General features: G+C 67.9%; 56 protein-coding genes. 14 read left to right on the top strand and 42 right to left on the bottom strand.

Translation table 11 applies throughout. From position 1 onward, the window contains the following. Window positions 1–68 precede the first annotated feature (68 nt). The gene (locus GRF61_RS09595; protein WP_169150437.1) at window positions 69–782 is read right to left on the bottom strand and encodes a response regulator; all 714 of its coding nucleotides are present in this window, start codon (window positions 780–782) and stop codon (window positions 69–71) included. 215 nt (window positions 783–997) lie between these two features. Here GRF61_RS09595 and GRF61_RS09590 point away from each other — a divergent pair, with 215 nt between their 5' ends. Both GRF61_RS09590 and GRF61_RS09585 read left to right on the top strand, forming a co-directional pair. Further along, window positions 998–1,501: a hypothetical protein gene (locus GRF61_RS09590; RefSeq protein WP_169150436.1), complete on the top strand. Its 504-nt coding sequence runs from the start codon at window positions 998–1,000 to the stop codon at window positions 1,499–1,501. 32 nt (window positions 1,502–1,533) lie between these two features. Next, window positions 1,534–1,851, top strand: coding sequence for a hypothetical protein (locus tag GRF61_RS09585; RefSeq protein ID WP_169150435.1), 318 nt, complete (start codon window positions 1,534–1,536; stop codon window positions 1,849–1,851). A 42-nt stretch (window positions 1,852–1,893) separates the two neighbouring features. On the opposite strand, the gene GRF61_RS09580 is transcribed toward GRF61_RS09585, so the two are convergent. Then, window positions 1,894–2,229, bottom strand: a complete 336-nt coding sequence (locus tag GRF61_RS09580) for a DUF1840 domain-containing protein (RefSeq protein ID WP_169150434.1) — start codon at window positions 2,227–2,229, stop codon at window positions 1,894–1,896. 12 nt (window positions 2,230–2,241) lie between these two features. Continuing rightward, window positions 2,242–2,799, bottom strand: coding sequence for a hypoxanthine-guanine phosphoribosyltransferase (locus GRF61_RS09575; RefSeq protein WP_169150433.1), 558 nt, complete (start codon window positions 2,797–2,799; stop codon window positions 2,242–2,244). Between the two features lie 136 nt (window positions 2,800–2,935). Here GRF61_RS09575 and upp point away from each other — a divergent pair, with 136 nt between their 5' ends. Both upp and GRF61_RS09565 read left to right on the top strand, forming a co-directional pair. Beyond that, window positions 2,936–3,568 carry a uracil phosphoribosyltransferase gene (gene upp / locus GRF61_RS09570; protein WP_133594221.1) on the top strand — a complete coding sequence of 211 codons (633 nt, stop codon included), beginning with the start codon at window positions 2,936–2,938 and terminating at the stop codon, window positions 3,566–3,568. Between the two features lie 169 nt (window positions 3,569–3,737). Further along, window positions 3,738–4,985 (top strand): uracil-xanthine permease family protein, encoded by a 1,248-nt coding sequence (locus GRF61_RS09565; RefSeq protein WP_169150432.1) that lies wholly within the window; start codon window positions 3,738–3,740, stop codon window positions 4,983–4,985. Here the strand turns inward: GRF61_RS09565 and GRF61_RS09560 are convergent. The 6 genes from GRF61_RS09560 to GRF61_RS09535 form a co-directional block, all read right to left on the bottom strand. Further along, window positions 4,948–5,298 (bottom strand): YqjK family protein, encoded by a 351-nt coding sequence (locus tag GRF61_RS09560; protein WP_169150431.1) that lies wholly within the window; start codon window positions 5,296–5,298, stop codon window positions 4,948–4,950. The genes GRF61_RS09565 and GRF61_RS09560 overlap by 38 nt on opposite strands. A 21-nt stretch (window positions 5,299–5,319) precedes the next feature. After that, the gene (locus GRF61_RS09555; protein ID WP_169150430.1) at window positions 5,320–5,703 is read right to left on the bottom strand and encodes a phage holin family protein; all 384 of its coding nucleotides are present in this window, start codon (window positions 5,701–5,703) and stop codon (window positions 5,320–5,322) included. An 8-nt stretch (window positions 5,704–5,711) separates the two neighbouring features. Continuing rightward, window positions 5,712–6,023 (bottom strand): DUF883 family protein, encoded by a 312-nt coding sequence (locus tag GRF61_RS09550; protein WP_133594217.1) that lies wholly within the window; start codon window positions 6,021–6,023, stop codon window positions 5,712–5,714. A gap of 100 nt (window positions 6,024–6,123) precedes the next feature. Then, window positions 6,124–8,076: a sensor histidine kinase gene (locus GRF61_RS09545; protein WP_169150429.1), complete on the bottom strand. Its 1,953-nt coding sequence runs from the start codon at window positions 8,074–8,076 to the stop codon at window positions 6,124–6,126. Then, on the bottom strand, window positions 8,058–10,319 hold the full coding sequence (locus GRF61_RS09540; RefSeq protein ID WP_248281173.1) for an EAL domain-containing protein: 2,262 nt from the start codon (window positions 10,317–10,319) through the stop codon (window positions 8,058–8,060). Before GRF61_RS09540 ends, GRF61_RS09545 begins: the two co-directional genes overlap by 19 nt. A gap of 231 nt (window positions 10,320–10,550) precedes the next feature. After that, the gene (locus GRF61_RS09535) at window positions 10,551–11,333 is read right to left on the bottom strand and encodes an exodeoxyribonuclease III (protein WP_169150428.1); all 783 of its coding nucleotides are present in this window, start codon (window positions 11,331–11,333) and stop codon (window positions 10,551–10,553) included. 39 nt (window positions 11,334–11,372) lie between these two features. On the opposite strand from GRF61_RS09535, the gene pyrE reads away from it, so the two are divergent. From pyrE to GRF61_RS09515, 4 genes are all read left to right on the top strand, one after another. Next, the gene (pyrE, locus tag GRF61_RS09530; RefSeq protein ID WP_348982373.1) at window positions 11,373–12,023 is read left to right on the top strand and encodes an orotate phosphoribosyltransferase; all 651 of its coding nucleotides are present in this window, start codon (window positions 11,373–11,375) and stop codon (window positions 12,021–12,023) included. Beyond that, window positions 12,001–12,636, top strand: coding sequence for a hypothetical protein (locus GRF61_RS09525; protein ID WP_169150426.1), 636 nt, complete (start codon window positions 12,001–12,003; stop codon window positions 12,634–12,636). The genes pyrE and GRF61_RS09525 overlap by 23 nt, the downstream gene beginning before the upstream one ends. A gap of 61 nt (window positions 12,637–12,697) precedes the next feature. Next, window positions 12,698–14,797, top strand: a complete 2,100-nt coding sequence (locus tag GRF61_RS09520; protein WP_169150425.1) for a molybdopterin oxidoreductase family protein — start codon at window positions 12,698–12,700, stop codon at window positions 14,795–14,797. Between the two features lie 90 nt (window positions 14,798–14,887). Further along, on the top strand, window positions 14,888–15,673 hold the full coding sequence (locus GRF61_RS09515; protein ID WP_169150424.1) for an NAD-dependent deacylase: 786 nt from the start codon (window positions 14,888–14,890) through the stop codon (window positions 15,671–15,673). Window positions 15,674–15,803: 130 nt separating this feature from the next. Here the strand turns inward: GRF61_RS09515 and GRF61_RS09510 are convergent, their stop codons facing one another. The 3 genes from GRF61_RS09510 to GRF61_RS09500 all read right to left on the bottom strand — a co-directional run bounded on the left by GRF61_RS09510 (window position 15,804) and on the right by GRF61_RS09500 (window position 20,660). Beyond that, window positions 15,804–19,685 carry an FAD/FMN-binding oxidoreductase gene (locus GRF61_RS09510; protein WP_169150423.1) on the bottom strand — a complete coding sequence of 1,294 codons (3,882 nt, stop codon included), beginning with the start codon at window positions 19,683–19,685 and terminating at the stop codon, window positions 15,804–15,806. A 156-nt stretch (window positions 19,686–19,841) separates the two neighbouring features. Beyond that, a complete protein-coding gene (locus tag GRF61_RS09505; RefSeq protein WP_169150422.1) occupies window positions 19,842–20,195 on the bottom strand; it encodes a RidA family protein in 354 nt (117 codons plus the stop codon). Window positions 20,196–20,255: 60 nt separating this feature from the next. Continuing rightward, entirely contained in the window at window positions 20,256–20,660 is a 405-nt protein-coding gene (locus tag GRF61_RS09500; protein WP_169150421.1) for a YqaA family protein, read from the bottom strand. A 129-nt stretch (window positions 20,661–20,789) separates the two neighbouring features. Here GRF61_RS09500 and GRF61_RS09495 point away from each other — a divergent pair, with 129 nt between their 5' ends. Then, entirely contained in the window at window positions 20,790–21,224 is a 435-nt protein-coding gene (locus GRF61_RS09495) for a PsiF family protein (RefSeq protein WP_169150420.1), read from the top strand. A 53-nt stretch (window positions 21,225–21,277) separates the two neighbouring features. On the opposite strand, the gene GRF61_RS09490 is transcribed toward GRF61_RS09495, so the two are convergent. The 3 genes from GRF61_RS09490 to GRF61_RS09480 form a co-directional block, all read right to left on the bottom strand. After that, window positions 21,278–22,135, bottom strand: coding sequence for an FHA domain-containing protein (locus tag GRF61_RS09490; protein WP_169150419.1), 858 nt, complete (start codon window positions 22,133–22,135; stop codon window positions 21,278–21,280). Between the two features lie 185 nt (window positions 22,136–22,320). Further along, complete coding sequence (gene ttcA / locus GRF61_RS09485) at window positions 22,321–23,265, bottom strand: tRNA 2-thiocytidine(32) synthetase TtcA (protein ID WP_169150439.1); 945 nt, start codon at window positions 23,263–23,265, stop codon at window positions 22,321–22,323. 98 nt (window positions 23,266–23,363) lie between these two features. After that, window positions 23,364–24,107: a pteridine reductase gene (locus tag GRF61_RS09480; RefSeq protein WP_169150418.1), complete on the bottom strand. Its 744-nt coding sequence runs from the start codon at window positions 24,105–24,107 to the stop codon at window positions 23,364–23,366. 105 nt (window positions 24,108–24,212) lie between these two features. On the opposite strand from GRF61_RS09480, the gene GRF61_RS09475 reads away from it, so the two are divergent. Continuing rightward, entirely contained in the window at window positions 24,213–25,376 is a 1,164-nt protein-coding gene (locus GRF61_RS09475) for an SAM-dependent methyltransferase (RefSeq protein WP_169150417.1), read from the top strand. Between the two features lie 124 nt (window positions 25,377–25,500). Here the strand turns inward: GRF61_RS09475 and GRF61_RS09470 are convergent, their stop codons facing one another. The 3 genes from GRF61_RS09470 to GRF61_RS09460 all read right to left on the bottom strand — a co-directional run bounded on the left by GRF61_RS09470 (window position 25,501) and on the right by GRF61_RS09460 (window position 27,307). Continuing rightward, window positions 25,501–25,713, bottom strand: a complete 213-nt coding sequence (locus GRF61_RS09470; RefSeq protein ID WP_169150416.1) for a hypothetical protein — start codon at window positions 25,711–25,713, stop codon at window positions 25,501–25,503. Between the two features lie 173 nt (window positions 25,714–25,886). Next, window positions 25,887–26,690, bottom strand: a complete 804-nt coding sequence (locus GRF61_RS09465; RefSeq protein ID WP_169150415.1) for an alpha/beta fold hydrolase — start codon at window positions 26,688–26,690, stop codon at window positions 25,887–25,889. Then, on the bottom strand, window positions 26,687–27,307 hold the full coding sequence (locus GRF61_RS09460) for a glutathione binding-like protein (RefSeq protein ID WP_169150414.1): 621 nt from the start codon (window positions 27,305–27,307) through the stop codon (window positions 26,687–26,689). The genes GRF61_RS09465 and GRF61_RS09460 overlap by 4 nt, the downstream gene beginning before the upstream one ends. 91 nt (window positions 27,308–27,398) lie before the next feature. Between GRF61_RS09460 and GRF61_RS09455 the strand changes: the two genes are divergently transcribed. Then, window positions 27,399–27,596, top strand: a complete 198-nt coding sequence (locus tag GRF61_RS09455; RefSeq protein WP_169150413.1) for a DUF2905 domain-containing protein — start codon at window positions 27,399–27,401, stop codon at window positions 27,594–27,596. Window positions 27,597–27,600: 4 nt separating this feature from the next. Here the strand turns inward: GRF61_RS09455 and GRF61_RS09450 are convergent, their stop codons facing one another. The 4 genes from GRF61_RS09450 to GRF61_RS09435 all read right to left on the bottom strand — a co-directional run bounded on the left by GRF61_RS09450 (window position 27,601) and on the right by GRF61_RS09435 (window position 32,504). Next, the gene (locus GRF61_RS09450) at window positions 27,601–28,845 is read right to left on the bottom strand and encodes a multifunctional CCA addition/repair protein (protein ID WP_169150412.1); all 1,245 of its coding nucleotides are present in this window, start codon (window positions 28,843–28,845) and stop codon (window positions 27,601–27,603) included. Then, window positions 28,845–29,489, bottom strand: coding sequence for a glutathione S-transferase family protein (locus GRF61_RS09445; protein ID WP_169150411.1), 645 nt, complete (start codon window positions 29,487–29,489; stop codon window positions 28,845–28,847). Before GRF61_RS09445 ends, GRF61_RS09450 begins: the two co-directional genes overlap by 1 nt. Before the next feature lie 71 nt (window positions 29,490–29,560). Continuing rightward, entirely contained in the window at window positions 29,561–30,523 is a 963-nt protein-coding gene (locus GRF61_RS09440) for a complex I NDUFA9 subunit family protein (RefSeq protein WP_169150410.1), read from the bottom strand. 49 nt (window positions 30,524–30,572) lie between these two features. After that, a complete protein-coding gene (locus tag GRF61_RS09435; protein ID WP_169150409.1) occupies window positions 30,573–32,504 on the bottom strand; it encodes a lytic transglycosylase domain-containing protein in 1,932 nt (643 codons plus the stop codon). 39 nt (window positions 32,505–32,543) lie between these two features. On the opposite strand from GRF61_RS09435, the gene GRF61_RS09430 reads away from it, so the two are divergent. Then, complete coding sequence (locus tag GRF61_RS09430) at window positions 32,544–33,137, top strand: 5-formyltetrahydrofolate cyclo-ligase (RefSeq protein ID WP_169150408.1); 594 nt, start codon at window positions 32,544–32,546, stop codon at window positions 33,135–33,137. Between the two features lie 46 nt (window positions 33,138–33,183). Here GRF61_RS09430 and GRF61_RS09425 read toward each other — a convergent pair whose 3' ends face one another. From GRF61_RS09425 to rsxA, 20 genes are all read right to left on the bottom strand, one after another. Next, window positions 33,184–33,915: an ABC transporter substrate-binding protein gene (locus GRF61_RS09425; protein WP_248281172.1), complete on the bottom strand. Its 732-nt coding sequence runs from the start codon at window positions 33,913–33,915 to the stop codon at window positions 33,184–33,186. Between the two features lie 302 nt (window positions 33,916–34,217). Beyond that, window positions 34,218–35,738 (bottom strand): threonine ammonia-lyase, biosynthetic, encoded by a 1,521-nt coding sequence (ilvA, locus tag GRF61_RS09420; protein ID WP_169150406.1) that lies wholly within the window; start codon window positions 35,736–35,738, stop codon window positions 34,218–34,220. 81 nt (window positions 35,739–35,819) lie between these two features. Continuing rightward, the gene (gene hprK, locus GRF61_RS09415; protein WP_169150405.1) at window positions 35,820–36,752 is read right to left on the bottom strand and encodes an HPr(Ser) kinase/phosphatase; all 933 of its coding nucleotides are present in this window, start codon (window positions 36,750–36,752) and stop codon (window positions 35,820–35,822) included. Next, entirely contained in the window at window positions 36,721–37,206 is a 486-nt protein-coding gene (ptsN, locus tag GRF61_RS09410) for a PTS IIA-like nitrogen regulatory protein PtsN (RefSeq protein ID WP_133594191.1), read from the bottom strand. Before ptsN ends, hprK begins: the two co-directional genes overlap by 32 nt. A gap of 139 nt (window positions 37,207–37,345) precedes the next feature. Beyond that, a complete protein-coding gene (raiA, locus tag GRF61_RS09405; protein ID WP_133594190.1) occupies window positions 37,346–37,669 on the bottom strand; it encodes a ribosome-associated translation inhibitor RaiA in 324 nt (107 codons plus the stop codon). A gap of 31 nt (window positions 37,670–37,700) precedes the next feature. Further along, window positions 37,701–39,146 (bottom strand): RNA polymerase factor sigma-54, encoded by a 1,446-nt coding sequence (locus GRF61_RS09400; RefSeq protein WP_169150404.1) that lies wholly within the window; start codon window positions 39,144–39,146, stop codon window positions 37,701–37,703. 18 nt (window positions 39,147–39,164) lie between these two features. Next, entirely contained in the window at window positions 39,165–39,887 is a 723-nt protein-coding gene (gene lptB, locus GRF61_RS09395) for an LPS export ABC transporter ATP-binding protein (RefSeq protein WP_169150403.1), read from the bottom strand. Further along, a complete protein-coding gene (recX, locus tag GRF61_RS09390; protein ID WP_169150402.1) occupies window positions 39,874–40,335 on the bottom strand; it encodes a recombination regulator RecX in 462 nt (153 codons plus the stop codon). The genes lptB and recX overlap by 14 nt, the downstream gene beginning before the upstream one ends. 19 nt (window positions 40,336–40,354) lie before the next feature. Beyond that, a complete protein-coding gene (gene recA / locus GRF61_RS09385) occupies window positions 40,355–41,389 on the bottom strand; it encodes a recombinase RecA (protein ID WP_169150401.1) in 1,035 nt (344 codons plus the stop codon). A 59-nt stretch (window positions 41,390–41,448) separates the two neighbouring features. Beyond that, complete coding sequence (locus GRF61_RS09380; protein WP_169150400.1) at window positions 41,449–41,943, bottom strand: nicotinamide-nucleotide amidohydrolase family protein; 495 nt, start codon at window positions 41,941–41,943, stop codon at window positions 41,449–41,451. A 12-nt stretch (window positions 41,944–41,955) separates the two neighbouring features. Then, the gene (locus GRF61_RS09375; RefSeq protein WP_169150399.1) at window positions 41,956–42,435 is read right to left on the bottom strand and encodes a phosphatidylglycerophosphatase A; all 480 of its coding nucleotides are present in this window, start codon (window positions 42,433–42,435) and stop codon (window positions 41,956–41,958) included. Between the two features lie 58 nt (window positions 42,436–42,493). Further along, a complete protein-coding gene (gene thiL / locus GRF61_RS09370) occupies window positions 42,494–43,453 on the bottom strand; it encodes a thiamine-phosphate kinase (protein WP_169150398.1) in 960 nt (319 codons plus the stop codon). A 121-nt stretch (window positions 43,454–43,574) separates the two neighbouring features. Continuing rightward, a complete protein-coding gene (locus tag GRF61_RS09365; protein WP_169150397.1) occupies window positions 43,575–44,831 on the bottom strand; it encodes a putative Na+/H+ antiporter in 1,257 nt (418 codons plus the stop codon). 142 nt (window positions 44,832–44,973) lie between these two features. Then, the gene (locus GRF61_RS09360) at window positions 44,974–45,267 is read right to left on the bottom strand and encodes an RnfH family protein (RefSeq protein WP_348982371.1); all 294 of its coding nucleotides are present in this window, start codon (window positions 45,265–45,267) and stop codon (window positions 44,974–44,976) included. Window positions 45,268–45,277: 10 nt separating this feature from the next. Beyond that, window positions 45,278–46,024: an electron transport complex subunit E gene (locus tag GRF61_RS09355; RefSeq protein WP_169150396.1), complete on the bottom strand. Its 747-nt coding sequence runs from the start codon at window positions 46,022–46,024 to the stop codon at window positions 45,278–45,280. A gap of 20 nt (window positions 46,025–46,044) precedes the next feature. After that, window positions 46,045–46,683 carry an electron transport complex subunit RsxG gene (gene rsxG, locus GRF61_RS09350; RefSeq protein ID WP_169150395.1) on the bottom strand — a complete coding sequence of 213 codons (639 nt, stop codon included), beginning with the start codon at window positions 46,681–46,683 and terminating at the stop codon, window positions 46,045–46,047. After that, window positions 46,680–47,753, bottom strand: a complete 1,074-nt coding sequence (locus GRF61_RS09345) for an RnfABCDGE type electron transport complex subunit D (RefSeq protein ID WP_169150394.1) — start codon at window positions 47,751–47,753, stop codon at window positions 46,680–46,682. The genes rsxG and GRF61_RS09345 overlap by 4 nt, the downstream gene beginning before the upstream one ends. After that, entirely contained in the window at window positions 47,750–49,306 is a 1,557-nt protein-coding gene (gene rsxC, locus GRF61_RS09340; protein ID WP_169150393.1) for an electron transport complex subunit RsxC, read from the bottom strand. Before rsxC ends, GRF61_RS09345 begins: the two co-directional genes overlap by 4 nt. Before the next feature lie 12 nt (window positions 49,307–49,318). Then, window positions 49,319–49,846: an RnfABCDGE type electron transport complex subunit B gene (locus GRF61_RS09335; RefSeq protein WP_169150392.1), complete on the bottom strand. Its 528-nt coding sequence runs from the start codon at window positions 49,844–49,846 to the stop codon at window positions 49,319–49,321. 22 nt (window positions 49,847–49,868) lie between these two features. Beyond that, the gene (rsxA, locus tag GRF61_RS09330; RefSeq protein WP_133594176.1) at window positions 49,869–50,450 is read right to left on the bottom strand and encodes an electron transport complex subunit RsxA; all 582 of its coding nucleotides are present in this window, start codon (window positions 50,448–50,450) and stop codon (window positions 49,869–49,871) included. Window positions 50,451–50,793: 343 nt separating this feature from the next. On the opposite strand from rsxA, the gene nifL reads away from it, so the two are divergent. Then, window positions 50,794–52,359, top strand: coding sequence for a nitrogen fixation negative regulator NifL (gene nifL, locus GRF61_RS09325; RefSeq protein WP_169150391.1), 1,566 nt, complete (start codon window positions 50,794–50,796; stop codon window positions 52,357–52,359). Then, on the top strand, window positions 52,356–53,909 hold the full coding sequence (gene nifA / locus GRF61_RS09320; protein WP_169150390.1) for a nif-specific transcriptional activator NifA: 1,554 nt from the start codon (window positions 52,356–52,358) through the stop codon (window positions 53,907–53,909). Before nifL ends, nifA begins: the two co-directional genes overlap by 4 nt. Window positions 53,910–54,351: the final 442 nt, after the last annotated feature.

The raw sequence follows: 54,351 nt of genomic DNA, 5'->3' as shown, positions 1-54,351 counted from the left end.
AGTCTGCACGCTGCGGGCTTCGGGGCTGGCCGCGGCGCTCCTGGCTGTCCCTGGTTGCATCCGCCGCCTCACTTCGGCTCGGCGGCGAGCATGTAGCCCTTGCCGCGCACGGTGAGCAGGTGGCGGGGATTGGCCGGGTCGTCTTCGATGGCGCGGCGCAGGCGCAGGATGCGCACGTCTATGCTGCGGTCGTTGATGGCGGCGCCGGGGCCGTCGGCCAGGCTCACCAGGCGGTCGCGGCCCAGCGCGCGGCCGCGGTTGGCGGCCAGGGCCTGCAGCAGGTCGAACTCGCCGGCGGCCAGCGGAATCACCTGCTCGCCATCCAGCAACTGCCGGCGTTCGCCATCCAGCCGGTAACGGCCGATGCGGACCGCCGCTTCCGGCTGGCGGTGGGCCTGGGCGCCGAGCAGGCGCTGGCGGCGGATCAGGGACTGGATGCGGGCGAGCAGTTCGCGCGGCTCGAAGGGCTTGGGCAGGTAGTCGTCGGCGCCGGTCTCCAGGCCGATGATGCGGTCCACCGGATCGCCGCGGGCGGTCAGCATCAGGATGGGGATGGCGTCGCCGTTGGCGCGCAGCCGGCGGCAGGCGGCGAGGCCGTCTTCGCCGGGCAGCATCAGGTCCAGCACGAGTACGTCGAAATGTTCGCGCTCCAGCAGGCGGTCCATGGCGGTGGTGTCGGCCGCCTCGCGCACCCGGTAGCCGCGGCCGCCGAGGTAGCGGGCCAGCAGCGCGCGCAGTTCGGCTTCGTCGTCCACCACCAGCAGCTTGCCGGCTTCCTCCACTGCGTTCTCCCTTGGTCAAACCACCGTCGCCATCTTAGCTGCGGCGCCTGCGGCTCAGCGCAGTGGCTTCGGTTACCGGCGATTACCAGTGCGGAGGCCGGTAATCGCCGGTAATGAAGCGGGGTTTCCGGGTAACCCGGCGGCGCTCCCGCCGCCCTAGAGTGCGGACAGCCCGGCGCGCCGTGCGGCGGGCATTGCGATCAGGAGCGTTCCCCATGGCATCTCATCTTCAGTCCTTGCGCGCTGGCGGCATGCTGGCAGCGCTGCTGCTGGCCGCTGCGCTGGCGTTGCCGACCCAGGCCGCCGGTGTTGTTGGCTCGCGCGAAGTCACCGGGCCCAAGGGCGGCAGCATGGTGCGTCAGCATGCGCGGCAGGGCGATGGCGCCGGCAACCGCAGCGGCCAGCGCATCCGTAGCTGGTCTAGCGCGGAAGGCGGCAGCGGCGCGCGCAGTGCGCAGAACAGCCGTTCGGCCGACGGCAGCGCCAGCCACGACAGCAGCGTGGCGGCCAGCAACGCGCGCGGCAGCGTGGCCAGCAGCGGCAGCGCCAGCCGGGATGCCGACGGCAACATCAGCCAGAGCCGCAGCACCTCGGCGACCAGCGCCACCACCGGCAACTCGGTGCAGAGCAGCTCCAGCTACAGCAAGGACAGCGGCTGGTCGCGCAGCGCCACCTGCTACGACGCCGGGGGCAACACCATTGCCTGCCCCAGCCGTTGAGCTGGCCGGTGGATGATGACAAGGAGCGGAAGATGACGCGTTTGATTTCCGGTGTGACGCTGGCGGCGCTGCTGGGGCTGGCTGCCGGCATGGCGGCGAGCGGGGCGAGGGCGGCGGAGCCCGCGGCGCAGGAGGGCGCGGCGCGGATGAAGGAGCGGCTGCAGGAGCGCTTCGCGGCGGCCGATGCGAACCGCGACGGCAGCCTCAGCGTGGAGGAGGCCAAGGCCGGCATGCCCTTCGTCCATCGCCACTTCGGCGAGATCGACAGCGCCGGCAAGGGCAGCGTGACGCAGGCGCAGGTCGAGGCTTACATCGCTGCGCAGGCGGCATCGCGGCGGGGCAGCCGCTGAGTTGCGGCTGGGCGCAGGCCGGCGGACGGCCGCCGGCCGGGTTCAGCTGCCCCAGGTCACCGGCACGCCGGCGCGGGCGGAGCGCTCCAGCATCTCCAGCAGCGGCCAGCCGCGCTGGGCGAGGCCGACCGGTGCCGCCATACCGGTCTGGCCTTGTTCCTTGGCGGCTTCTTCGTCCGGCTCGCCCTGCCGGGCCTGGCGGGCACGGTCTTCCTCGATGGCGGCATGCAGGCGCTCGATGGCGGCTGGCAATTGCTCGACGGTGACGATGCCCTGGCCGTCCTGCGGGTCCTTGCCGAGGATGGCGAGCAGCGCCTTGGCGGCGTCACCGAACATGATGACGTCGGCGCTTTCGTCGGAATGGAAGGTGATCAGCATGTATTAGCTCCTTCAGAGTCCCTTCACCGCGTAGATGCCCGGCGCGTTGCGCCAGTAGCCCTTGTAGTCCATGCCGCAGCCGAACAGGAAGCGGTCGGCCACGTCCACGCCGGTGAAGTCGGCGCGCATGCCGGGGTAGGCCTTGCGCGTGTGATCCTTGTGTACCAGTACCGCTGTGAGTACTTCCCGGGCGCCTTCGTTCTTCAGGTAATCGACGATGGCCGCCAGCGTGTGGCCTTCATCCAGGATGTCGTCCAGCACCAGCACGCTGCGGCCACGCAAGTCCTGGGTGGGGCGCACCCGCCAGTCCAGCAGCGTGCCCTGCAGCGCGTGGCCGTAGCGGCTGGCATGCAGGTAGGAGGTTTCCAGCGGGAAGGGCAGGCGGGTGAGCAGGCGGCCGGCGAAGATCAGGCCGCCGTTCATCACCGTGTAGACCAAGGGGTTGCTGTCCGCCAGCCGGGTGGTGATTTCGTCCGCCATGCGGTCCAGCGCCTGTTCCACCGTCTGCGGGGAGGCGAGGCAGTCGGCTTCGGCAAGGATGAGGCGGAGGGCGTTGAGGTCGGGGGCCATGGCGTAGGACGGCGGCTGATCGGGCCGGCGCGGGAGGTCTGCGGAAGGCGCGCATTTTATCCCAGCGCGGCTGAAGCCATGCCAGTGGCGCAGTCGTCGGTAGTAAACTGCGGCGACCCTTCAAGGACCGCTCCCGATGCCCATTCACCAGATCGACCATCCGCTTGTACGCCACAAGATCGGCCTCATGCGCGAGGCTGACATCAGCACCAAGAAGTTCCGCGAGCTCACCGCCGAACTGGCGCGCCTGCTGGCCTACGAGGCGTGCAAGGACTTTCCGCTGGAAACGGTGACCATCGCCGGCTGGGCCGGACCGGTGGAGGTGGAGCAGATCAAGGGCAAAAAGGTGACGGTGGTACCCATCCTGCGTGCCGGCCTGGGCATGCTGGACGGCGTGCTGGACATGATTCCCAGCGCCAAGGTGAGCGTGGTCGGCATCGCCCGCGACGAGGAGACCCTGCAGCCGGCGCCCTACTTCGAGAAGTTCGTCGGCCACCTGGGCGAGCGCATGGCTTTGATCATCGACCCGATGCTGGCCACCGGCGGCTCCATGGTGGCGACGGTGGACATGCTCAAGCGCAACGGGTGTACCCAGGTGCGCGCGCTGGTGCTGGTGGCGGCGCCGGAGGGCATCGCCCGCATGGCGGCCGCCCACCCCGAGGTGGAGATCTACACCGCCAGCATAGACAGCCACCTCAACGAGCAGGGCTACATCATTCCGGGCCTCGGCGATGCCGGCGACAAGATCTTCGGCACCAAGATGAATTGAGCGCGGCCGCCGGCATGGCGGCTGTTCGAGGCCGCCATGCCAGCAGGCGCTGGGCCGGTCCTTCCTGTGCCGCTCGCCGGCAGGGCGGTTGCCCGCGGGCTGCCGGCGCAAGAGCCCGACGCCTTCCAACCCTTATCCATCACTTCCGCCCTCGGCGGGGAGCTCAACCATGCGTGAGAACGCAACTGCGCCGGCGGCCCCGGCGTGGCGCCAGGCGGTGGCCGGCGCGCAAATCCTGTTCGTGGCCTTTGGCGCGCTGGTACTGGTGCCGCTGCTCACCGGCCTGAATCCCAGCATGGCGCTGCTGGGCGCTGGTGTCGGCACGCTGCTGTTCCAGGCACTGACGCGGCGCCAGGTGCCGATCTTCCTCGGCTCCAGCTTCGCTTTCATCGCCCCCATCATCTACTCGATGCAGACCTGGGGCCTGCCGGCCACCATGGGCGCGCTGGCCTGCGTCAGCCTGGCCTACTTCGCCTTCGCCGGGCTGGTGAAGCGTTATGGCGCCCAGGTGGTGCACCGGCTGATGCCGCCGGTAGTCATCGGCCCCATCATCATGGTGATCGGCCTCGCGCTGGCCGGCGTGGCGGTAAATATGGCGATGGGCCTGAGCGGCGACGGCAAGCTCACGCTCATGCCGCGCGAGCAGGCACTGCTGCTGGCGGTGGTTTCGCTGGGCACGACGATGGCGGCGGCGATCTTCGCCCGCGGCATCCTGCGGCTGGTGCCCATCCTGCTGGGCGTCGCCACCGGCTATGTGCTGGCGGCGCTGATGGGCGACGTGGATTTCTCCAGGATCGCCAACGCGCCGTGGATTGAGATGCCTCACTTCGTCACCCCCAGCTTCGAGCTGGCGGCGGTGCTGTTCATGCTACCGGTGGCGCTGGCACCGGCGATCGAGCACGTCGGCAATGTGATCGCGGTGGGCGGCGTCACCGGCCGCGATTACACCCGCGAGCCGGGCCTGCACCGCACCTTGGCGGGCGACGGACTGGGCGTGCTGTTCGCCGGCATGGTCGGCGGCCCGCCGGTGACCACTTATGCGGAAGTGACCGGCGCGGTGACGCTGACGCGCAACTTCAACCCGGTGATCATGACCTGGGCGGCGGTGTTCGCGGTGGCGATGGCCTTCGTCGGCAAGTTCAACGCGATGCTGCAGTCCATTCCGGCGCCGGTGATGGGCGGCATCATGATCCTGCTGTTCGGCTCCATCGCCGCCATCGGCCTGAAAACGCTGATCGCCGCGCGCACCGATCTGGAAGAGCCGCGCAACCTTGTCATCGTCTCCACCGTGCTGGTGCTGGGCATCGGCGGTTTCGGCTTTTCGATCGGCAGCTTCGTGCTGCAGGGGGTGAGCTTGTGCGGCGTGTTCGCGGTGCTGCTCAACCTCGTGTTGCCCGAGAAGCGCGCCAACGGCTGAACAGGCTGAGCAGTACCGGCACCAGGGGGGCGACAGAACCGCCGCGCACCCGCTTGAACAGCATCCAGCCCACCCAGGCCCGCCGCACCAGCCACCAGGTGCGGCGCGGGCGGGCGAGCAGCAAGAGCAGCGCGGCGCCGGATAGCAGGGGGGCTTTCTCCCTGGCCCAGTCCAGCTGGTCGCGCACCCGGTCCACCGTGTCCAGCGCGGACTCCACGCCGGCCAGCCGCCCCATCATCTCTTCCCGCTGCGCTTCGGCGCGGATCTGCAGCCGCTGCTTGCGCAGCGCCAGCTCGACCATCTGCGGGCTCATACGGCTATCACCATGCGTGGCTCACTCTTCGCGCTGCAGGGCCGCACGGTCGCGGCGGAGTTCGGCGAGGCTGGCGGAAAACAGGCTGCTGCCGCGGCGTAGCTCGCGGGCAGCATTGGCCGCGGTGAATAGGCCGCCGCCGAGCAGGATGGCAGTGGCGAGGCCGAGAGCGAGCAGGCGGTAGTCGTCCCACAGCAGCACGGTGAGGAAGATCACCAGGAAGACGAGGCCGAAGCCCAGTAGTACCGCCGCGAGTACGGTGTTGAGCAGCAGCGCGGCCAGCCGCAGCTTTTCTTCCTGGAGTTCGACGCCGAGAAGTTCGAGCCGGGTCTGCACCGCGTGCAGCCCGGCATCGAGGATGCCGCGCAGGCTCTCAGCCAGGCGCGGCCGTCGGGATTCGCTCATGCGCCGGGTCAGCGGCGGCTGACCAGCAGGCCGAGCAGGAAGGCGACGCCGGCGGCGACGCCGACGGATTGCCAGGGGTGGGCGTGGACGTAGTCGTCGGTGGCATGGGCGGCCTGCTTGGTCTTCTCCAGCAGGGCGGCTTCGGCTTCGGCAATGCGCTCCTTGGCACCGGCGAGGCGCTCGCCGATGCGGCCGCGAACGTCGTGGAGCTTTTCGCCAGCCTGGTCGGCGGTCAGTTTCAGCAGCTCTTCGGCGTCGGCGACGACGACCTTGAGGTCGGAAACGAGTTTGTCCTTCGAGGGGTGCGTGGTGTCGCTCATTGAAGCCTCCGTGGGGGTGCTATGACATTCGCGGCGGGGCGCGAGGGCGGGTCAACGCTAATCCCAAAGCCGGGTCGAAGGCAAATAGCCCCGGAGCGGCTCAAGCCGCCGGCTGGTGCGGCGCCGCGGCGGGAGCGACGCGGGGCAGGTGCAGGGTGAAAACGGTACCCGAGCCGGCATTGCCGTTGCTCACGCTGCGCATTTCGATGCGACCGCCCAGCAGCTCGGTGACGATCTGATAGACCACATGCAGCCCCAGCCCGGTGCCGCCGTCGTGACGCCGGGTGGTGAAGAAGGGATCGAAGATCTGCGTCAGCACTTCGGCGGGGATGCCGATGCCGGTGTCGGCGACGGTGAGGAGGACGCCATCCTCGCCTTCCGCTTCGGCGCGGAGGGTGAGGTTGCCAGCGCGGTTGTCGGGGAAACCGTGCACCAGCGCATTCTCGACCAGGTTGGAGACGACCTGGCCGAGCGGGCCGGGGTAGCTGTCCATCTCGATGGCCGGGTCCAGCTCCAGCGTGAGGCTGACGGGCAGGCTGCGGTCCCACTTGTGCAGGCGGTGGTCGGCGTCCACCAGGGTTTCGGCGAGCACGAAGTTGCGCCGTTCCATGGTGGTGCGGTCTATTGCTGTCTGCTTGAAGCGCCGCACCAGCGCACCGGCCCGGTCCACCGCGCGGGCGGCCAGCTCCATGCCTTCGCCGCAGTTGGCGAGGAAGGTGGCGAGGTCGGATTTCCTCAGGCCGGACTGGATGCGTTCTTCCAGCTGCTTCAGTTCCTGCCGCGCGGTGCTGAGCGCCATCATCGCGCTCCCCAGCGGCGTGTTCAGCTCATGGGCGACGCCGGCCACCATGAGGCCGAGGGCGGAGAGCTTGTCGGCACGGGCCAGGTCTTCCTGCACTGCACGCAGGTTGTCCAGCGAGTGCTGCAGGGCGGTATTGGCGTGGGCGAGGGCCAGGCTCTTCTCTTCCTCGTTGCGCATGGCGAGGGCGAGGCGGACGGAGAGGCCGAAGGTGATCGCCACCGCCACCAGCACAAGCAGGCTGAAGGTGAGCTTGCTGCGGGCGGTGAGCGCATCCAGCGCAGGTTCGGGGATGCGCACCAGCAGGCGCCAGGCCAGCGCGCTGCCGCGCTGGCTGGCGCCGGGGGCGGGGTCGCCGCTGAGGTTGAAGGTGAGGTAGCTCCAGATGCCATTGTCGTCGCGGTAGCTGCCCTGGTCGCTCTCCTGCATCTGCCGCCACAGCTGCGGGACGCGCTGTGCCAGGGTGTTCTGCGGGCGTTCCAGCTGCCAGCCCCAGCTCATCTGCGGATCCGGGTGGAGTAGCCAGTAGCCATCCGGGTTGATCAGCTGGATTTCCAGCCCTTGCTGCAGGCCGATGGGCTTCAGCCGCTCCAGCAGGCGCTCGGCATGGTAGTTGAGGATGACGATGCCGTGTCGGCGCCTGGCGTCGAACACCGGTGTGGCGATCCTCAGTGTAGGTTGCCGCGGAAGCCCGGCGCCGTCGTGCTCGAAGTCCAGCGCCAGCGGGGAGTAATAGATGGCATCGTCCTCGAGCTGCATGGTGTCGATGAAGTAGGCGCTGTCGGCCTGGTTCCGCAGATCCCGTTCGGGAACGATCTCGCTGCGCCGCGCGGTGTCCGTGTAGATGACGCGGATGCGCTCCATGCCGGTCTCGTCTATCCAGCGCACCTGGTCGTAGTAGCCGGAGCTCTCGGCGAAGCTGCGGAAGAGCTGCAACTGCAGCGGTCCGTCGGCGAAGCCATTGCCGGGCAAGTGGGTGAAGAAGTCGCCGAGGAACTGGATGTCGCGCCGCAGGGTGGCAAGGCCGCGCGCCAGTATCTGGTTGCCTTCGGTGAGGGCGTCCGCCTGGGCGCGCAATAGCGGGGTGTGCAGCGTCTGGCGCAGGTCGTACCAGATCAGCGGCGTGCCTAAGCCAAACACCAGCACCCAAGGCAGCAGCAGGGCGGCCAGGCGCCGGCGTACCCCCCACAGGCGGGCGACGGTGCGCGCCGGTGCCGTGGGCGACGGCGCATTCTCTAGGGGTTCGCCGGCCATCCTCTCAGTGTTGCCAGCAGATCGGCCAAGGGCTGCGGCCGCCCGAAGAAGTAGCCCTGGGCCTGCTGACAGCCGCGCTCGCCCAGCCAGTCGCGCTGTGCCGGCGTTTCCACCCCTTCGGCAACCAGCCGCATGTCGAAACGTTGCCCCAGGCTGATGATCATGTCGGCAATCGCCAGCCGTTCCGGCGTATTGCCGATCTCCTGGACGAAGCTGCGATCTATCTTCAGCGTGGTAGCGGGCAGGCTGCGCAGGTAGGAGAGCGAGGAGTAGCCGGTGCCGAAGTCGTCGATGGCGAGCGGGAAGCCGGCGTCGCGCAGTTGCTCCAGCAGGTTGCTGGTGCCGGTGCGTTCGTCCATGGCGATGGATTCGGTGACCTCGATCTCGAGCAGCGAGGGCGGCAGCCCGTGCAGCTCCACGGTGGCGCGCAGGTCGTTGAGGAAGCCGTCGCGGGCCAGTTGCAGGGCAGACACGTTCACCGCCACCGGGATGTTGCCGAAGCCGGCCGAGCCGAGGCGGGCGAGGGCGATGCAGGCGAGCTCGATGATGCGCCGCCCCAGCGGCACGATGAGGCCGTTGGCCTCCGCCATCGGGATGAACTCGGAGGGCGGAATGCTGGTGCCATCGCGCTTGGTCCAGCGCGCCAGCGCCTCCGCACCCACCACCCGGCCGCTGGCGAGGTCCACCTGCGGCTGCAGGGCGATGTGGATCTCGTCGCTCCGCAGGGCGTGATAGAGATCGTGGGACAGGGTGTAGCGCTTGTCGGCGGCGACCTCCATGCCGGCCTCGTAGCCGATGATCTGGCTCAGCCCCTGGCGCCGCGCCTGCTTCAGCAGCAGCGAGCCCACCGCCATCGCCGAGCGGGCGGAGCCGTTGTAGTGGTCGAGATCGATGCGGGCGGCGCAGACGCTGATGAAAGGCGGAAAGTCGGGATCGTCCGGGTCTTCCGCCTCCAGGTGGCTCACGCACTCCATGCCCAGCATGGCGCCGGGGCCGAGGATGCCGAAGGTATCGTCATGCAGGCGGGCGACGACCGCCGGCGAGGGAAAGCGCCGGCGCAGGCGGTTGGCCATGCGTCGCAGCAGTTGGTCGCCCTGGGAGATGCCGAGCGACAGGCAGCTTTCGGAATACTGGTCGAGATCGATCAGCAGCAGGGCGTGGTCGCGGGGCGGCGGCACGGCCAGGAATTCTTCCAGTACCCGCACCAGGGCATTGGCGTTGGGCATGCCCAGCAGTTCATCCTCGAAGGCCATGCGGTCCAGCCGGCTGACGAGGGCGATGGAGACCAGCCCGGCGTTGATGTTGCTGGCGAATACCCGCAGCAGCTCGTGTTCGGTGGCGTCCAGCGGCCGGCGCGTCGCCAGGTAGGTGGCGCCGTGCGGCCCTTCGGCGCCGCCGGGGAAGTAGAGCACCTGGCCGGTGTCGTCCTCCATGTTGCGGTGTTCTTCCAGGGCCCGCGCCAGTAACTGGCGGATGCGGCCTTCCTCCAGCACGGACAGGCGGCTGGCAATCAACTGGCCGAAGCGGCCGGCGGCGCCGACGATGGTGGCGGACAAGGGGTCGCCGTCGCTGCCTTCCTGCACGCAGACGATGCCCTCCGGGGTCAGGCCCAGCAGCCGCGCGAGCTCCTGCACGACCCGGGTGGAGAACTCCTGCAGGCTGCGGGCGTGGATGAGGCTGCTGCTGGCTTCCACGATCATCTGCAAGCCGCGGCGGGCGCGGCTGAGGGCGATCAGCTGCTCCCAGGCGCGCAGCGCGCTGGTGAGCACGCCGTAGAGGCGTTCGGTGGTGAGTTCGGTCTTGAGCCAGTAGTCGTTGATGTCCAGGCGGTCCAGCGCCGTCTGCATCGGCGCCATGCCTGGCTGGCCGGTGAGCAGCACGATGCGGATCTCGGCGTTGCCGATGACTTCGCGCAGGCTCTTTACCAGCCGCAGGCCGGCATCGTCCGACTCCATCACCACGTCCAGTAGCACCACGGCGATGTCGCGGTCGCCAGCGAGTACCCGCGCGCCTTCCGCGGCGGAACTCGCGGTAAGCAATTCCACCGGCTGGCCCTGGTAGCGGTAACGTGCGAGCGTGTAACTCAGGGTGCGCTGGAAGCTGGCGTCGTCGTCGACCGACAGCACCTGGAGGCGCCGTCCCGAGCTGGCTTCCGGCGCCGCCTGGCCGTCGTCTTCCGGAGCGAAGGCGAAATCTTCGTCCCCGGACGCCCCGTTGGGCGGCCGTGCCATCGAGCTGTCCATGGGGCGCTGCTCAGTGGCGTTGCGGCGGAACGGAAAGCGGCCGGGGCGAGGCGGAAGTCGCACAGGCCGGAGAGCGTCGGCCGGCATGGCCGGGGAAGTCTTTGCGCGGCGGGCGGCGGATATTCACCATTGGGGACCTCGCGATGCGGACGCTGCCCCATGAACTGGGGCTATATCGGAATCATAGACAGGCCAACGGAATATTCCAGACGCGCGCAGGGTCTTTCCCCGTCAGGGGATGAAGTCGTAATCCACCGTCAGCGGCGCGTGATCCGAAAAGCGGGTGGTTTTCCACACGGTGGTGCTGCGGGCGGTATCGGCGATGCCCGGGGTGGCGATCTGGTAGTCGATGCGCCAGCCCACATTCTTCGCCCAGGCCTGGCCGCGGTTGGACCACCATGTGTAGCACTCGTCGGTGGTTTCCGGGTGCAGGTGGCGGTAGACGTCCACCCAGCCCTGCTCATCGAACAGCAGCGACAGCCAGGCGCGCTCTTCCGGCAAAAAGCCGGAGTTCTTGCGGTTGCCCTTCCAGTTCTTCAGGTCGATCTCGCGATGGGCGATGTTCCAGTCGCCACAGACCACCACCTCGCGGCCGCAGGCGCGGAGTTGTGCCAGATGCGGCAAGAAGCGCTCCATGAAGCTGAATTTCGCCAACTGGCGCTCTTCCGAGCTGGAGCCGGAGGGAAGGTAGAGGGAAATGACCGAGAGTTTGCCGAAATCCAGCTGCAGGTAGCGGCCCTCGGCGTCGATGTCGGCAATGCCCAGCCCTTCGACGATGTTGTCCGGCTCGTGTCGCGAATAGATGCCGACGCCGCTGTAGCCCTTCTTCTCGGCGTAGTGGAACCAGCCTTTATAGCCGGAGGGCGCGCGCATGGCGTCGGTGAGGTCGGCCGCCTGCGCTTTCAGCTCCTGCAGGCAGACGATGTCCGCGTTCTGCTGCGGCAGCCACTCCAGCAGCCCCTTGGTGACGGCGGAGCGGATGCCGTTGAGGTTGAGGGAGATGATGCGTAACATGGTCGAGTTTCCAGTCAACAGTAGCGATACGGGCAAAAGATCGTGGATTTTAGCCGGGATTTCATCGCGCTCGCCTGCCGCAAGGGCGTGCTGCGCTTCGGTAGCTTCATCACCAAGGCGGGTCGCAACTCGCCTTATTTTTTCAATGCCGGGCTGTTCGACGACGGTGCCTCCTTCCGTGAGCTCTGCGGGTATTACGCCCGCGCCATCAGTGAGTCGGGTGTCCGCTTCGACATGCTGTTCGGGCCGGCCTACAAGGGCATTCCGCTGGTCGCGGGCACTGCGATCCGGTTGGCGGAGGAGGGCGTGGACCTGCCCTTTGCCTTCAACCGCAAGGAAGCCAAGGACCACGGCGAAGGCGGCACGCTGATCGGCGCGCCGCTGGCCGGCAAGGTGCTGATCCTGGACGACGTCATTTCCGCCGGCACTTCGGTGCGCGAATCGGTGGAGATCATCCGCGCCGCCGGTGCGGAGCCGGCCGGGGTGGTCATTGCGCTGGATCGCATGGAGCGCGGCAAGGGCACGCTGTCGGCGGTGCAGGAAGTGGGGGAAACCTTCGGCATTCCGGTGATCGCGGTGGCGACGCTGGAAGACCTGATCGGCTTCCTGGCGGACAGCCCGCAACTGGTCGAGAACCTCGGAGCGGTGAAAGCCTACCGGGACACCTATGGGATTGCGTCGGCTCGCTGACATCGGCCTGGCGGTGCTGCTGGCAGCGCCGCTCGCAGCCTCTGCCCAGAGTGGCGGCGGCAAAACCATCTATTGCTGCGACATCGGCGCTCAGCCGATCTGCGGCGATGTGCTTCCCGCCGCCTGTTATGGCCGGGCCTATCGCGAGATGAGCCCGCAGGGCGTGATACGCCGTCAGGTGGCGGCGCCGCTTACGGCGGATGAGATCTCCCGCCGCAATGAAGAGACCCGGGCGCGTGCCGAAGCCGAGGCCCGCCTGGCGCGGCAGCGGCGGCTGGATCAGGCGCTGCTGGATACGTACCAGAGCGTGGCGGACGTGGAGTCCCGGCGCGATCGCGCACTGGCCGACCTGGACAAGACCCTGGCCAGCCTGCGCCTGCGCGAGGCTGAACTGGTGGAGCGGCGCAACCGCATCGCCAAGGAAGCCGAGCCCTACCAGGGCAAGGCCGTGCCGCGCGAACTCGCCGACGATCTGGACAACGCCAATGGCGAGTTGAGTGCCCATCGGTCGGTCATCGATGCCAAGCAGCGAGAGCGGGAATCCATCCGCGCCCGGTTCGAAGAAGACCGGCGACGTTACATCGACCTGACGACAGACGCCCCGCGCCGCTGAGCTTGTGCGGCCAGGCCGTCGCCGGCCGGCGGGGCGCAGTCCTGAAACAGAGAGTTTTCCCATGAGTGCCGCGAACAGCACGGTAGTACGTGCCGCCTGTCCCCACGACTGCCCCGATACCTGCGCCATGGAGGTGACGGTTGAGGATGGCCGTGCGGTGCGCCTGCGGGGCGCCGACGACATGCCTTTCACCAACGGCGCGCTGTGCACCAAGGTGGCCCACTACCTCGAGCGGGTCTATTCCGACCAGCGCCTGCGCTATCCGATGAAGCGGGCAGGCCGCAAGGGCGAGGGCCGCTTCGAGCGCATCAGCTGGGACGAGGCGCTGGACACCATTGCTGCGAAGTTCCGCGCCCTTGCCGCCGACGATCCCCGCGCCATCCTGCCTTACAGCTTTGCCGGCACCATGGGCCTGGTGCAGGGCGAGAGCCTGGACCGGCGCTTCTTCCATCGCCTGGGCGCCTCTTTCCTGGAGCGCACCATCTGCTCCTCCGCCGGCACCGCCGGTTGGAAGGCCACCATAGGCGCCTCGGTGGGGGCCGACCCGGAAGCGGTCGCCAATGCCGAGCTGATCCTGATCTGGGGCGGCAACCCCATCGTCTCCAACCTGCATGGCTGGCGCTACCTGCAGGAAGCGAAGCGCAGGGGCGCGCGGCTGATCTGCATCGATCCGCGGCGCAGCGAGACGGCCGAGAAGTGCGACCTGCACCTGGCGCCACTGCCCGGCACCGATGGTGCGCTGGCGCTGGCGATGATGAACGTGCTGATCGTGGAGAACCTGCTGGACCGCGACTACATCGCCGCGAATACCCTGGGCTTCGACGCGTTGGCCGAACGGGTGGTGCAGTTCACGCCGGACTGGGCGGCGCCGCTCACCGGCCTGCCGGCCGCGGCGATCCGCGAGCTGGCGCTGGAGTACGGCCGCTCGCAGCGCACTCTGATCCGCCTCAATTACGGACTCAACCGCTGTGCCGGCGGCGGCATGGCGGTACGCAACATCGCCTGCCTGCCGGCGCTCACCGGTGCCTGGCGCCACGCTGGCTGCGGCGCGCTGCTGTCGACCTCCGGCAATTTTCCGCTGGACGGCCAGGCGCTGGCGCGGCCGGATCTGTACCCGGACGCGGAGCGCTTCCCACCGCGCAGCATCAACATGTCCACCATAGGCGAGGCGCTGCTCAGCGCCGGCGAGCCGCCGATACGGGCGATCTACGTCTACAACTCCAACCCGGTCGCGGTGGCGCCGGACAGCAACCGGGTGCGTGCCGGCTTCATGCGCGAGGATCTGTTCTGCGTGGTGCACGAGCTGTTCCAGACCGACACCGCCGACTACGCCGACATCCTGCTGCCTGCCACCAGCCAGCTGGAACACCGCGATCTGCACACCACCTACGGTCATTACTACGCGGTGGCGAACACGCCGGCGATCGCGCCGCTGGGCGAGGCCAAGCCGAACACCGAGGTGTTCCGCCTGCTGGCGGCGCGGCTGGGCTTCACCGAGCCGGCGTTGTTCGAGAGCGACGAGGACATCGCCGCCTCCGCCTTCCGTCGGCGCGATCCGCGTGCGCTGGGGCTGGAGCCGGAGAAGCTGGCGGCGCGCGGCTGGGCGCGCATCAACCTGCCGCGTCCCTTCGCGCCCTTCGCCCGCGGCGAGTTCCGCACCGCTTCCGGCAAGTGCGAGTTCTATTCGGAAATGCTGGCCAGGCGCGGCCAGGACCCGCTGCCGGCCTGGCATCCGCCGCACGAGTCGGTGCTCAGCAACCCGGAACTGGCGCGGCGCTACCCGCTGGCGCTGATCTCGCCGCCGGCGCGCAATTTCCTCAACACCAGCTTCGCCAACATGCCGCGCTTCCTGGAGCGCGAGGGCAGCCCCAGGCTGGAGATCCACCCGGCGGATGCCGAGGTGCGTGGCATCGCCAGCGGCCAGCGCCTGCGCATCCACAACGACAGGGGCGCCTTCCACGCTCTCGCGGTGGTCACCGACAAGGTGCGGCCCGGCGTGGTGGTGTGCCCCTCCATCTGGTGGCAAAAGCTCTCCGGCGACGGCGAGAACGCCAATGCGGTGACTTCCTCCGCGCTCACCGACATGGGGCGCGGGCCGGTGTTCTATGACTGCCTGGTGGAGGTCGTACAGGCGCCGGCGGTGGTGGCGGAGGCGGGCTGAGTCCGCCGTCCCGCTTGCGGTAAGCCGCGCTGCCGCGGCCTCGGCGGCAGGCGTATGATCCGCCCGTACCGAATCCCGAACGCTAGTTGCATGACTCCCGACTACGATGCCGTCGCCGCCCTGGTGGCTGGCGCCCGGCGCATCCTCTTCATCACCGGCGCCGGTATCTCCGCTGACTCCGGCCTGCCGACTTACCGCGGCATCGGTGGCCTCTACCATGAACGGCTGACTGCGGAAGGACTGACCATCGAGGAGGCGATGTCCGGCAGCATGATGGAGGCGCATCCGGAGATTTCCTGGAAGTACCTTGCCGAGATCGAGCGCAATTGCCGAGGCGCCGGCCCCAACGCCGCCCATCGCCTTATTGCCGAGCTTGAGCGGGAGAAAGCCGGGCATGGCGAGGCAGTGTGGGTGCTGACGCAGAACGTGGATGGCCTGCACCGTGCGGCCGGTTCGACGAAGCTGATCGAGATCCACGGCAGGGTGCATCACCTGCGCTGCACCGAATGCCCGCATGAGCGCGACGTGGCGGACTTCGCCGGTCTGACGCTGCCGCCGCCCTGCCCGCTGTGCGGCGGCGTGCTGCGGCCGGACGTGGTGCTGTTCGGCGAAATGCTGCCGCAACGTGCGCTGGACCGGCTGCAGGCGCTGCTGGGCCAGGGCGTGGACCTGGTGCTCTCAGTCGGCACCACCAGCGTCTTTCCCTACATCGCCGGGCCGATCTGGTGGGCGCGGCAAGCGGGTGTGCCCTCGGTGGAGATCAATCCGGGCGACACCGAGGTCAGCCACCTGGTGAGTCATCGCCTGCAGGTTGGCGCGGCGGAGGCGATGGGGGAGCTCTGGCGCCGCCTGCATCCGGAGGCGGGTGCGGCTTAGGGGCCGGTTCGAGGGGCGGACCGAGTTTTTTGCGCAGATCGCCGGATCTCGCCCAGGCGTGGCAAAGGCGCCCGCGCCCAAGCTCTGCGCCAAAGAGAAACGGCAGCCTGCCCCGCTGCCGTTTCCTTGGTTACAGCAGCACCCGCTCGATGCCGCCACTGTTGGCCTTGGCCACGTAGTCCGGCATCCAGTTCTCGCCCAGCAGGTGCTTGGCCAGTTCGACCACGATGTAGTCCGGCTCCACGCCGCCGGCGTCGTCGGCGTAGCGCGACAGGCCCTGCAGGCAGCTCGGGCAGGAGGTGAGGATCTTGCTCGGCGCGTCCGGCTGCGCCTGCTGCAGCTTGGCCACGCCCTTTTCGATCTCTTCCTGCTTGCGGAAGCGCACCTGGGTCGAGATGTCAGGCCGGGCGACCGCCAGCGTGCCGGACTCGCCGCAGCAACGGTCGGACAGATCCACCCGCGTGCCCATCAGCTCATTGGCCACCTTGATGCCGGAATGCACCTTCATCGGCGTGTGGCAGGGCTCGTGGTACATGTAGTTCACGCCCTGTATGCCCTCCAGCTTCACGCCCTTTTCCATCAGGTACTCGTGGATGTCGAGCAGCCGGCAGCCGGGGAAGATCTTCTCGAATTCGTACTTCAGCAGTTGGTCCATGCAGGTGCCGCAGGACACGATCACCGTCTTGATGTCCAGGTAGTTCAGTGTGTTGGCGACGCGGTGGAACAGCACCCGGTTGTCGGTGGTGATCTTCTGGCCCTTCTCTTCCTCGCCGGCGGCGGTCTGCGGGTAGCCGCAGCACAGGTAGCCCGGCGGCAGCACTGTCTGGGCGCCGACGTGGTAGAGCATGGCCTGGGTGGCGAGGCCGACCTGGCTGAACAGGCGCTCCGAGCCGCAGCCGGGGAAGTAGAACACTGCCTCGGCATCCACCCCCGCCCTCTGCGGGTCGCGGATCACCGGGATGACCTTGTCGTCCTCGATGTCCAGCAGCGCGCGCGAGGTCTTCTTCGGCAGCTTGCCCGGCATCGGCTTGTTGATGAAGTGGATGACCTGCGCCTGCACCGGCGCCTTGCCCTGGGTGGCCGGCGGCGCCTTGGTCTGCGGCTGCACCAGGCCCAGGCTGCGGCCGACCTTGTTGGCCAGGCGCTGCGCTTTGTAGCCCCAGTCGATCATGCCGGTGCGGATCAGCTTGATCGTGGCCGGGTCCTTGATCGTGAGGAAGGCCATGGCGGCGGCCTTGCCGGGGTTGAAGGACTTCTTGCCCTGCTTGCGCAGCAGGTTGCGCATCTTCACCGAGACGTCGCCGAAGTCGATGTCCACCGGACAGGGCTTCTCGCACTTGTGGCAGACGGTGCAGTGGTCGGCCACGTCCTCGAACTCCGCCCAGTGGGCGAGCGAGATGCCGCGGCGGGTCTGCTCCTCGTACAACATGGCCTCGACCAGCAGCGAGGTGGAGAGGATTTTGTTGCGCGGCGAGTACAGCAGGTTGGCGCGCGGCACATGGGTGGAACACACCGGCTTGCACTTGCCGCAGCGCAGGCAGTCCTTGATGTCGTGCGCGATTTCGCCGATCTCGGTGCGCTCCATGATCAGCGATTCATGCCCCATCAGGTTGAAGCTGGGGGTGTAGGCGTTCTCCAGGTTGCCCTTGATCGGGCCGCGCCGCATCAGCTTGCCGCGGTTGAAGCGGCCTTCCGGGTCCACCTTGGCCTTGTAGTTCCAGAAGCTGGTCATCTCCTCGTCGGTGAGGTAGTCCAGCTTGGTGATGCCGATGCCGTGCTCGCCGGAAATCACCCCGCCCAGCGAACGCGCCAGCGCCATGATGCGGTCCACCGCGCGGTTGGCGGTCTGCAGCATCTCGTAGTGGTCGGAGTTCACCGGCAGGTTGGTGTGCACATTGCCGTCGCCGGCGTGCATGTGCAGGGCGACGAAGACGCGGCCGCGCAGCACCTGCTTGTGGATCTCCTGGATGCGGGCGAGCACCGGGCCGAACAGCACGCCGTCGAAGATCTTGTCCAGCCGCGGCTTGAGCTCGGTCTTCCAGGAGACGCGGATGGAGTAATCCTGCAGGCGGTGGAATAGCCTGGGGTTGGCAGCGCGGTTGCTCAGTTCGCCGGCGACCACGCCGTAGGCGGCGAAGCGGCTCTCGGCCTCGGCCAGCGGCAGGTCCAGGTTCTCCAGCAGCCATTCCCAGCGCAGGCGCACCGCCTCGATATAGTTCAGCGCGGCCTCGCGGCGATCGCCGATGACGACTTCCTGCTCGAGGTTGGCGTCGCCCTGGTCCAGCGGCAGCGGGCCCTTCAGGAAGTCGGCCAGGGTGCGGCACAGCTCCAGCTTGTTGGAGATGGAAAGCTCGATGTTGATGCGCTCGATGCCGTCGCAGTAGTCGCCCATGCGCGGCAGCGGAATCACCACGTCTTCGTTGATCTTGAAGGCGTTGGTGTGGCGGGAGATGGCGGCGGTGCGCGAGCGCTCCAGCCAGAAGCGCTTGCGTTGCTCCGGCGATACCGCGATGAAACCCTCGGCGCCGCGGGCGTTGGTCATGCGCACCATCTCCGAGGCGGCGGCCATCACCGCGTTCTCGTCGAAGCCGACGACGTCGCCGATCAGCACCATCTTCGGCCGGCCGTGGCGCTTGGCCTTGGTGGTGTAGCCCACCGCCTTCACATAGCGCTCGTCCAGGTGCTCCAGGCCGGCCAGCAGCACGCCGGCCTGGGCGCCAGGGGCGCCAGGCTTGAAGTAGTCGGTGATCTCGACGATGGCCGGCACCGCCTCGCGCACTTGGCCGAAGAATTCCAGGCAGACGGTGCGGGTGATGGGCGGCATCTTGTGCAGCACCCAGCGCGCGGCCACGATCAGGCCGTCGGTGCCTTCCTTCTGCACGCCGGGAATGCCGCCGAGGAATTTGTCGGTGACGTCCTTGCCCAGGCCGTCCTTGCGGCAGTGGGCGCCGGGCATGGAGAGCAGCTCTTCGCCCAGCGGCGCATAGGTGAGGCCGTCGAAGCGGCGCAGGCGGAAGCGGGCGATGTGCTGTTCGTGGATCTTGCCGAAGTTGTGGTCCAGCCGCTCCACTTCCAGCCAGTTGCCGTCCGGCGTGACCATTTTCCACCACGCCAGGTTGTCCAGCGCTGTGCCCCACAGCACCGCCTTCTTGCCGCCGGCGTTCATCGCGATGTTGCCACCGACGCAGGAGGCGCTGGCGGAGGTCGGGTCCACTGCGAACACCCTGCCGGCATTGCTGGCGGCCTCGGCCACCCGGTCGGTGACCACCCCGGCGCCGGTGCGCACGGTGGCGTAGGGCGAGGCCATCGGCTTGCCGTCGGCGTCCGGCAGCAGCATCTCTTCCACCGTGCCGATGGCGATCAGCTTCTCGGTGTTGATGACCACCGAGCTGGCATCCAGCGGCACCGCGCCGCCGGTGTAGCCGGTGCCGCCGCCGCGCGGGATGATGGTCAGCCCCAGCTCGATGCAGGTGCGCACCAGCGGCGCCATTTCCTCCTCGGTGTCCGGGTAGAGGACGACGAAGGGATACTCGACGCGCCAGTCGGTAGCGTCGGTGACGTGGGAGACGCGGGCGTGGCCGTCGAAGCAGATGTTGTCGCGGCGGGTGTGGTGGGCCAGCGCCTTCAGCGCGGTCTTGCGCCGGCGGGCCGTGTTCTCGAACCAGCACTCGAAGTCCGCCACCGCTTCGCGCGCCCGCACCAGCAGCGGCGCGACCAGGTCGTTGCCCTGGCGGCGCTTTTCGATTTCGTTGAGACGATGGTTGAGGGCGCCGATCAGCGCCTCGCGCCGCTCGCGGTTGCCGAGCAGGTCGTCTTCCAGGTAGGGGTTGCGCCGTACGACCCAGATGTCGCCCAGTACCTCGTACAGCATGCGCGCCGACCGCCCGGTGACACGCTCGCCGCGCAGCTCGTCCAGCACTGCCCAGGCTTCCGTGCCGAGCAGGCGGATGACGATCTCGCGGTCGGAGAACGAGGTGTAGTTGTAGGGGATTTCGCGCAGGCGTTGGGTCATCGGTGTGCCGGGCAAACTGCTGCAGGGAAACCCGCAATTCTAACGGACCAGCGGCGCACCCGCAGCACAAATCAAGACCGTAGGCCCGGCAGGGACAAGCCTCCAGGCTAGCTCTTTCGTTACATCCGGCCGCTTGCGGGCGCCGCGTGGTGCCGCTCAGGGCAGGGCGGCGGTCAGCGCGATCTCGATTTTCCAGCCCGGATCGACCAGCGCGGCAACCTGCACGCAGGCGCGCGAGGGCGCGCTGCCGGCCGGCACCCAGGCTTCCCATACTGCGTTCATCGCCGGCGCTTCGGCGAGATCGGTCAGGTAGATGGTCGCCATCAGGATGTGGGCGGGAGAGCTGCCTAGGCGGGCCAGTTGCCGGGCCAGGCTTTCCAGTACCTCGGTGGTCTGCTGCGCGATGTCACCGCCGCTGCCCGTCGGGACTTCGACCAGATAGGCGACGCCGTTGTGGACAACGGCGTCTGCATAGCGGGCGGTGACGCCGTGACGCTGGATCTCGTTCATCGGGAACTCCGGAGGGGCTGGGGGGAGGGGCGGAGTATAGGCGGGCGGCCAGCGCGGCGGTCAGCTCATCGCCCAGGCGATGGCGGCGTAGCGCAACCCCTTGCCCACCGCCATCCACAGCAGGCAGGCCGGCCATGGCAGGCGAAGCAAGCCGGCGCCGGCGCACAGGGCGTCGCCGATCAGTGGCACCCAGGACAGCAGCAAGGTGGTAGTGCCGTACTTTTCCAGCCAGTTCAGGCGGGCTGGCATTTCCTTGCGCGGGAGCAGCCGCGCCATCAGGTAAGTGGTCATGCCACCCAAGGTGTTGCCCAGGGTCGCGAGCAGCAGTGCGGGAAACCAGAGCTCGGGCCGCAACGCGAGCAGGCCAGCGAGTACCGCCTCCGAGCCTCCCGGCAGCAGCGTCGCCGAAAGAAAGGCCGACACGAAGAGGCCGCCCAGGCCTGCGGTTGCGCCGGCGTCAGGCATGGATGAGGCGTCCGGCGTCTTTCGCTCGGGCAGGATGAGCCTTGCCTTCTGCATATTTCATGTTGACGAATGCATATGTCGTTTGCAAAATTGAGCGGCTTTCCTCTCTATCGCCTAAGGAGATACGCCATGAACAAGCCGTCCATTTTCGCTGTCGCGTTTTGCCTGCTGGCCGTTTCATCTTCGGTGGCCTGGGCCAATCCCCAGCATGAGCGCATGAAACGTTGCAACCAGGAGGCCCGTGAAAAATCCCTCAAGGGCGATGAGCGCAAGCAGTTCATGTCCGGCTGCCTGTCGGGCAAGCACGAAGGGCAGGGTGAGGTCGCCAGCAAGGGCACCAAGCCGGAAACAGCCGCCAAGACTACCAAGACGCAGCCTGCGGCGCCCGCGGAGAAGGCGAGTGGGGCGAGTGCTGCGAAACCGGCGGTAGTGCCGGTGGCCGCAAGCAAGGAAGCTGTGCTGGATCCGAAGGAGAGGATGAAGGCCTGCAACCGCCAGGCGACGGAGAAGACGCTGGCGGGCGACGAGCGCAAGCGCTTCGTCAGCGAGTGCCTGAAGGGTTGAGGGTTCGGTGGGATGCAGCGGGATGCGGCCGGGTGGACGCGGCTGAGGGGGATTCAGACGATGTCGAAGAACACCAGGTCGCGTTCCACTTCATTGGCCGAGAAGCCGCAGCCAATGCGGCCCGGCCCGATCAGCGTCAGTTCCGCATGCTTCACGCAGTGCTCCGCGGCGCCGTCCATGGAAACATAAGTGCCGTTGGTGCTCTGGTCGATCAGGATGAAGCCCTCGCGGCGACGCTCGATGCGGGCGTGCTGGCGCGAAGCGCGCGGATCGATGATCACCAGGTCGTTGCCCAGTTCGCGGCCCAGCAGCAGCACCGGCCGCTGCTCTTCCACGAACACCACCTCCTGCTGGTGCCGCAGGCGCAGACGTTGGGAAACCCTGGCAGTCGGGGGTACCGAAGTCACCATGCCAACGCGGTGGCCTATGGTGAAGACCGGCCACTCCAGCTTCTCCAGCACCGGATCGTGAACCGCCTCGGTGCCAGCGAAATGGCGGGTGGAGGGGGTGAGCAGCATGACGGCCGCGCCGCTCGCCAGCGCCTGGCCTGGCCGGCACAGGCCGGCCAACTGGCGGGCGATGTCCAGGCCGCCCTCCTCCTGCCCGGCGACGCCGTAATGCAAGCCCAGGCGAACACTGAGCTGGGCGCCGCTGAGAGGCGGCAGTCCGAGGATGCGGTCCAGGATCTCGCAGGCAGCGAGCACGCCGGAGTCGCAGCGTTCGAAACTCATCGCCACCGCGCTGCCATTGCGCTCGAGTATTGCGCCCTCCTGGCTGGCCGCGGCGCGGTCGATGCGGTGCATGCAGCGCTCGAGTGCATGAGCGGCCTCGGTCGCGGCAGTACGGTCGCTCAGGCGGTCGGCACCGGTGATTTCGGCAACGAGCAGGCAGAGATTGCGGCGTTCGGACATGTCAGTTCCCGCTCCGGAGCCCGGTCGGCCGGCAAGCGTGGGCCGGGCTGCAACAAAGGAGGGGAACGGCGCTTTTCATCGTTGGCGGTCGGCGGGGGGCTGGGATGCCGGCTGAGTGTTGTCGGTCCGGCTCTCGGCGCATGATGATCAAATGCCTTTGTGGAAGCAAGCCCCGGACGGCGGCCTTATTCCCGTTCCGGTACGTGGGCGGCGATGCTGATGGTGTGGGCCGGATGAACGGGCAATTCCGGGCGATCGAAGGCGATGTCGCCTTCGTCTACCGGGGTGTTTCGGGTCAGGCCGCTGAAGTCGAAGAGCTTGTCGTCCGCAAGGTGTGAAGGCACCACGTTCTTCAACGAAGTCGCCAGCGATTCAATGCGGCCAGGATAATCCCGCGCCCAGCCCTGCAGCATGGCCTTGATCTGCTTGCGCTGGGCGTTCTCCTGCGAACCGCAGAGATTGCAGGGGATGATGGGGTACTCCATCGTGCGGGCGAAGCGCGTGATGTCGTTCTCGGTGCAGTAGGCCAGCGGGCGGATCACCACATGTTCGCCGTCGTCGCTCACCAGCTTGGGCGGCATGGCCTTGATCTTGCCGCCGAAGAACATGTTCAGGAACAGGGTCTCCAGGATGTCGTCGCGGTGGTGCCCCAGCGCGATGCGGGTGGCGCCGATCTCCTTGGCGGTACGGTAGATGATGCCGCGGCGCAGGCGCGAACAGAGCGAGCAGGTGGTCTTGCCCTCGGGAATCTTGTCCTTGACGATGGAGTAGGTGTCTTCGGTGACGATGCGGTACTCGACGCCGATGGACTCGAAGTAGGCCGGCAGGACGTCGTCCGGGAAGCCGGGCTGCTTCTGGTCCAGGTTCATCGCCACGATGCGGAAATCCACCGGTGCACGCTCGCGCAGCGCCAGCAGGATGGACAGCAGCGAATAGGAGTCCTTGCCGCCGGAGACGCACACCATCACCGTGTCGCCGTCGCCGAGCATGTTGTAGTCGGCGATGGCCTCGCCCACGCTGCGTTCCAGTTTTTTCTTCAGGCGCAGGAAGGTGTTGGAAAAGCGGGTTTCGCCGGCCTCGGTAGCTGGCGCGGCGGAGGAGGCGGGCGGAAAGGTTGAGGCGGTGGCGATGGACACGACGGTGAACTCGGGGAAAAAACGTGCTGGATTATACGCTTGGCGCTTCCCCGCGCCGTGCCGGCATGGTTTCTGCCTGTTGCGGCCGTGCTTCAGAGATGGGCGCTGCGGCCGCCGTCCACCGCCAGGATCTGGCCGGTGATGTAAGGCGCGTCGAACATCAGGAAGCGCACCGTGCGGGCGATGTCGGCCGGGCTGCCTTCACGCTGCAGCAGAGTGTGGCGGACGATGGCGGCGCGCTCGTCGCTGGGGAACTGGCCGTCCTCCGGCCACTCGATGGGGCCGGGGGCGACGCCATTCACCCGCACCGCCGGTGCCAACTCCATTGCCAGCGCCCGCGTCAGCCCGGCAAGGCCGGCTTTGGCCGCGCAATAGAGCGGGTAGTGCCGCAGCGGCCGTTCGGCGTGGATATCCACGATGTTGATGATGGCACCGCCGCGTTTGCCCAGTTCATCCGCCACCGCCTGCGACAGGAACAAGGGTCCCTTGAGGTTGGAGCCGACCAGATCGTCCCATGCGGCGCGGTCTATCTTGCCCAGCGGCGTTGCGAAGAAACTGGAGGCATTGTTGATCAGGCCGTCCAGCTGGCCGAAGGCGGCGATCGCCTGTTCGGCCACGGCTTCCGGTACGCCGTCTTCGCCGAGATCTCCACCGACCACCCCGGCCGATCCGGCCCGGATTTCGTTCAACTGGCCGGCCAGTGAGCGCGCCTCGCTGCCGGAGCGGCGGTAATGCAACACCAGCCGGGCGCCGGCCGCATGCAATTGGCGGGAGATTTCCGCGCCCACCCTGCGGGCGGCGCCGGTGACGAGGATGACGGGGGCGTCCGGGTTCATGTGGGCGATTGTCGCTGCTCGTTGGGTTCCTTGGAAGCCGGGACGGGCGTGGCCCGCCGGGGCGTCGGCTACAATGCGCGCCTTCCGACCGCCGCCGCCTCCACCATGTCCTCCCTGCCTCAGCCTTCTGCCGACGCGCTTCAGCAAAGCGAGCGCCTGACCGAACTCGTGAAGCGGGAGATGACGGCCGCCGGCGGCTATCTGTCCTTCGCGCGCTACATGGAGCTGGCGCTGTACGCGCCTGGCCTCGGGTATTACAGCGGTGGCGCGCGTAAGTTCGGTCCGGGCGGTGATTTCATTACCGCGCCGGAACTCACGCCATTGTTCGGTCAAGCGTTGGCGGCGCAGGTGCAACAGGTGATGGAAGCCAGTGCGCTGGCGGTGATCGAGGTCGGTGCCGGCACTGGCCTGCTGGCGGCGGATTTGCTGTTGGAACTGGAGCATCGCGGTTGCCTGCCGGAGAGCTATGCCATCCTGGAGCTTTCAGGCGAATTGCGGGAACGGCAGTTCGACACCCTGGCGCAGAAAGTGCCGCATCTGGCCTCCCGGGTGCGCTGGTTGGACAGCCTGCCCGAGACCTTCTCCGGTGCGGTCGTCGCCAACGAGGTGCTGGACGTGATGCCGGTCCACGTCATGGTGTCCCGCGCGCAAGGGCTGTTCGAGCGTGGCGTTGCCCTGGATGACGCCGGCCGGCTGTGCTGGGCGGACCGTCCGGCCACCGGCGCAGCGGCCGAGGCGACGTTGGCACTGAAGCTGCCGGCGCCCGCCAGCGGCGAATACGTGTCCGAGATGAATCTCGCCGGGCGGGCCTGGATCGCCGCCTGGGCGGAGCGCTTGCAGCAGGGCGCCTTGCTATTGGTGGATTACGGCTACCCGGGCGCGGAGTATTACCTGCCGTCCCGCAGTGGCGGCACGCTGCTGTGCTACTACCGCCACCATGCCCATGGCGACCCTTTCCTCTGGCCAGGGCTGAACGACATCACCGCCTTCGTGGATTTCACCGCCATCGCCGAGGCCGGCTATGAGGCCGGGCTGGATGTGCTGGGCTATACCAACCAGGCCCAGTTCCTGTTCAACTGCGGCGTGCTGGAATGCCTGGCCCGGCGAGGGCCGGAAGACAAGGCGGATTACGTGCGGGCAGCGCGCGCGGTGCAGCGGCTGACCGCGCCGCACGAGATGGGCGAGCTGTTCAAGGTGCTGGCACTGGGCCGCGGGCTGGGGCAGCCGCTGATCGGTTTCAGCCGCGGCGATCGCCTGCACACGCTGTAGTCCTGCATGGCCGTGACTGCGGGCTGTGGGGCCTGCGCCTGCCTGGCAGGGCGCCGCGATCGAGCGACCTCCCGCAACATCACTACGGAAAGTCACTGCAGGGAGCAGGCTCCCTGCCGGCGCATCATTCCTGGCTGCGATACATCGCGTTCAGGAAGGCCTCGACATCGATGGGCGGTGGCATTTCGCGGCGCGGGCGCTCGGGCTCGAGAGCTTCCTGCAGTTGCAGTGCGGCCTGCGGTTGCGGCGGCAGCCAGCTGGCATTCAGCACTTCCTCGTCGTAAGGGGCGGGGTCAGTCATGGCCTGCCCCGAGCTCATTTGCATGACGATCATCATGATGGCCTCCACGCTCTCTGTCGGATCCGTCAGATCCTTGGCTACTTTATCGGCGGCGGGTGGTGTTCCTTGAATGAGGGTTCCACCGTCTGCCGTCGTCGTTGGCGCCTGCTGACGAAGGGCGCCGATGCAGCCATCTTCTGCTTACGGTTTCGCCCCGGCGCGGAAATTCCTCACAGCCCGTGCTCTAGCAGCCACCCGGCGATGCGTTCCGCCACCCGCAGCCAGTCGCGCTCCAGCATCAGGCCGTGGCCCATGTCGTCGAAGATCTCCGCGCGGCTGCCATACGTGGCGGCGGTCATCTGTACCTGCGGGGGCGGAATCAGGGTGTCGTGTCCGGCGCCGAGGACCAGCAGCGGCGTACGGTGCATGGCGGCCGGGTTGGGCAGGTTGAACAGCGTCATATCCCAGATCGCGCGGTGGGATTCCGGCTGGCTCAGGCGGTAGTAGCGCTCCAGGTCCGCCGGGGCCACCGGCTGGTGGAACAGGGCTTCGCGCAGGCTGGCGATGTCCACCTGGTTGCCGTTCATGATGCGGTTGAGGTCGCCGAGCAGGTTGGGCCGGGTCAGCGCCAGATGGAACATGGAAAAGCCCAAGCCCTGCGGCGGAACCGAGCACAGCAGCGCGACCGCCGGTGCGTCGTGGCGCTCCAGGTACTTCTGCACCACCAGCCCGCCCATGGAATGGCCGACGAGGATGGGGGGCGCGGGCAGCGCGGCGGCGACGCGGGCGACGTCCGCCACGTAGTCATCTATCGAGTAGGCGTCCAGCTGCTGCCGCTCAGGGCTGGCGCCGTGGCCGGACAGGGAGAGCGCGTAGCTGGTCCAGCCTTGCTTGGCGAACCAGGGCAGGAAGTGCTCTTCCCAGCACCAGGCGCCGACGTAGGCACCGTGGATGAAGAGCAGCGGGTTGGCGTGGGCGGGTTGGGCCGGCGTGTGGCAGAGCACCTCCAGGCCACCGAAGCGGCTGGTGTTCATTGCGGCACCTTGCGGCCGCGTTCCACCGCCGGGCGGGCGGCAATGGCCTGGAACCAGCGGTTCACCGCCGGGTAATCCTCCAGTGAAATGCCCTGCCACTCATGGCGGCCTATCCAGGGGAAAGTGGCGATGTCGGCGATGGAGTAGCTGCTGCCGGCCAGCCAGTCGCGGTTGGCGAGGCGGCTTTCCAGCACGGCATAGAGGCGCCTGGCTTCCTTGGCGTAGCGCTCCATCGGGTAGGGCAGGCGCTCCGGCGCGAAGCGCAGGAAGTGGTGCACCTGGCCCAGCATGGGGCCGATGCCGCCCATCTGGAACATCAGCCATTGCAGCACTTCGTAGCGCTCGCGGGCGTCCTGCGGCAGCAGGCGGCCGCTTTTCTCGGCGAGGTAGATGAGGATGGCGCCGGACTCGATCAGGGTGATGGGGCGGCCGCCGGGGCCGTCGCTGTCGACGATGGCGGGGATCTTGTTGTTCGGGTTGATGGCGAGGAATTCGGGGGCGAACTGTTCGTCGCGGGTGATGTTGATGGGGCGCACTTCATAGGGCAGGCCCAGTTCTTCCAGGGCGATGGAGACCTTGTAGCCGTTCGGCGTGCTCCAGGTGTAGAGGGTGATCATGGACGGGGTTCCGGTTCTGTCGTTCGAAGGGCGGGATTGCGGTTGCCGCTGCGCTGGGGGTCTAATCGCGCTTCGTCGCGGGGAGCGGGCAATGCTGAAGTGGGTGGTGGTGGTCGTGCTGGTGGTGGTGCTGAGCGGGCTGATCCAGCCCGGGCTGGCGGGCCGCCTGCGCTTGGGCCATCTGCCCGGGGATGTGTCTTTCCGCCTGCGCGGCCGTCATTTCCACTTTCCTTTTACCACCACCATCCTGTTTTCCTTGCTGGCCTGGGTGCTGCTGCGGGTCTGGTGAGCGCTCATTGCCCGTTTGGTGCGCTGTCTTGCTCCGCCCCGCGGCGCAGGCTTTTCACCGCCTCCACCCGCGCGGCGTGCACCCGCTGCGGAATCTGCGCCTTGTCTATGCAGGCACGGGCGATGGCGCCGGCGTCCACCGCCCGCACCGCTGCCAGCGCCGCCTGCCAGGCAGCGGCCGGAAGCCATGGGGCGTCGGTGGCGTTACCGCGGCCGCGGTGATCGCAGGCGCTGGCGTCCAGCATGGCGTGGAAGCGTTCCGGCCGTCGCAGGGCATCGCTGCGCTCCAGGATCTTGACGATGGTATCCGGCCGCAGCTCGGTGATGCGCGGTAGTACGCCATGCTCGCGTGCGACCAGCACGGCCAGGTCGCGGCAGTCGGCGGGCGCCTTCAGGCGCTCGGAGACCTCGCGCGCCAGCGTGGCGCTGCGGGCTTCGTGGCCGTAGTGATGCGGTAGTACGGCTGCCGGTGTCTCGCCTTTGCCGAGGTCGTGCAGCAGGCAGGCCCAGCGTACCGGCAGCGGGGTATCGGCCGCAGCGGCGGCATCGATGACCATCAGCACATGCTCGCCGGTATCGATTTCCGGGTGGTACTTCTCCGGCTGCGGCACGCCGAAGAGCTTGTCCAGCTCCGGCAGCAGCCGGGCGAGGGCGCCGCAATCGCGCAGCACCCGGATCATGCGTGAGGGCCGTGCTTCCATGAGGCCGCGGGCGATCTCCTGCCACACCCGCTCCGGCACCAGATGATCCACTTCGCCGTCGGCCACCATGGACTTCATCAGCGCCAGGGTTTCCGGCGCGACGTTGAAGTCGTGGAAGCGGGCGGCGAAGCGGGCGAGCCGCAGGATGCGCACCGGGTCCTCGACAAAGGCAGGGCCGACGTGGCGGAACAGCCGCGCCTGGAGGTCGGCCTGGCCGCCGTAAGGGTCGATCAGCGTGCCGGCCTCGTCGCGGGCGATGGCGTTGATGGTGAGGTCGCGCCGCGCCAGATCTTCTTCCAGCGTAACGTCTGGCGAAGCGTGGAAGGCGAAGCCGGCGTAGCCGCGGCCGGTCTTGCGTTCGGTGCGGGCGAGGGCATATTCCTCTTGCGTTTCGGGGTGGAGGAAGACGGGGAAGTCCTTACCCACCGGGCGGAAGCCGCGGGCCAGCATTTCATCCGGCGTGGCACCGACCACGACCCAGTCGTGGTCCTTCACCGGCAGGCCGAGCAGGGCGTCGCGCACGGCGCCGCCAACGATGTAGCTGCGCATCAGCCGTACAGATCCTCGGAAGGCAGGTGCTCGCTTTCCTGCCGCGCGGCTTCCGCCCAGGCCTTCATGTGCGGATTGGCCAGCATGGTGGCGAGGTAGGCGCCGGCCGGGCCCTCCGGCGTCACGCCATAGGTGGCGAAGCGGAAGCAGACGGGCGCGTACATGGCGTCGGCGATGGAGAAGGCGCCGAACAGGTAGGGGCCGGCGGTGGCAAAGCGGCTGCGGCAATCGTTCCAGATGGCGGTGATGCGGGCGATGTCGGCCTCCACTTCGGGGCTGCGGCCGTGGCCGGCGTAGTCCTTGCGGATGTTCATCGGCATCTTGCTGCGCAGGGGCACGAAGCCGGAGTGCATCTCGGCGCTGACCGAGCGCGCGACCGCGCGCGCGGCGCGGTCGGCGGGCCACAGGGCAGGGTTCTGCTCCGCCAGGTACTCGTTGATGGCCATCGAGTCCCAGACCGCCAGACCGTGGTCGATCAGGCAGGGCACCTTGGCCGACGGCGAGTGCGCCAGGATGCGTTCGCGGCTGCCGGGAATGAACAGCGGGATGCGGATTTCCTCGAAGGTGAAGCCGCCTTCGCGGGCGGCAAGCCAGGCGCGCAGGGACCAGGACGAATAGTTCTTGTTGCCGATGATCAGCTTCATCTCGGGTTTCCACGGTGAGGGAAGGTGCCGAACCTTAGCATCGGCGGCCGTTGGCGGGCTACCCGGGCGTCTTAGCCCCGGTTGTGGCGCAGGCCGCGACGGTAGCGGTCGTAGTGGCTGCGGCTGCTGCCGCCGCCCAGCCAGGCCGGGGCGAGCGCTTCCAGAGCCTGGGCCGTGAGGCCGAAGGGCAGTGGGGCGCCGCTGGCGACGTTGTCCGCCCGCATGGAGCGGACGTTGTCGCGGCTCATCAGCGGCTGCGGCGCCAGCTCCATCAGGGCAGCCTGCATCATCGCCAGTCCGTCCGGCAGCGGGATGACGGGGCGCGGTGCATCGACCAGCGCGGACACATATTCCACCAGTTCCCGCAGGGTGTAGACGGTGGGGCCGGCCACCTCGTAAGTCTGGCCGCCGACCTGGTCTTCGCTCAGGCAGCGCCAGATCACCTCGGCCACATCCTCGACATAGACCGGCTGGAAGCGGGCCTGGGCGCCGGCCAGCGGCAGCAGCGGGAAACGGCGGGCGAGTTGGGCGAAGAGGTTGAGGAAGCGGTCGTCGCGGCCGAACACCACCGAGGGGCGCAGAATGGTCCAGCTCAGCGCTGGCGGCGCCGCGCGCACTGCCTCCTCGCCGGCGGCCTTGGAGCGCAGGTACTCGGAGGGGCCGTCGGCCGTGGCGCCCAGCGCGCTGATGTGCACCAGCCGGCGTACGCCGGTTTGTGCGGCGGCGGCCATGATCTTGCGCGGCAACTCCACATGTGCCCTGGCGAAGTCCGGGCCGTAGGGCGAGCCACTGCGGGAGTGCAGGATGCCGACCAGATTCACCACCGCATCCGCGCCGGCGAACAGCCGGGCCAGCGTGGCCGGGTCGTACACGTCGGCGGGAATGAGCTCCACCGTCGGCAGCAGCGCCAGCGGGCTGGCGGTACGGGCCTGCCGGGTGGGAACCAGCAGGTCCACTCCGGCGGCGGTGAGGCGGTTGGCGGTTGCGGCGCCGATGAAGCCGGTGCCGCCGACGAGGACGACGCGTCTGTTCATGACGAGCTCCTGTGGCGGAAGGGAAAAGGGCGGTCCCCGCCCCGGCGCGCTACTGTGCGGCGGGACGGGGGCCGATGACGCCTAGGCGCGTTTTCAGCGATTGCGGCCGGCCTTCCAGCATGGCCGCGTAGATCACGGTGTTGGCCATCACCTTCTTGACGTAGTCGCGCGTCTCGTCGAAGGGGATGGTTTCGGTGTAGACGGCGCCTTCCATCGGCTGGGCGTCGCGCCAGCGCTTGGCGCGGCTGGGGCCGGCGTTGTAGCCGGCGCTGGCCAGCACCGGGTGGTTGTCCAGGTCTTCCAGGATCAGCCGCATGTAGCTGGTGCCGAGGCGGACGTTGGTGTTGGGCTCGGACAGCATGGTCGGGCTATAGCCGGTCATGCCGATCTTGCCGGCCACCCACTTGCCGGTGGCCGGCATCACCTGCATCAGCCCCTGGGCGCCGGAGCTGGAGCGCGCTGGCACGACGAAGCGGCTCTCCTGCCGCATCAAGCCATACACCCAGCTGATGTCCAGACCCTGGTTGAGCACCTGCGGCTCGATCAACTGCCGGTAGGGCGTGAGGAAGCGCAGGTCGAAGTTGCTGCGCGGGTCCGCGCGCTCGGCGGTGTTGATGGCACGGTCGTAGATGTCGTTCTTCAGCGCTAGGCGGGCGGCGGCGAGGATGAAGCCGTCCTCCTGGTTGCGTAGCGCCCAGTTCCACTCGCGGGTGCCCTCGGTACGCATGTCGATGCGGAACAGCGCCAGCGCCCGGCGCAGGCTGGGGTCGTCCTCGGCCTGGCGCAGCTGCTCCTGCGTGATGCTGCCGCTGCGTACTGGTGGCGCGAACAGCTGGCCGCGCTCCTCGGCGGCGAGGATGCCGTAGAAATGCGGCTCGCCGGCGATGCGGGCGTACAGCGCATCCGCCTCGGCCTCACGCCCGCGGGCGGCCAGCGCGCGACCGCGCCAGTAGAGCCACTCGGGGTCGGTCTGCTCATTCACCGGCAGTTGGGCGATAGCCTCTTCCACCGCCGCCCAGTTGCCCGCCCGCAGCGCACTGCGCACCCGCCACGCACGCTGCTCCGCGCTCAGCGGCGTGCTGCCGGCGGCGCGGTACCAGGCGAGCGCTTCCGGCAACTGGCCGAGGGCGGCGCGCAGGGCGAGGTTGGCCCAGGCGTAGCCGCGCTCCTCGGCGTCCAGCCTGTCCTGGATGCGCACCAGCCGGCCTTCGGCGGCGCGTACGTCCTCGCGAGACAAACGCACCAGCGCGGCCAGCGCCAGTTCGCGACCGGCGCGGTTGATGGCGAAGTTGGGAGGCAAGCGGTCCAGGTACTGGGCGGGGCTGCGGATGGCCTGGTCGAAGGCGGCCGGGTTGGGCGCCGTGCCGCTCGGCAACCAGGCTAGCGTCAGCTTGGCGTTGGCCGGGTTGCGGCCTTCCACCTGGCGGCGGATGCGCCACCAGACGTCTTCCGGCCCGACCTGGCCGGCGGTAACGGTGGCGAGCAACACCGGTTCGCAGGCGCTATGGCTCTCCACCAGGTCCAGCCACTGCAGGGCGACTTCGGCGAGGGCGCTGCGGTCGCCGGTCATCATGCGGCCGGTCCAGCCCAGGCAGCGCAGCTCCTGGTCGGGCGCGAGGATGTCCGGGTAGAGCTGGACCACGCCGCGCCAGTCGCCGTCCTTGGCCAGGCGGCGCACCCAGTCGCCGCGCAGGCGGTCTGCCAGCATGCTGCCAGCCTGTTCGACGAGAAATTCGGAAAGCTCGCTTGCCGGCGGCGGCTCGGAGCGCGCCAGCTTGTTGAACAGCAGCCAGTAGCGCACATAGGGTTCAAGGACGTGGCCGCTGCGTTGGTCGGCCAGGCGCTCCAGGGTGTTGCGGTCTCCGCTGCGCACCGCCTCACGGGCGGCGATGATGCGGCTGTCGTCTACTTGTCCGGTCGCACAGCCCGACAGCGCCAGCAACAACACCGCCAGCACCCCTCCCCACAAACCCTTTTTCATCCCTTACCATCCTTCGTTCTGCACTGCCGACCTTACCACATGACCGCCGCCCCGTTTCCGCCCCCCGCCGGCGCCGAAGCGCTCCGCCGCCGCCTGCGCGAACAGGCCGTGGCTGGGCGGGAGGCCCTGGCGGCCGGGCTGCGCGCGGAACTCACCGCCCGTATCGAAAGACATCTGGACGGAGTGGTCGCACGCCTCGCGCCGGACAGCCTCGCCTACTGCTGGCCATACCGGGCGGAGCCGGATCTGCGGGGTTGGGTCGGGCGCTGGCTGGCAGCGGACGCCAGGCGGCGGGCATCGCTGCCCGTGGTCCTGGACAAAGCAACGCCGCTGACGTTCCGCAGGTGGACACCGGATTGCGCCATGGTGCCCGACCGCCACGGCATCCCGGTGCCGGCGGAGGGCGAGGTGTTGGAGCCGGCGGTGCTGTTGGTGCCGCTCAACGCCTTCGATGCGGCCGGCTACCGATTGGGCTACGGTGGCGGCTACTTCGATCGCACGCTGGCGCAAAGAAAGGTGATGGCGATCGGTGTGGGCTTCGAGCTGGGGCGGGCTGACACCGTCTTCCCGCAGGCGCATGACTTGCCGATGGACTGGCTGGTGACCGAGGCGGGCGCCTTTCCCTGCGCCTAGCGGTGGCGTTCCATGCCGGCTTGGGCGGCGGAACGCGCCAGCCGCCTCAGCGGGTGACCGCGATGGGCTCCAGGCCGTGGCGGCGGGCGCTCTCCTGCAACCGGCCGTCGCGCTTCACCGCAGCGATGAAGGCATCCACCCGCTTGTGCCAGCGCTCGTCGCCGGGGGCCAGTGCCCAGGCGTAGGGCGTGACGTGGTAGGTGCCGGAAGGCGAAACCAGGCGCGCCCAGCTGGCGGTGGTGAGCATCCAGCGGCTGTAGGGGTAGTCGGTCATGAAGACGTCGGCACGGCCGGCCTCGACCTCCTGCTCGCGGGCGTGGGGAGAGGAGAGAACCGAGAGCCTGGCGTGCCGCAGCTTGTCCCGCATCACCATTTCATGCAGCGTGCCGCGGGCGACCGCGACGGTGACCCCGGGCTGATCGATGTCGTCCCAGTTGCGGATGCGCTGGTTGTTCTGGGTGGTGATGGCGTAGATGTCGCTCGCCAGATGGGGCGAGGTGAAGCGCAGCTTCTCCGCCCGTTGATTGGTGATGCCGATGGCGAAGGCGGCGATGTCGCAGCGGTTGCCGAGCACGTCCTGGATGAGGCGGGAAAAGCTGCTGTCGACGAAGACGACTTCCGCCTCCAGCTCCTTGCCCAGTTCCTTCGCCAGGTCCACATCCAGGCCGACGAGTTCCCGGCTGCCGGGCGCCCGATAGGAAATTCCGTAGTAGTCAGGCCAGATGCAGACGCGCAGCTTGTGCTCGGCCGTAATGCGGTCGAGCCGGCTGGGCGTCATATCGTTCGCTATGGCGTTCGTCAAAGAAAACGCGCACAGAAAGCAGCACAGCAGGCGGACAAGGCGGAGCATGGCTTAGCCTGGAAGTAATACGAAACCCCGCGTTCGCGTACCTTGGGCAAGGATCAACCGCAGCTGCAAAGACAGGGCTCTGGATCTCGGGAAGGCGAATTCGCCACAACTTTTGCCGTTCTAATACAAACGGCTTAGTTATTCAACCGCGTTCCCGACGCTTGGCGCTGCGCGCGGGACGTTCTTCGGCAGATTGCCGCAGAATGCCCCGCGATGCCAAGGGAATTTGCTCAGGATAGGAAGAGCTTGTAGGCCGGGCTATCCGTTTCCGCGCTGTACTCATAGCCCAGGCGCTGAAGGAACTCCTCGAAAGCCTGCTTATCCGCGGGCGGGACCTGCATGCCGACCAGCACGCGGCCAAAGTCGGCGCCGTGGTTGCGGTAGTGGAACAGGCTGATGTTCCAGTCGGAGCGCAGGTTGGTGAGGAAATTCATCAGTGCGCCCGGCCGTTCGGGGAAGGTGAAGCGGTAGAGCAGTTCGTTGTCCGCCTGCGGCGAACGGCCGCCCACCATGTAGCGGACGTGCGACTTGGCCAGTTCGTCGTCGGTCAGGTCTAGCGCATGCAGGTCGTGCTCGGCCAGCGTGGCGATGAGCTGGCCGACCTCTTCGCGTGCATTCACGGTGACGCCGACGAAGATGTGGGCGCGTTGCGGATCGGCGTAGCGGTAGTTGAACTCGGTGATGTTGCGGTTGCCCAGGGTGCCGATGAAGCGGCGGAAGGAGCCCGGCTGCTCCGGGATGGTGACCGCGAGCACCGCCTCGCGCTGCTCGCCGACCTCGGCGCGCTCGGCGACGAAGCGCAGGCGGTCGAAGTTCATGTTGGCGCCGGAGGCGACGGCGACCAGGCTGCGGTCCACCAGTTGATGGCGCTTGGCGTATTCCTTGGCGCCTGCCAGCGCGAGGGCGCCCGAGGGTTCCAGGATGGAGCGGGTATCCTCGAAGACATCCTTGATGGCGGCGCAGATGGCGTCGTTGTCCACCAGGATCATCTCGTCCACGTATTGCTGGCACAGGCGGAAGGTTTCCTCGCCGACCTGCTTCACCGCGGTGCCGTCGGCGAACAGGCCGACCTGTTCCAGCGCCACCCGCTGGCCGCATGCGAGCGAGCGGGTCATGGCGTCGGCGTCCACCGTCTCCACGCCGATCACCCGGGTTTCCGGCCGCAGGCGCTTGACGTAGGCGGCGATGCCGGAGATCAGGCCGCCGCCGCCGACTGCACAGAAGATGGCGTGGATGGGCTTGGGATGGGCACGCAGGATCTCGACCGCGATGGTGCCCTGGCCGGCGATCACATCCGGATCGTCGTAGGGGTGCACGAAGGTGAGCTTCTCCGCCTTCTCCAGTTCCAGCGCATGGGCATAGGCATCGGAGTACGACTCGCCGGCCAGCACGACTTCGCCGCCACGGGCGCGCACCGCGTCGATCTTGATCTGCGGCGTGGTGCTGGGCATGACGATGACTGCGCGGGCACCGAGGCACTGGGCCGACAAGGCCACGCCCTGGGCGTGATTGCCGGCGGAGGCGCAGATCACGCCGCGCTGCAGGGCTGCTGGCGACAGTTTGGCCATCTTGTTGTACGCACCGCGCAGCTTGAAGCTGAACACCGGTTGCATGTCCTCGCGCTTGAGGTAGATGCGGTTGCGCATCCGGGCGGAAAGGTTGGCGGCGAGGTCTAGCGGAGTCTCTTCTGCGACGTCGTACACCTGAGCGTTGAGGATGCGCTCCAGGTAGTCCGGGCTGGCGGCGGTCATGATGGGCTTTCGGCGGCAAAGAGAACGAGGGTAGCAGCCGAGCTGCCGCTGCGGCAAGCCAGCCTGGCCACGCCCGCGGTGTTACTGCTCGCCGGCGAGCAAGCGGGCCTGGCGGTCGATGAAGTCCTGGGTGGAGTCGATGCCGCGCAGCTGCAGGATGGTGGACCGCACTGCCGCCTCCAGCAGCACCGCGAGGTTGCGGCCGGCGGCAACCGGCAGCACCACGCGGGGAATGCGTACGCCGAGGATGTCCTGGCCTTCCTGCTGCACCGGCAGGCGGGAAGGGTCATCCTGCCCGGGCTGGCGTCGCTCCAGGTGGCACACCAGGCGCAGGCGCATCTTCCGCCGGCAGGCGGTCTCGCCGAAGATGGTGCGGATATTGAGGATGCCGAGGCCGCGAACCTCGATGAAATCCTGCAGCAGCTCCGGGCAACGGCCTTCCAGCACGGTGGGGGCGATGCGGGAGAACTCGACGATGTCGTCCGCCACCAGGCCGTGGCCGCGGGAGATCAGCTCCAGCGCCAGTTCCGACTTGCCCGCACCGGAGTTGCCGGTGATGAACACGCCCAGGCCGAGCACGTCCATGAACACACCGTGCAGCGACAGCTTGTCGGCGAGCTGGCGTGACAGGTAGAGACGCAACTGGTCGATGACGCTGGCGGCCGGATGGGTGGTGGTGAACAGCGCGACGTTGGCCGCTTCGCAGACGCTGCGCACCATCGCCGGCAATTCGCAGCCGTCGGCGAGGATGATGGCGGGAGGTCGGGCGGAGAGGATGTCACCCAGATGATGGGCGACTTTTTCCCGCGACTGCCGGCGGGCCCAGGCCAGCTCGGCGTTGCCCAGCACCTGCAGGCGGGTGGGGTGTATCAGGTTGAGGTGACCGACCAGATCGGCGGGCCAGATTCTTTCCTCGGTGACCGAGAGGACTGCGTCGAGATTGCCGCTGACGTAGCTCAGCTGCAGGCGTTCGCGATGATCCTCATACAGCCGCGCGACGTTCGTCTGCCGCATCGGAGCCCCAGTTGGCGAACAGTGAGTGGATGGCCGTGGCATCCGGCGCGCCCAGCAGGGCTTCGCGGAAGCTGCGATCGCTGAACATCTGCGCCAGTTCGGAGAGCAACTGGAGATGGGTTTCGTTGGCCTGCTCCGGCACCAGCAGGACGAACAGCAGGTTGACCGGGCGGCCGTCCGGCGCATCGAACTGGACAGGATTGGCCAGCCGCAGGAAGGCGCCACAGGCGTCCTTCAGGCCCTTGATGCGTCCGTGCGGGATCGCGATGCCCTGGCCCAGCCCGGTGGAGCCCAGGCGTTCGCGCGAGAACAGGCTGTCGAAAACCGTGCTGCGGGCAATGCCTTGGTTGTTCTCGAACAGCAGGCCGGCTTGTTCGAACACCCGCTTCTTGCTGCTGGCGTCGAGGTCTACCACCACGTTCGAAATCGGGAGGAGTTGGGCGATCAGGCTCATGCGCTGGTGAGCTTGCGGCGCGGCGCCGGTACCGCAGGCGCCGCGGGAAGCGGTCTGTAGGTCCGGGGCGCGGTGCAGGCGTCTCTTGAAAACGCGCGAATTATAACCACACCCTAGACCTAAAGCCCTAAGGAAAAGCTCACGCTTCCGGGCTTTGATGCTTCAGCGCTTCACGGTCGTGATCGGCGCTCTTCTGCTTGTGCTTCAGGATCTGGCGATCGAGCTTGTCGATCATCCCGTCAATGGCGGCGTACAGGTCGGATTCCTCGCTTTCCACGAAGAGATCCTTGCCGCGTACATGCACCGTCACTTCCGCCTTCTGCTTCAGCTTCTCCACGGAGAGGATCACGCTGACGCTGGTGACGTTGTCGAAGTGGCGGATCACCTTGTCCAGCTTGGTGGTCACGTATTCGCGGATGCTTTGCGTGACTTCGACGTGATGCCCGGTGATGTTCAAGTTCATGATGACTCCTCTTCTTATTGCAGATCGTCTTTCAGATCGTTTTGCGCAGGCTGACCGGCGGGATATTGAGCGATTCGCGGTACTTGGCGATGGTCCGCCGTGCGACGACGATACCCTGCTGGCCCAACAACTCGGCAATCTTGGCGTCGGACAGGGGCTTCTTTCTGTCTTCGGCGTCCACCAGCTGGCGGATCAGCGCACGGATCGCTGTGGAGGACGCCGCTCCGCCGGTATCGGTGGCGACGTGACTGCCGAAGAAATACTTCAGTTCGAACACCCCGCGCGGCGTGGCCATGAACTTCTGCGTGGTCACGCGCGAGACGGTGGATTCGTGAAGCTCGAGCTGGTCTGCGATCTCCCGGAGCGTGAGTGGCCGCATTGCCACCTCCCCATGATCGAAGAACTGCCTTTGCTGGTCAACGATGGCCTGGGAGACGCGCAGGATGGTGTCGAAACGCTGCTGCACGTTCTTGATCAGCCACCGCGCCTCCTGCAGCTGGCTGGACAGGCCGCCGCCCTGGCCGCGGTTCTGCTGCAGGATGCTTGCATAGAGCTGGTTGATGCGCAGGCGCGGCATCGCCTCCGGGTTGAGGCTTACCGTCCACCGGCTGCGCAGCTTGCGCACCACCACGTCTGGCAGCACGTAGCGGGTTTCCTCGGTGGAGTGGCGGGCGCCGGGATGCGGGTCCAGGCTGCAGATCAGCGCATGGGCGGCGCGCAGGCCGTCGTCGTCACAGCCGGTGAGCTTCTTCAGGCGGACGAAGTTGCGCTCGGCCAGCAGCTCCAGGTGTTCGTCGACGATCTGGCGGGCGAGGTCGCGGGTTGCGCTGGGCGGCATCGCCCGCAGCTGCAGGCTGAGACATTCCCGAGGCGTGCGGGCACCGATGCCGGCCGGCTCCAGGTTCTGCACGTGGCAGAGGGCGATGGTGAGGTCGTCCAGCTCGACCTCCAGCTCCGGCGGCAGCAACTCCAGCAGCTCTTCCAGCTCCTGGTGGAGATAGCCGTCGTCGTCCAGCGCCTCGATCAGGAAGCGCACCAGCGCGCGGTCGCGGTCGGACAGCGGCGACAGGGCGACCTGCTGGTCCAGGTGGTCGCGCAGCGAGGTGCCGGCGGCCTGGAATTCCTGGAAGTCGACGTCATCGTCATCGTCCCGGCTGCCGCTTCCGCTGCCCCCGGCGCCGGACCAGTCCATGCCTTCCTCGAAGCTGGCGGGTTCGGATTCGGCCCGGCTCTCGCCTTCGGGGGCGCTCTCGTTGCTTTCCGAGCTGCTGGTGGAGGTGGTGCTGGCGGTGCCGGGCGCGGGTGAGAAGTCCGGGCCGTCGTTTTCCTCGCGCTCCAGCATCGGGTTCTCGAGCAGGAAGCGTTCGATTTCCTGGTTCAGTTCCAGCGTGGACAGCTGCAGCAGCTTGATCGATTGCTGCAGCTGGGGCGTGAGCGTCAGGTGCTGCGAGAGCTTGAGCTGGAGTGTGGGCTTCATGGCTGGCGCGTCGGCGGATCAGAGGCGGAAGTGTTCGCCGAGGTACACCTGGCGGACCTTCTCGTTGTCGATGATCTCGGCGGGGCGACCGCTGGCGAGGACGCGGCCCTCGCTGATGATGTAGGCGCGGTCGCAGATGCCGAGGGTTTCGCGCACGTTGTGGTCGGTGATGAGCACGCCTATGCCTCGCTCCTTCAGGAAGCGGATGGTCTTCTGGATGTCCAGCACCGCGATCGGATCGACGCCGGCGAAGGGTTCGTCCAGCAGGATCAGCCGCGGGTCGGTGGCCAGTGCGCGGGCGATCTCGCAGCGACGGCGCTCGCCGCCGGACAGGGAGATCGCGGTGTTGTCCCGCAGATGTGCGATGCCCAGCTCTTCCAGCAGTTCCTCGAGGCGCTCGGCGATGCGCTCGCTGCCCAGGCCCTGCAGTTCCAGTACCGCACGGATGTTCTCGGCCACGGTGAGCTTGCGGAACACGCTCATTTCCTGTGGCAGGTAGGAGAGGCCGAGGCGGGCGCGCTCGTGGATGGGCAGGTGGGTGAGGCGGGCGGTGTCGAGGGAGATCTCGCCGCCGTCGGCGCGGACGAGGCCGACGATCATGTAGAAGCAGGTGGTCTTGCCGGCGCCGTTGGGGCCGAGCAGGCCGACGACCTCGCCGGAGCCGACTTCGAAGCCGACGTCGTGCACCACGGTGCGGGCCTTGTAGCGTTTCTGCAGCCCGGAGACTTTAAGCAGGCTCATCGTGGTTTTCTTTCAGCAGTTTGCGGATGACTTCGGTGGAGAAGCCGCGGCCGTGCAGGAAGCGCGCTTGCCTGGCCCATTCGTGGGCGTCCGCTGGCGTACAGGAGAAGCGCCCGCGCCAGATGGCACGGGCGCGCTCCAGTTCGGTGCAGCCCTCTTCGGCAGGACATTCGGCGGCGAGGGCTTCCTCTATGGTGTCGCGATCCAGCCCGCGGCGGGCCAGTTCGCTGCGCAGCCGGGTGGCGCCGTAGCGCGCCGCTTTTGCGCGCACCCAGGCTTCGGCGTAGCGCCGGTCGGACTGCAGGTCGAGCTCGGTCATGCGGTCCAGCACGGCCTCCACCTCTTCGACCGCGCCGTGGGCGGCCAGCTTGCGCGCCAGCTCGGCACGGGAGTGGTCCCGCCGTGCCAGGAGCCGGATCGCGCGTTCGCGCAGGCTGGGCTCGCCCATGGTCGGAAGACGTGCCGGATCAGGCTTCCGCGGCGCTGGGCTGTTCGCCCGCGGCCGGCAGATCCTTCAGTCCGAGCGCGCCGCGCACCTTGTTCTCGATCTCGCGGGCCAGCGCCGGGTTGTTGCGCAGGAATTCGCGGGCGTTGTCCTTGCCCTGGCCGATCTTGTCGCCGTTGTAGGCGTACCAGGCGCCGGACTTGTCCACGATCTTGCGGTCCACGCCGAGGTCGATGATCTCGCCTTCGCGTGACACGCCTTCCCCGTACAGGATGTCGAAGTGCGCTTCCTTGAACGGCGGCGAAACCTTGTTCTTGACGACCTTGACGCGGGTTTCGGAGCCGACCACCTCGTCGCCCTTTTTGATCGTGCCGGTGCGGCGGATGTCCATGCGCACCGAGGCGTAGAACTTGAGCGCGTTGCCGCCGGTGGTGGTTTCCGGGTTGCCGAACATCACGCCGATCTTCATCCGGATCTGGTTGATGAAGATGACCAAGGTATTGGTGCGCTTGATGTTGGCGGTGAGTTTGCGCAGCGCCTGGCTCATCAGGCGGGCTTGCAGGCCGGGGAGCTGGTCGCCCATCTCGCCCTCGATTTCGGCCTTGGGCGTCAGCGCCGCGACCGAGTCGATGACGACGATGTCCACGCCGCCGGAGCGCACCAGCATGTCGGCGATTTCCAGAGCCTGCTCGCCGGTGTCGGGTTGGGAGATCAGCAGGTCGGTGATGTTTACGCCCAGCTTTTCGGCGTAGCCCACGTCCAGCGCGTGCTCGGCATCAATGAAGGCGGCGGTGCCGCCCAGCTTCTGCATTTCGGCGATGACCTGCAGCGTCAGCGTGGTCTTGCCGGAAGATTCCGGGCCGTAGATTTCGACCACGCGGCCGCGCGGCAGGCCGCCGAGGCCGAGGGCGATGTCGAGGCCCAGCGAGCCGGTGGAGACGGTCTGGATGTCCTTCTCGATGTTGCCGTCGCCCATCCGCATGATCGAGCCCTTGCCGAACTGCTTCTCGATCTGCGAGAGCGCGGCGGCAAGCGCCTTGGCCTTGTTGTCGTCCATGAGCTGTCCTTCCTGAGTGAAGCGGCGATTATGGCACAGAGATTGCAGGGTTGTTGCCGTTATGGCGTAGTCCGGGCGAGGCGGATTACCTCTTGCAGCGCATGGATTACGGTGCTCCGCCGCACCGCTTCGCGGTCCCCGCCGAACAGCCGGGTTTCGGCGTGGCGGCGGCCGTCTGCACAGGCCCAGGCGAGGCAGACGGTGCCCACCGGTTTGCCCGGCGTGGCGCCGCCGGGACCGGCGATGCCGGATACCGCCACGGTGACGGCGGCACTGCTGCGGAGTAGGGCGCCGGCGGCCATTTCCCGCACGGTGGCTTCGCTGACCGCGCCGCTGTCCTGCAGCGTGGCGGCGGCGACGCCCAGCATGTCCTGCTTGGCGGCGTTGGAATAGGTGACGAAGCCGCGGTCGAACCAGCCGGAGCTGCCGGCGGTGGCGGTGACGGCTTCGGCGATCCAGCCGCCGGTGCAGGATTCGGCGGTGGCGAGCATCCAGCCGCGCCGCGCCAGCGCCTCGCCGACGCTGCGGGAGAGGGCCTCCAGTTCCTTGTCCATCGCTTCTCCCTCTCAGCCGAAGAAATGCACCAGTACCGCCAGCGCCAGCACGGTATAACCGGCGGCGAAGAGGTCGTCCAGCATCACGCCGAAGCCGCCCTTGAAGCTGCGGTCCGCCCAGCGCACGGGTGGTGGCTTGACGATGTCGAAGAAGCGGAAGAGGGCTACCGCCACCGCCTGCCACAGCAGCGTCTTGGGCGCGAACAGCAGCACCAGCCAGGTGGCGACCATCTCGTCCCAGACGATGGCGCCGTGGTCGGGCTCCCCCAGCGCGCGGCCGGTGCGATCGGCGGCGATGATGCCGGCGACGAACAGGCTGGCGAGCAGGGCGAGGAAGACGAACTCCGACACCGGCGTGCGCAGCAGCGGGTACAGCAGCCAGGCCAGCAGGGTGCCGAAGGTGCCGGGCGCCTTGGGGGCGAGGCCGGAGCCGAAGCCCAGCGAGATGAAGTGGGCGGGGTGACTGAACAGCAGGCGGACGGTTGGGCGCATCTGGACTCGCGATGGAATTGTTGTCTGGGAGGCGGCGGGCGGTGAGGGCGCGGCCGGCTCAGGCGAAGTGATCGTAGCCGCCGAGCAGCGGCGGGATGAGGCGGCCGTCGTTCTCGCGCAGCCGCAGTTCGCCCGGCGTGGCGCTTGTCGTTCCGATGCGGGTGAGCGGCAGGGCGAGATGGTCCGCCACGGCAGCGAGGGCACTGCGCTGCGCCGGCGGCGCGGTGAACAGCAACTCATAGTCGTCGCCGCCAGCCAGCAGGCAGCGGCGGGCGAGCACCGGGTCGACGCCATGCTGCGTCAGCGGTGGCAGCGGCAGGGTGTCCAGTTCCACGATGGCGCCGACGTCGGAGCGCTCCAGGATGTGGCCGAGATCGCCCAGCAGGCCGTCGGACACATCCAGCATCGCGCTGGCGACGCCGCGCAGCGCCAGGCCGAGTTCGACGCGCGGCACCGGCCGGTGCAGCGCGTTCAGGCAGCGGTCGCGGCAGCTGCCGGGCAGCGACACCTGGCCGCGCAATTCGGCGAGGCCGAGGGCGGCGAGGCCGGGCTGGCCAGAGATCCAGATGTCGTCGCCCGGCGCTGCGCCGGCACGGGTGATGGCTTCGCCGGCGGGCAGCTCGCCGGCGATGGTGACGCTGAGCGTCAACGGGCCGCGGGTAGTGTCGCCGCCGACGAGGTCCACACCGTAGCGCAGCGCACAGGCGAAGAAACCGTCGGCGAAGGCCGCCAGCCAGTCTTCGTCGGCCGCAGGCAGGGCCAGCGCCAGGGTCGCCCAGCGCGGCTCGGCGCCCATGGCCGCGAGGTCGGAGACGTTGACCGCCAGTGTCTTCCAGCCGAGCGCGTTGGCATCGGTATCCGGGAAGAAGTGGGTGCCCGCCACCAGCATGTCGGTGGATATCGCCAGCTGCATGCCGGCGCGGGGTCGCAGCAGCGCGGCGTCGTCACCGACGGCGAGGTCGGTGTGCACCGCGGCGCGGGTGAAATGGCGGCGTATCAGGTCGAATTCTGAAGGCATCGATTGTTGCCACGCGGGTGGGCTGGCTCGCTGGAAGCGCAGAGCTTACCGCAGCGGCGGCGTGGCAATGGCGGTCCGCGATGGAATGCGGACCGCCGCGGAGGCCGGGCGGCCTCCGGTGTTACAGCAGCTGGAAGGCGAGGATGGCCATCAGCGTGGGCGGGACCGCAGCCACGAACAGGCCGAGCGGATTGACCGCGCCTTCGTCGAAATGGCCGCGCAGGATGGACATGCCGGCGGGGTTGGGGGCGTTGGCGATCACCGTGAGGCCACCGCCGGTGACGGCGCCGGCCACGACCGCATACTTGAATTCGTCGGTGAGGCCCTCGACCAGCGAGGCGAGATAGGTGAGTGCCGCGTTGTCGGTGATGGCGGTCAGCGCGGTTGCGCCGAAGTAGACGGTGGTGGCGTCCATGCGGCCCAGCGCCGGCTGCAGCCACCAGGCCTGCTGGCCGCCGAGCACGACCAGGCCGGCGAGGAAGAAGGCGACCATCAGCCCTTCGCGCAGGATGAGGCGCTCCTGGAACTGCGGGTAGGCGGTGGCCAGCCCCATGAACAGCAGGAAGACGCCGAGGAAGACCGGCGGATGATGGGCGAAGCTGACGATGAGGAAGAGCAGGAAGAGGTGGCAGCCCACCATCACGGCCGGCACCTCGCCGCGCTGCGAAGCGGTATCCAGCGACAGCGCCAGGAGCTCGCGGCGGAAGATCAGCGTGGCCACCGCAGCGTTGATGATGACGGCGAGGGCGGACTTCCAGCCGAAGTGCGCCAGCATGTAGAAGGAGTCCCAGTTCCAGGTGGTGGCCACCATCAGCACGGGGGGCGCGGCGAAACTCGTCAGTGTGCCGCCGATGGAGACATTGACGAACAGCGTGCCCAGGGTGACGTACATGAGGCGCTGGGAGAGCCCGCGGCTGTAGTAAAGCTCGCGCAGCATCAGCGCCGCCAGCGTCATCGCCGCCGGCTCGGTGATGAAGGAGCCCAGCAGCGGCACCACCGCGACGATGGTGAAGTACACCGCGACCGACTCCGGCAGCGGCACGAAGCGCGCGATCATCCGCACCAGCGTGGAGGCGAACTGCATCACCGGCTTGCTGGCGGCCACCACCATGATGGCGAACACGAACATCGGCTCGGTGTAGTTGCGGCTGTCCAGGTATTCGACCGCCGAGTCCTTGCCGGCGCTGACGCCGATGAAGACGATCAGGACGATGGCCCAGAAGCCGAATACGGCCTCGACCTCGCCCAGCAGGTGCCACAGGCCGGCATGGGCCGGCCGGGTGTGGGCGAGGTGCTCGAAGAACTTGGTGGAGAAGGTGTGGAGGATGGCGATGGCGAAGAGGATGGCGCCCGCCAGTTGGATCGTCGTTGGAGTCATGCCGTGAGGTCAGCGAGTGGGAGGGGCGCTGCCTTGGGCAGCGAACGGGGGAAAAGCGCGATCGAGGTGGCGAGCGGAAAGGCTGGGCAGCCGCGGCTGCGGCGCCGGTGGGGCATGGGGGCGCCCCGCCGGCGCGACGAGGTCAATCCTCGTCTTCGTCGTCCTCGGCGCCACCGCGGCGCGGCACCTTGGTCGGATCGCAGGTGATGGGGCGGTAGATCTCGACCCGGTCGCCGGGGCGCAGCGGCGCATCCAGCTTGCTGACCTTGCCGAAGATGCCGACCTTCTGGTTCTCCAGGTCGATCTGGGGGAAGGTCTGCAGGATGCCGGAGAGCTCGATCGCCTCCTTGAGGGTGGCGTTTTCCGGCACGTCTATCCGCAGCCAGACGGTCTGGGCGACATCGGCGTAAGCCACGCCTACACGCATGGTGCTCATCTGCTTCTCCTCAGGCGTGGGCGCCGTCGGGCAGCGGCGCCTGCGCGGCGGCGGCCCGTTTGGCGGCACGTTGCTCGATCACCCGGTGGCCGGCGATCAGGAAGGCGATGACGAAGAAGGCGCCCGGCGGCAGGATCATCATCAGGAAGCCCTTGTAGTCGTGGATCAGCGTGACTTCCAGGACATGGAAGGCCGGGCCGAACATCTGGCTGGCGCCGGCGAACAGGGTGCCGCTGCCGAGGATTTCGCGGATGCCGCCCAGCACCACCAGTGTCAGGGTGAAGCCCAGGCCCATGGCCAGGCCATCGATGGCGGAGGCGCTGACCGGGTTCTTGCAAGCGAAGGCTTCGGCGCGGCCGAGGATGGCGCAATTCACCACGATCAGCGCGATGAACAGGCCCAGCACCTGGTAGAGCTCGTACATCCAGGCGTTCATGCTCATGTCGATCAGCGTGACCAGGCTGGCGATCAGGGCGACGAAGACCGGGATGCGGACGTTGGGGCTGACCAGGTTGCGGATCGAGGCGATCAGCATGTTGGACAGCACCAGCACGGCGGTGGTCGCCAGGCCCATGCCCAGGCCGTTGGTGGCGTTGCCGGTGACAGCCAGCGTCGGGCACAGGCCTATCATCTGCGCCAGCACCGGGTTGTTGGACCACAGCCCGTCCTTCATCAGCGCCCCATAGCTGGGGCCGGCGGGGGGCGTGGGTGTGGCCGGCGCGCTGTCGGCGGCGGCGGTGGCGCAGGCTTCGCTCATGGTGGATACCTCGGAATGGCTCAGGATTGGGGGGCGGCGGGGGCGGCAGGCTCGCCCAGCATGGTGGCCTGCTGCGCGGCGTAGAGGTCGAGGCCACGCTTCACCGCGTTCACCACCGCGCGCGGGGTGATGGTGGCGCCGGCGAACTGGTCGAAGATGCCGCCGTCCTTCTTCACCGCCCATCGGGCGGGGGCCGGATCGCCCAGCGAGCGGCCGTCGAAGGACAGCACCCAGGGGTTCTTGGCGAGCTCGATCTTGTCGCCCAGGCCGGGGGTTTCGGTGTGGCCGGTGACGCGCACGCCGGTGAGGCGGCCGTCGCGGTCCACGCCCATCACCAGCTTGATGGTGCCGGAGTAACCCTTGTTCTCCATGCCGAACACCACGCCCGTCACCACGCCGGCCTTGCGGGCGCGGTACACGGTGACCGTCCGTCCGTCGGTGTCCTTCACGGCAATCGTGTCCGCCATCAGGTCGTTGTCGAAACTGTTCCCGGGAAGCACCTCCGCCAGCGCGGCCTGGGTCTTGCGGGCCTGGGCTTCGGCGATGCGCGGGCCGGTTGCCTGGGAAGCGATGGCCAGGGCGGCACCGGTGACCATCGCCACGAAGGCGAGCGAAGCGCCCTGGTACCAGAGCGTGTCGAATTGTTTGGCGATGTTCATCGGGCGCGGGCCTTGGCGGTTTCGGCGGGGTTCAGGGAGCGACCGTCACGCTTGCGGCCGAAGATGCGCGGCCGGGTGTATTGGTCGATCAGCGGCGCGGTGGCGTTCATCAGCATGATGGCGAAGGCGATGCCCTCCGGGTATGCGCCCCAGGTGCGGATGGTCCAGGTCAGCAGGCCACAGCCCAGGCCGAAGATCCACTGGCCCAGCGGCGTGCTGGCCGAGGTCACATAGTCGGTGGCAATGAAGAAGGCGGCCAGCATCACGCCGCCTGACAGCAGGTGGGCGACCGGGCCCAGGTAGTGATCCGGCGCCACCGCGCTGGCGATCGCTGCCGGCACGACGACGCCGGCGAGGAAGGCCAGCGGGATGCGCAGCCCGATCACGCCCTTGATCACCAGGAAGATGCCGCCGGCGAGCAGCAGCAGCGCGCTGGTTTCGCCCAGGCTGCCCTGGCGTTCGCCGATGCCGAAGGCGGTGGCGGAGTAATGGCCGGGCAGGGACTGGTCCAGCAGCACGCCCTTGGTGGCTTCGGCCTTGATGTGGCCGAGCAGGGAAGCGCTGCTCATGGCGTCCGGCGCGCCGGCGCCGAAGGTGATGGCAAGGGCGTCCAGTGCGCCGGGCAGCGCATCCGGCGTGGGCAGCAGCCACTGCGTCATCTCCACCGGGAAGGAGATCAGCAGCATCACCCGCGCGGCCATCGCCGGGTTGAACAGGTTCTGGCCCAGACCGCCGAAGAGATGCTTGGTGATGGCGACCGCGAAGACCCCGCCGACCACGCCTATCCACCACGGCGCCCAAGGCGGCAGCGACATCGCCAGCAGCCAGCCGGTAAGCACGGCGGAGCCGTCGAACACCGCCTTGCCGGCGGAGAGGCCGCGCAGCCGCACGCACAGTACTTCGGTGGCCACACAGGCCAGGATGGTGACCAGCCACAGGTAGACCGAAGGCCAGCCGAAGCGCCAGAAGCCAGCCAGCGTGGCCGGCACCAGCGCGATGAGGACCAGCCCCATCACGTTGCCGACGGAGCGGGCGCCGACGGCGTGGGGAGACGAGAGTACGGTGTTCATGTGGTGCTTTCCTCTTGCTTGGCGGCTTCCTGCGCAGCCTTCTTGGCGGCCGCCTTGGCTGCGGCTTCGGCTTTGGCGCGTTCGCGCTCGGCCTTGCGGGCGGCGGCGGCCTCGGCCTTCTCGCGCGCCTCGCGCTCCATGCGTGCGCTGCGCTCGTCGGCGAGCTGCTTGATCGCGTCCTGGCGCAGCTTGCCTTTGTCCTGGCTGGCCAGTTCGCCCTTGGCGTAGTTGAAGTAGTGCACCAGCGGAATGTGGGAGGGGCACACATAGGAACAGGTACCGCAGGCGATGCAGTCCTTGAGGCCGATGTCCACCGAGGCCTTGAGGTCGCCGGAGCGGATCAGCGCCGCCATGTCCAGCGGCATCAGGCCGATGGGGCAGGCGCCGACGCACGAGGCGCAGCGTATGCAGGGGCCTGCGTCGGCGCCGTCGGCGGTTTCTTCCTCGCGCAGCGCCAGCAAGCCGCCGCTGCCCTTGATGATGGGCACCGCCAGGTTGCTCACGGACAGGCCCATCATCGGGCCGCCCATGACCCAGCGGGCGACCTCTGCGGTGGTGCCGCCGCAGAAGTCCACCAGCGCGGACAGCGGCGTGCCGATGCGCACCTCTAGATTGCGCGGCGTGCGGATGGCGCCGCCGGAAACGGTGACGATGCGGCGGGTGAGCGGCTCGCCGAAGCGCAGGGCGCGATGGATGGCCGCCGCGGTGCCGACGTTGTGGACCACCACGCCGATATCCGCCGCACGGCCGTCCGCCGGCACTTCCTGCCCTGTCAGCCAGCTGATGAGCTGCTTCTCGGAACCCATCGGATAGCGGCTGGGAACGGCCACCACCTGCACCTCTGCATGGCTCGCGGCGGCTGCCGCAAGGGCGTCTATCGCTTCGGGCTTGTTGTTCTCCACGCCGATCAGCACGCGCTCACCGCCGATGGCGCGCAGGATGATGCGGGCGCCGTCGATCACCTCCGCCGCCCGCTCGCGCATCAGGCGATCGTCGCAGGACAGGTAGGGTTCGCATTCGCCACCGTTCAGGATCAGCGTGGGGATGGGCTTCTTCTGTCCGAGCGCGAGCTTTACTGCGGAGGGGAAGGTGGCGCCGCCCATGCCGACGATGCCGGCCGCGGACACGCGGCGGGCGATCTCGGCCGGCTCCAGCGTCCATGGGTCGGCGCCCTCGGTTTCCAGCGCCTCGTCCTTGCCATCCACGTCCAGCAGGATGGCTGGCCCGGTGAGGCCGGAGGGATGAGGCACAGGCACTTCAGCGATGCCGGCGATGGTGCCGGAGGTCGGCGCGTGGATGGGCGCCGAGATGGGGCCGGCGGCTTCGGCGATCATCTGGCCGCGCAGCACGCGGTCGCCAGCGGCGACGATGGGCCGCGCCGGCGCGCCGATGTGCTGCATCAACGGCAGGGTGAGCCGCGGCGGAAGCGGCAGCACGGCGATTTCGGTGCCGGCGGCCGGATGCTTGCGGCCGTCGGGATGCACGCCCCAGCGCCGCAGCAGGCGGCCCAGGCGGGAGGCGGTGGACAGGGGGAGCTGGTCAGGCGAGCCCATGATGTGAGTTCCTCAGGCGGTTGCGGGCTTGGGCCAGACCCAGCTCTGCAGGGTGACGGGCACGGGAGCAAGGCTGATGGCGCCGGTGGGGCAGACGCCCTCGCACTTGGCGCAGCCGGTGCAGGCATCACGGATGACCGAATGCACCTGCTTCACCGCGCCGAGGATGGCGTCGGTGGGGCAGGACTTGTAGCACTTGGTACAGCCGATGCAGATCTCCTCCTGCACGCCGGCGATGGTCGGCAGGCTCTCCGCCATGCCGGAGGTATCGATGCTGATGCCCAGCTTTGCCGCCAGCGCTTCGGCCAGGGCCTTGCCGCCCGGCGGGCAGCAGGTGACTGGCGCCTCGCCGGCGGCGATGGCGGTGGCCGCGCCGGAGCAGCCGGGGAAGCCGCACTGGCCGCATTGCGAGCCGGGCATCATGGCCTCGATTTCGGCGACGACGCTGTCGGGTTCGACATAGAAGCGCCGTGCGGCCACGCCCAGGGCGACGCCGCAGAAGGCCCCGATCAGGGCGACGCTGGTTACCGCGATCAACATGGGGTTCTCCTTTCCTGTCGGGTCAGTGGTTGGTCAGGCCGGCGAAGCCCATGAAGGCGAGCGACAGCAGACCGGCGGTGACGAAGCTGATGGGCGCGCCGGCGAAGCTGGCGGGCACGCGGGTGAGGGCCAGGCGCTCGCGCAGGCCGGCGAAGAGGATCATCACCATGGTGAAACCGAGCGCGGAGCCGAAGCCGTAGAGCACGCTGCGCACGAAGCCGGCGCCTTCGCCGGCGTTGAGCAGCGCGATGCCCAGCACCGCGCAGTTGGTGGTGATCAGCGGCAGGTAGATGCCCAGCACCTTGTAGAGGTCGGGCGCACTTTTCTTGATCACCATTTCCACGAACTGCACGGTGGCGGCGATCACCAGGATGAAGGCGAGGATGCGCAGGTAGCCGAAGTCGTAGGGCACCAGCAGCAGGTGCTCCAGCAGCCAGGTGAGCGCACAGGCCAGCGTCAGCACGAAGGTGGTGGCCAGGCCCATGCCGATGGCGCTGTCCACCTTCTTGGAGACGCCCATGAAGGGACAGAGGCCCAGGAATTTCACCAGCACCACGTTGTTGACCAGGGCGGTCCCCAGCAACAGCATCAACCACTCGCTCATTTCGCTATCTCCAATGCCGTTTCCAGCTATTGGAATCGCTCATTGCAGATCGCATGCCACGCCCCGAAAGCGCTGCAAGTTGCTGATTGGAAAGTATTGTTGCGGCGCGATGCGGGTGTTTGGCTGTGTCGAGTGCGTCAGCCTTTCCGGAATTGTCGCAATGCCGACAAATGTCGAGCCTGCGAGTGTTTACACCCTGTTTACACGACGGCGGGCGGAGAACACGGGTGATCCGCCGGCCCGATTGCGGGGGATGCGACGGCGCACCGGGAAGGTGCGCCCGATTGTCATGTTTGGCACAACGCTTGCTAGGGAATGGGCGCCCGCATAGCACGAGATCATCATGTCCGCATCCGCCCAGATACCGGTCGTTTTCGCCGACGCGGTATTCCATTACGCGGTCGAGCAATCGGCGATCGCCATTTCGATCACCGATGCCAACGCCAAGATCCTGTATGTGAACCCGGCCTTCTGTGCGATCACCGGCTATGCCGCCGAGGAGGTCGTCGGGCAGAAGCAGTCCCTGCTCTCCTACAAATCCACCCCCAAGGCGGTCTACCAGGAGTTGTGGAGCGCGCTGAAGGCTGGCGGCTCCTGGACGGGCCGGCTGCTCAACCGGCGGCGCGACGGTACGCCTTATGTCGCGGAACTGACGGTGACGCCGCTGAAGACACCGGATGCGGAAGAGGAAGACGGCCAGCGCCTCAATTACCTCGGCATGCACTGGGACGCCACCGAGGAGCACCGCCTCTCCCAGCAACTCACCAACCACAAGCAGCTCATCGAGTCGGTGATCTCGGTAGCACCGGTGGCGGTGGCGCTGCTGGACGTGGAAGGCCATGTGGTGCTGGACAACCCGGCCTACAAGCGCATCGTCGCCGAGATGAAGGTGGACGAGCCGGCGCACGCGGTGATGGACGCGCTGCGCCAGAGCCTGGGCGAAGCCTTCGACCACGCCTACGCCCACCGCCGCGCGCTGCTCAACCACGAACTGCGCTTCGACCGCGTTGGCGGTGAGCCGCGCTGGTACTCCTGTTCGCTGTCCTGGTTCGAGGAGCGCCATACCAGCCCGGACGCCTTCTACGGCGGTGGTTGTTCCGATTACCTGCTGCTGGTGATGCACGATATCAGTGCATCCAAGCGCCAGCAGGAGGCATTACGCCTCGCCGCGATGCGCGCCATGTTGTCCGAGGGCGAACTCAACCAGAGCCTGCGGGAGGCATTGTCGGGCGCGATCTTCCAGTTGCAGGGGCCGGTCAATCTGATCGCTGCCGCCGCCAACCTGCAGCGCCGCCGCGTCGGCAGCGGCGGCAGCGATCCGCTGGCGCGCGCCCTGGCCGACGCCCAGCGCGCCGGCGAGCGCGCCATTGACACCCTGCAGGCGGCGATGCCGCCGGAGCCCGAGGCGCCCTCCGGCCCGGTGAACCTCAACGAGGTGCTGCGCGACGTGCTGATGCTGGAGACCGACGCCCTGCTGTCGGCCGGCGTCACGGTGGACTGGCACCCGGCGCATGTGCTGCCCTCCATCCAGGGCGATCCCACCGCGCTGCGTACCCTGTTCCGCCAACTGGTGACCAACTCGGTGGAGGCGATGAACGTGCGCGGCTGGAGCGAGCGCGCCATCAGCCTTGGCACCTCGGTGCAGGACGGGCAGATCGAGGTCGAGGTGGTGGATACCGGCCCCGGTATTCCGGAAGAGCTGCGGCTGAAGGTGTTCGAACCCTTCTTCTCCACCAAGCAGGTGCGCGCGGCCGGTCGCGGCGTCGGCCTGTCGCTGGCGCAGGAAATCGTCAGCCGCCATCGTGGCGTGCTGGAGATCGACCCCCACCACACCGGTGGCTGCCGCCTGCGGGTCAGCTTCCCGCCCAGCCGCAGCCTGTCCGCGTCCGAGATGGAGGCCCACGGATGAGTACTGAGGATCATCCCGAGCAAACCGATACGCGGGCGGCCTGGCTGGAGTCGGCACTGGAGGCGCTGTACCGCGTCAGCCGGGTGCTGTCGCGCTCGCTGGAGTTGCGCGAGACGCTGTCCGAAGTGCTGAGGGTGCTGGATGAGGAGTGCGGCTTCAACCGCGCCCTGGTCACCCTCTCGGAAGCCGACGGCGAATCGATGGCGATCTCGGCGCTGCACGGAGTCGACGCGCCTCTCAACCCGGACATCCGCTGGCGTGCTGGTGAAGGCGTGATTGGCAGCGTGTTGCAGCGCTCCCGTCCGCTGCTGCTGGAGCGCTTGGCCGATGACAGCAACTACCTGTCGCGGCGTGGCCTGTTCGATGGCGAGGCGCCCTTCATCGGCGTGCCCATACGCGCCGGCCACGAAACCGTGGGCGTGCTGGCGCTGCAGCCGCCGCAGGCGGCGCGCGACCGCCTGGAGGACGACGCCCACTTCGCCGAGATGGTGGCCAACCTGGTTGGCCAGACCGTCAGGCTCTCCTGTCAGGTGCGGCAAGAACGCCGCGATATTGCAGAAGAACGCGACAACCTCCGCCGCACCGTGCGCAACCGCTTCGGCTTCGACAACATCGTCGGCCACACGGTACGCATGCGCCAGGTGTTCGAGCAGGTGCGCCAGGTGGCGAAGTGGAACACCACCGTGCTGGTGCGCGGCGAGACCGGCACCGGCAAGGAGCTGATCGCCCAGGCCATCCACTACAACTCGCCGCGTGCGGCCGGCCCCTTCGTCAAGCTCAACTGTGCGGCGCTGCCGGAGAACCTGCTCGAATCCGAGCTGTTCGGCCATGAGAAGGGCGCCTTCACCGGCGCGCTCACCCAGCGCAAGGGCCGCTTCGAGATGGCGGATTCCGGCACCCTGTTCCTGGACGAAATCGGCGAGATCTCGCCCTCCTTCCAGGCCAAGCTGCTGCGGGTATTGCAGGAGGGGGAACTGGAGCGGGTGGGCGGCGCGCGCACGCTGAAGGTGGATGTGCGGGTGATTGCCGCCACCAACCGCGACCTCGAACTGGAGGTGGAGGCCGGCAAGTTCCGCGAGGATCTGTATTACCGCCTCAACGTCATGCCCATCATGCTGCCGGCGCTGCGCGAGCGGGTGGAGGACATTCCCGAAATCGCCCGCTTCCTGGTGGACAAGGTGGCGCAGATGCAGGGCAGACCGTTGACCATCACCGACAGCGCCCTGCGCATCCTGCTGCACCACGCCTGGCCGGGCAATGTGCGCGAACTGGAAAACTGCATAGAGCGCGCCGCGGTGATGAGCGAGGACGGCACCATAGATCGCGACCTCATCCTCATCTCCGGCATCGAGGAACGGGTTTCGCCGCTGCGCGGCGGCGGCGGCACGGTGGACCTGGACGACCCCGGCCTGGACGAGCGTGAGCGCGTCATCGCCGCGCTGGAGCAGGCCGGCTGGGTGCAGGCCAAGGCCGCGCGCCTGCTGGGCATGACGCCGCGCCAGATCGCCTATCGCATCCAGACGCTCAACATCAAGGTGCGCCAGATCTGAGCCCGCTCGCCTGAGACGCCCCCGGGCGTCAGCTGCTGCGCTGCCCTCGCAGGCCGGCCCTCTCCAGGGCCGGCCTGCGTCATTTCACCGCCCAGCGGCATTCATCTTCCCTTCTGCGGCTCCCTGAGCTGGCGCCCGGGAGGAAGGCGCCTGCCCGCCGGGGCTCCCGGCTGGATTAGGGTAAACACAGCCGAAAGCCCCAGATCAAAGATGGTAATTTGGCCGGCCCTTCGAATTTGCTGCAGGAGCACATCGGCTTCTGCCCAGCCATTTCGTAAAACTTCTTCCTTGTTTTTATTGAGTTTTGGAGGGCCTCCTCGATGCCATTGTTGCTAGGAGTCGCGTCGGAGACGCTCGCAGGCGAACGCCGCCTGCCGGTGGTTCCGGACGTACTGAAGAAATACCAGAGCCTGGGCGTAGTGCTGCAGATGCAGCAAGGCGC

It is taken from the genome of Azoarcus sp. TTM-91, assembly GCF_012911025.1.
Lineage (GTDB): Bacteria > Pseudomonadota > Gammaproteobacteria > Burkholderiales > Rhodocyclaceae > Azoarcus.
Note: the sequence above shows the minus strand (reverse complement) of the source record. Positions and strands in the feature narration are given on the sequence as shown.

Bases quoted from the DNA above. Each gene is read 5' to 3' on its own strand.
- rsxA (WP_133594176.1), bottom strand. From the start codon at position 50,450: ATGAGCGAGTGGTTGATGCTGTTGCTGGGGACCGCCCTGGTCAACAAC.
- GRF61_RS09440 (WP_169150410.1), bottom strand. From the start codon at position 30,523: ATGAACAGACGCGTCGTCCTCGTCGGCGGCACCGGCTTCATCGGCGCC.
- GRF61_RS09505 (WP_169150422.1), bottom strand. From the start codon at position 20,195: ATGAACGAGATCCAGCGTCACGGCGTCACCGCCCGCTATGCAGACGCC.
- GRF61_RS09475 (WP_169150417.1), top strand. From the start codon at position 24,213: ATGTCCTCCCTGCCTCAGCCTTCTGCCGACGCGCTTCAGCAAAGCGAG.
- upp (WP_133594221.1), top strand. From the start codon at position 2,936: ATGCCCATTCACCAGATCGACCATCCGCTTGTACGCCACAAGATCGGC.
- GRF61_RS09365 (WP_169150397.1), bottom strand. From the start codon at position 44,831: ATGACTCCAACGACGATCCAACTGGCGGGCGCCATCCTCTTCGCCATC.
- GRF61_RS09525 (WP_169150426.1), top strand. From the start codon at position 12,001: ATGGGATTGCGTCGGCTCGCTGACATCGGCCTGGCGGTGCTGCTGGCA.
- GRF61_RS09535 (WP_169150428.1), bottom strand. From the start codon at position 11,333: ATGTTACGCATCATCTCCCTCAACCTCAACGGCATCCGCTCCGCCGTC.
- GRF61_RS09465 (WP_169150415.1), bottom strand. From the start codon at position 26,690: ATGAACACCAGCCGCTTCGGTGGCCTGGAGGTGCTCTGCCACACGCCG.
- GRF61_RS09460 (WP_169150414.1), bottom strand. From the start codon at position 27,307: ATGATCACCCTCTACACCTGGAGCACGCCGAACGGCTACAAGGTCTCC.
- nifL (WP_169150391.1), top strand. From the start codon at position 50,794: ATGTCCGCATCCGCCCAGATACCGGTCGTTTTCGCCGACGCGGTATTC.
- GRF61_RS09480 (WP_169150418.1), bottom strand. From the start codon at position 24,107: ATGAACCCGGACGCCCCCGTCATCCTCGTCACCGGCGCCGCCCGCAGG.
- recA (WP_169150401.1), bottom strand. From the start codon at position 41,389: ATGGACGACAACAAGGCCAAGGCGCTTGCCGCCGCGCTCTCGCAGATC.
- GRF61_RS09540 (WP_248281173.1), bottom strand. From the start codon at position 10,319: ATGGACAGCTCGATGGCACGGCCGCCCAACGGGGCGTCCGGGGACGAA.
- GRF61_RS09360 (WP_348982371.1), bottom strand. From the start codon at position 45,267: ATGAGCACCATGCGTGTAGGCGTGGCTTACGCCGATGTCGCCCAGACC.
- GRF61_RS09430 (WP_169150408.1), top strand. From the start codon at position 32,544: ATGACCGCCGCCCCGTTTCCGCCCCCCGCCGGCGCCGAAGCGCTCCGC.
- nifA (WP_169150390.1), top strand. From the start codon at position 52,356: ATGAGTACTGAGGATCATCCCGAGCAAACCGATACGCGGGCGGCCTGG.
- hprK (WP_169150405.1), bottom strand. From the start codon at position 36,752: ATGCGGCAGACGAACGTCGCGCGGCTGTATGAGGATCATCGCGAACGC.
- GRF61_RS09590 (WP_169150436.1), top strand. From the start codon at position 998: ATGGCATCTCATCTTCAGTCCTTGCGCGCTGGCGGCATGCTGGCAGCG.
- GRF61_RS09520 (WP_169150425.1), top strand. From the start codon at position 12,698: ATGAGTGCCGCGAACAGCACGGTAGTACGTGCCGCCTGTCCCCACGAC.
- GRF61_RS09580 (WP_169150434.1), bottom strand. From the start codon at position 2,229: ATGCTGATCACCTTCCATTCCGACGAAAGCGCCGACGTCATCATGTTC.
- GRF61_RS09495 (WP_169150420.1), top strand. From the start codon at position 20,790: ATGAACAAGCCGTCCATTTTCGCTGTCGCGTTTTGCCTGCTGGCCGTT.
- rsxG (WP_169150395.1), bottom strand. From the start codon at position 46,683: ATGAACATCGCCAAACAATTCGACACGCTCTGGTACCAGGGCGCTTCG.
- ilvA (WP_169150406.1), bottom strand. From the start codon at position 35,738: ATGACCGCCGCCAGCCCGGACTACCTGGAGCGCATCCTCAACGCTCAG.
- recX (WP_169150402.1), bottom strand. From the start codon at position 40,335: ATGGGCGAGCCCAGCCTGCGCGAACGCGCGATCCGGCTCCTGGCACGG.
- lptB (WP_169150403.1), bottom strand. From the start codon at position 39,887: ATGAGCCTGCTTAAAGTCTCCGGGCTGCAGAAACGCTACAAGGCCCGC.
- GRF61_RS09490 (WP_169150419.1), bottom strand. From the start codon at position 22,135: ATGTCCGAACGCCGCAATCTCTGCCTGCTCGTTGCCGAAATCACCGGT.
- GRF61_RS09455 (WP_169150413.1), top strand. From the start codon at position 27,399: ATGCTGAAGTGGGTGGTGGTGGTCGTGCTGGTGGTGGTGCTGAGCGGG.
- GRF61_RS09355 (WP_169150396.1), bottom strand. From the start codon at position 46,024: ATGAGCGAAGCCTGCGCCACCGCCGCCGCCGACAGCGCGCCGGCCACA.
- GRF61_RS09510 (WP_169150423.1), bottom strand. From the start codon at position 19,685: ATGACCCAACGCCTGCGCGAAATCCCCTACAACTACACCTCGTTCTCC.
- GRF61_RS09400 (WP_169150404.1), bottom strand. From the start codon at position 39,146: ATGAAGCCCACACTCCAGCTCAAGCTCTCGCAGCACCTGACGCTCACG.
- GRF61_RS09585 (WP_169150435.1), top strand. From the start codon at position 1,534: ATGACGCGTTTGATTTCCGGTGTGACGCTGGCGGCGCTGCTGGGGCTG.
- GRF61_RS09515 (WP_169150424.1), top strand. From the start codon at position 14,888: ATGACTCCCGACTACGATGCCGTCGCCGCCCTGGTGGCTGGCGCCCGG.
- GRF61_RS09335 (WP_169150392.1), bottom strand. From the start codon at position 49,846: ATGTTGATCGCGGTAACCAGCGTCGCCCTGATCGGGGCCTTCTGCGGC.
- GRF61_RS09380 (WP_169150400.1), bottom strand. From the start codon at position 41,943: ATGGACAAGGAACTGGAGGCCCTCTCCCGCAGCGTCGGCGAGGCGCTG.
- GRF61_RS09545 (WP_169150429.1), bottom strand. From the start codon at position 8,076: ATGGCCGGCGAACCCCTAGAGAATGCGCCGTCGCCCACGGCACCGGCG.
- GRF61_RS09470 (WP_169150416.1), bottom strand. From the start codon at position 25,713: ATGATGATCGTCATGCAAATGAGCTCGGGGCAGGCCATGACTGACCCC.
- ptsN (WP_133594191.1), bottom strand. From the start codon at position 37,206: ATGAGCCTGATCGCCCAACTCCTCCCGATTTCGAACGTGGTGGTAGAC.
- GRF61_RS09435 (WP_169150409.1), bottom strand. From the start codon at position 32,504: ATGAAAAAGGGTTTGTGGGGAGGGGTGCTGGCGGTGTTGTTGCTGGCG.
- GRF61_RS09560 (WP_169150431.1), bottom strand. From the start codon at position 5,298: ATGAGCCCGCAGATGGTCGAGCTGGCGCTGCGCAAGCAGCGGCTGCAG.
- thiL (WP_169150398.1), bottom strand. From the start codon at position 43,453: ATGCCTTCAGAATTCGACCTGATACGCCGCCATTTCACCCGCGCCGCG.
- GRF61_RS09450 (WP_169150412.1), bottom strand. From the start codon at position 28,845: ATGCGCAGCTACATCGTTGGCGGCGCCGTGCGCGACGCCCTGCTCGGC.
- GRF61_RS09345 (WP_169150394.1), bottom strand. From the start codon at position 47,753: ATGAACACCGTACTCTCGTCTCCCCACGCCGTCGGCGCCCGCTCCGTC.
- GRF61_RS09500 (WP_169150421.1), bottom strand. From the start codon at position 20,660: ATGCCTGACGCCGGCGCAACCGCAGGCCTGGGCGGCCTCTTCGTGTCG.
- GRF61_RS09375 (WP_169150399.1), bottom strand. From the start codon at position 42,435: ATGCGCCCAACCGTCCGCCTGCTGTTCAGTCACCCCGCCCACTTCATC.
- GRF61_RS09425 (WP_248281172.1), bottom strand. From the start codon at position 33,915: ATGACGCCCAGCCGGCTCGACCGCATTACGGCCGAGCACAAGCTGCGC.
- GRF61_RS09550 (WP_133594217.1), bottom strand. From the start codon at position 6,023: ATGAGCGACACCACGCACCCCTCGAAGGACAAACTCGTTTCCGACCTC.
- GRF61_RS09575 (WP_169150433.1), bottom strand. From the start codon at position 2,799: ATGGCCCCCGACCTCAACGCCCTCCGCCTCATCCTTGCCGAAGCCGAC.
- rsxC (WP_169150393.1), bottom strand. From the start codon at position 49,306: ATGGGCTCGCCTGACCAGCTCCCCCTGTCCACCGCCTCCCGCCTGGGC.
- GRF61_RS09565 (WP_169150432.1), top strand. From the start codon at position 3,738: ATGCGTGAGAACGCAACTGCGCCGGCGGCCCCGGCGTGGCGCCAGGCG.
- raiA (WP_133594190.1), bottom strand. From the start codon at position 37,669: ATGAACTTGAACATCACCGGGCATCACGTCGAAGTCACGCAAAGCATC.
- GRF61_RS09445 (WP_169150411.1), bottom strand. From the start codon at position 29,489: ATGAAGCTGATCATCGGCAACAAGAACTATTCGTCCTGGTCCCTGCGC.
- GRF61_RS09555 (WP_169150430.1), bottom strand. From the start codon at position 5,703: ATGAGCGAATCCCGACGGCCGCGCCTGGCTGAGAGCCTGCGCGGCATC.